The following is a 57,671-nucleotide window of genomic DNA, read 5'->3' on the forward strand; positions in this document are numbered from 1 at the left end:
CAGCGCTGATTCATTGTTAGTGAACTGCACCCTGTTGTGGGTAGCTTTCCGCAGTTCATTGTTGAATGATTCAATCGAATTCTTCGTGTAAATGACCTTGCTGGCTGCTGGTGGGAACTGCAGAAACGGGACAAACCGCTCCCAGGCATCCCGCCAGACCTTGACTGAGCGGGGATACTTTTCTGCCAATTCAGAGGCTTCAAATTCGTCTAAGGCAGCCTTAGCTGTGGACTCGTCCGTGGCGGTGTAAATCTTTTTCAACGCGGCCGATACGCCCCGGCGATCCCTGTAGGCTACCCATCGGTTAGCGGCACGAATCAGGTGCACGATACAGGTTTGCACCATAGAGTTCGGCCAGGTTGCCTTTACTTCTTCCGGCAAGCCTTTGAACCCGTTATAGCAAACGATAAAGACGTCTTTAACCCCACGGTTAGAAAGATTGGCGCATACTTGCGCCCAGGATGAAGCGTTTTCTTCTTTGGCAATCCACGATTCCAAAAAGTGCTTGATACCGTCGAGAGCCACGCCGATTGCCATGTACGCGGACTTATTGACCACTAGGCCGCCATCGCGGATTTTAATGCGCAGCGCGTCCAGGAAAATGACCGGGTAGAACTCATCTCACTGGCGGTTTTGCCAGACCATGGCCTCATCGAGGACGGCATCGGTGACTGCGGAAATCGTCTCATGGGAAATATCAACCCGCATCGCCGTTGCCATATGGTGCTGGATGTCCCTAATTGTCATCCCACCGGCGTACAAGCTAACGGTCATGTCATCGACATCGGTCAATCTCCTCGAGCCTTTAGGGACCATAGTCAGCAAGAATGTGCCAGCCCTATCCCTCGGCACATCAACGGTAACTGGCCCGTAGTTAGAATCCACGGTCTTTGGATACGTTCCGTTGCGGTGATTGTCTGTTCTAGCTGCAGCTTTAGCGCTCCTGTCGCCAGACTCGTAGCCCAGGTGGGCATCCATTTCAGCGTTGAGTCCCCTGGTAATCGAGGCTTGCAACATGCCGCGAACCAGGTCGTTGGCATCCGTTGTAGACGTGCCTAGGTCATCAATCAGCTTCGCGATTTCAGGGTTAGCAAGAAGCTTCTTTTCAATCGCATCAATCTTGGCCTTATCAGCCGGATCTCGTCTCGCCACAGTAGTCATTCTGGTCCATCTCCTCATGCAGGTTAGGTACCCACACACAAACCATCAGACACTCTCTATTCCGAAGCCACTCCGGCGGCGTGGGCCGCGCACAACAAGGACCGCGATAAGCTGCAGGACATTAGCCGTGAGATGCTCGGCAGCGCCCTCGACTTGGTCATGGCCGCTGGCCACCCGTTCTACGATAATGACCACCAGAAGGTCGATACTTCCGACTATAGCTTCATGTACGAGGACGACTACGCCAAGCTTTCCGGAGGCGAGACCGACTGGAATTACTTCGAGTCCAACGATGACTTCAAGAAGATGGCGCAAGGTGACGTCAAGCCGTAGCAGAAGTATTGGGGTATCGCGCAGGTAGGTTCCACGTTGCAGAACTCCCGCTCGAGCGAGGCAAAGGCTCCATACTCGGACGAGCTTAACGACGTCGTCGATCTCCCCACCATGACGACTGGCGCCCTCAATGCGCTGGGACAGGACGAGGATGGCTTTTCCATCATGATTGAGGGCGGTGCCATCGACTGGGCCGGCCACGGAAATAACCCAGTGCGCGATATCGAGGAGACTCAGGACTTTAATAAGTCGGTTGATGCTGCCATCAAGTAGGTAGAGGAGAACTCCTCGTGGGAGGACACTTTGCTCGTCGTGACCGCGGATCACGAAACCGGTTATCTATCCGGTGCGAATGAGGCAGCGACGGACGACAACCCTGATGCGGAAGACCGCTTTAACGCCATGGAAGGCGAAAAGGGCAAGGTCGCTCGGCACGGTTGGTACTCCGGGCAGCACACCAACCAATTGGTGCCATTCTTCTTCAAGGGTGCAGGCTCTGAGGACATCATGGCTAATACCTCCGGTACGGATTCGGTGCGCGGCGATTTCATCGATAACACCTTGGTGGCCAACTTGGTCTTTGATGAGTGGTGGAATGGTGACGCCGGCTCTGCCGACGAGCCAGAGCAGCCGGGAAGTACTACTAATCCGGCGGATGATGCAGGAAAGAAGGGCAGCAGCAAGGGCTTTGCCGCAGGTCTAGCTACAGGCCTAGGAATCTTGGGCGCTGTCGTTGGCGGACTCGGTTTCCTAGCCACGCAGATGGGTGTGCTCAATATTGACCTAAAGCCCATCTATGAGCAGCTAAAGCGCGTCGGCCTGCGCTAAACAAACGGAAGTAGGCCTAACGCCACGTTAAAGTCCTGCCCTCAGCTGCAGAAGCGGAGGGGCAGGACTTTTCTTAGCTCTGGGAAATCGGAGTTGGTTGGATCTTCCAGACCTCGTTGGCATAGTCCGCGATGGTCCGGTCGGAAGAAAAGCGGCCAGAGTAGCAAATATTGAGCCACGCCTTCTTGGCCCAGGCAAGTTGGTCTGCCTCGTATTCGGCAGCCATGCGGTCACGGGTTTCGCGGTAGTCGGCAAAGTCGCCTAAGACGTAGTACTGGTCTTGTGCGTGTTCGCCGTAGCCGTCGAGAAGCGAGGCACGCAGATCGCTGAAGAGCCCGGCATTTTCGGAGCCCAAGGTGCCGTCGACAAGCGCATCCAGTACGCGGGCCAATCCAGGAACGTTCTGGTAAAGCTCGCCCGGGTTGTACTCGGCCTGCAGCTGCGGCAACTCCTCATTGCGGGCACCAAAGATATAGGCATTGTCTTCACCAACCGCCTCGACGATTTCCACGTTCGCGCCATCCATGGTGCCTAAGGTCAGTGCGCCATTCATCATGAACTTCATATTGGACGTGCCGGAGGCTTCCTTGCCAGCCACAGAAATCTGCTCGGAGATATCAGCGGCCGGGATGATGTGCTCGGCGGGGGAGACGTTGTAATTCTCTACAAAGACAACGCGGATAATGTCCTTGGTGGCCGGGTCGTTATTTACCAAGTCCGCGATGGTGTTGATGAGCTTAATAATCGCCTTGGCGCGGTCGTAGCCCGGCGCGGCCTTGGCACCAAAGATGAAAGTACGCTTCGGCACGGTTTCGCCCTCGTCCTTGATGCGGAAGTAGAGGTCAAGGACGTAGAGGGCGTTCATCAGCTGGCGCTTGTACTCGTGCAGGCGCTTAATCTGCACGTCAAAGATGGAATCAGGGTCGATTTCAGCGCCTTGGTGGTCGTTTACCCACTGCGCAAAGTCGCGTTTATTGGCCTGCTTGATGGCGATCAGTTCTCGTAGTAGGTCAGCATCGTCGGCCTTATCGGCGAGTCTGGCCAGCTGGGTGAGGTCAGTAACCCACGCATCGGAACCAGCCTGCTGGGTGAGCAGTTCTGCCAGGCGGGGGTTGCACATCTTCAGCCAGCGGCGCGGGGTGACGCCATTGGTCTTATTGTTGAATTTTTCTGGCCAGAGCTCATACCATTCGGACAGCGTATCGGCCTTGATGATTTCGGTATGCAGGGCGGCGACACCGTTAATGGAGTAAGCGGCGTAGCAGGCGATCCAGGCCATGTGAACCTGTCCGTTGGACACCGGTGCCATGTAGTCAATGCGACCCTGATCCAAGCCGCGATGGGCCATATCTTCGCGGAAGCGGCGATCGATTTCTTCCACCAACTGCCAGATGCGCCAGAACAGCTTTTGGAAGATGGACACTTCCCAGCTCTCCAGTGCCTCCGCGAGCACGGTGTGGTTGGTGTAGGCGAAGGTCTCGGTGACGATCTTCCACGCCGCATCCCAGCTCAGACCATGGTTATCGAGCAATATGCGCAAGAGCTCTGGGATGGCGAGCACTGGGTGAGTGTCATTGAGCTGGATGGAGTTGTACTGCGCAAAACCGGTGAGGTCCTCGCCGTGCTGGGCAATGTAGTTATCCACCATGGTTTGCAGGGAGGCGGAGACAAAGAAGTATTGTTGGCGAACGCGCAGTACCTTGCCCTCGTAGGTGGTGTCGTTGGGGTAGAGCACGCGGCAGATATCCATGACACGCTCGCGCTCGACGATGGCCTCGGTAAAGCGCTGGGAGTTGAAGGCATCGTAATCGAAGTCGTCGATGGGCTCGGACTTCCACAGGCGCAGCGTGCCTACGTTATCGGTCCCGTAGCCGGTGATAGGCATGTCATAGGGAATGGCGCGCACCTCCATGTCATCGAAATGGACGTGGCGTTGTTCGGAGGCACGGCGGATGACGAAGTCATAGCCGTTTTCCATCCACGCATCCGGCTGTTCCTTCTGGAAGCCGTTCTCAAAGGATTGGCGGAATAGGCCGTAGCGATAGAGCAGGCCGTAGCCGGTGACGGGATAGTCTTGGGTGACAGCGGAATCGAGGAAGCAGGCGGCAAGGCGTCCGAGGCCACCATTGCCCAGTGCTGCATCGTGCTCAGCTTCGAGGACATCGCTCAAATCGTGGTCGGCAGCTTTGGCTGCAGCCTTGGCATCGTCAACGAGCCCCAAGTTGGTGAGGTTATTGAGCAGCGCGCGGCCCTGCAGGAACTCTGCGGAGAAATAGTGTTGCTGGCGGGTTGCAGCGTAGGCGGTACGGGTGCGCTCCCAATTATCGGCAATCTGTTCCATCACGGCGCCGGAGAGGCCCGACCAGAACTTGCGGTAGGAAGCACTGTGTGGGCTCACACCGGAGGCTGCGCGGACGTGGGAGGGAACGGTGGATTCGAAAACAGAATGCCGTGGCTGGCTCATTTGTACCCTTAAGCTAGTAGGTAGTCACGAAACGCTTGCCAGCTTAATAGCTTTGGCGCTGCCCTGCAGGACGGAACAGGGGGCTACGCGCAGGGTCTCAGCATGCTGCCAAGTAGGTCAATGCCGCAGCATATGCCGCCCGGGTAGAGGCGTAGACGGTTGGGGCATAGTCCGGCAGGAAGGTCGCCTGGTGGTTAACCGGAGGGTCTTGGAGATCTTCTTCTGGGGTGCAGCCGATGTGCCAAAACACATAAGGCACTCCCCATGCCTGCGGCAAATAGCAAAAATCCTCGGAGGCAGTAGACGGAGCGGCGAGGACGGAATCGGGGCCAAAGGCGGCGTCGAAAACCTCGCCCACTGGGGCGTGGGCGGCGGCATCGTTATCTGTGACCTCGCCGTGGGCATAGTACGCGAAGGTAGGGGCCTGCTCGCTTCCGGAGGCTATACATTCGGCTTTAACCATGCGCTCGAGGGAGCTATAGACTTTTTCTGCGAGTGCGGGGTCATAGTAGCGGGTATTGAGCACTAGCTCGGCGGACTCGGGGATGATGTTGTTTTTATCGCCGGAGTGTAGCTCGCCTACGGAGATGACAAAGAACTCGTGTGGGGCGACTTCGCGGCCCACGATGGCCTGGAGGCGAGTGACGATCATGGCTGCGATGTAGGTGGGATCGATGGAGTTATGGGGCATGGAGGCGTGGGCTGATTTGCCAAAGACGCGTATGCGGAGGGAATCGCAGCCTGCCATGATAGGGCCTGCGGTATGGCGCACGGTGCCGGCGCGGCCGGGCATGATGTGTTGACCCAAGCAGATATCGGGGCGTGGGACGCGTTCGATGAGGTTATCGTTCAGCATGAATTTAGCCCCCATGGAGGACTCTTCGGCCGGTTGGAAAAGGGCGAGGAAGGTGCCGGACCAGGAGCTACGGGAGGCGTCGAGAAGCGCACAGGCACCCAGTAATGCCGTGGTGTGCATGTCGTGACCGCAGGCGTGCATCTTTCCATTGGTAGCGGAATAGGACACGCCGGTGGCCTCCTCTACAGGCAGGCCGTCGAAATCCGCGCGCATTAAGGCGGTGGGGCCGTCACCGTTGCGGAAGATGGCAACCATTCCATGACCACCGATGTTTTCTACTACTTCGCAGTCAAAATCGGCGAGTTTGGCTCGGATACGGCCGGCAGTGCGCTCTTCTTCGTGAGAAAGCTCGGGGTGGCGGTGCAGGTCCTCGTAAAAGTCCTGCTGCCATTCCAGATCAGTTTCTTGGGAAGTGGCGAGCTGGGCGATGTGGGCAGAATCAGACATGGTTTCACACCTTAGGAATTGGGTAGGGTTAGCGCTATGCCGGTTATTCAATTCGATGTTTTAGTTCCCAACGCACAAGCAGAGCGCGTCGCGGACATCTTTACCACTGCCACCGACAAGCTGGTGGAGGGCGGTTCATTATCCTCCGCTGAGGTTACTCGCCCTGATTCGCCGCAGTTTCCAGAGGGGTTGGAAGAACAGCTGCGGCAAAATTATCGCGATGAGCATGAGGATCGCGACCTCGAGGACGCGAGCGTGTACCGCTACGACATTGCGGTTACGGGAGTTAGCGGATCGGTAAATCAGCTGGGTATGGTGCTCTCGCGTCTTCTTACCCCGCACGCAGTGCTGCCGAAGGACCACGTATTGTTGGAAGATGAGTTAGCGCACGAGCAGCCAGCCATCTTCCCGTGGTCTTTGTCTATCCGGCCTTAGAGCTGCTTGACGATGTCCCTGGCGGCCGCCGCCAGCTGCTGCGACATCGATCCTTCTTGGCTGAGCTGAGCGCAGTAGGCATCCGTGTCCTGCTCGAAGGAACCGGCGATAATGCCCATGGGCATGCCTGCGTCTTGGGCGAGAGCCGCAATGGTTCCGACGGCCTTTCCAGTCAAAGATTGCTCGTCAAACCGGCCCTCGCCGGTGATGACGAGATCGGCGGAGGATATTTTTTCTGGAAGTCCGAGTGCAGTGGCCACATGCGCGCTGCCAGATAAGACGCGAATATGCTCATCTGAGCCCCAGAGCGTGCGAGAAAGCCAGTGCAGGCCAATGGGAAGGCCGCCCGCGGCACCGAAATATTCGGAGTCTGCATCGGCGCCGGTAACTTTGCATGCTTGCAACATGGCACCGGCCAGCAGTGCTACCTGCTCGCCTTGGGCTCCCTTTTGGGGGCCGTACATGGTTGCTGCCTGCACTGGGGTGGCGCGGGTATCGGCCAGCAAAGTGAAGTCAAGCATGCCCGCCTTGATATTAAGCTGCGCGGTGTCGATGTGATCGAGCTGAACTAGGGGAGCGCCGCCCTTAGGCAAGGCGTAGCCGCGGGCGTCATGCGCGGCGGCGCCGAGCGCGGTAAGGATGCCCATGCCGGCATCGATGCTGGCGGTGCCTCCCAGTCCGAGCACAATCGAGGTGGCACCGCGCGTTTCCGCATCCGCGATCAGCACGCCGGTGCCATAGGAATCGGCGTGCAGCGGGTCAAGGTTGTCTTGTACTGCGGGCAGGCCGGTGGCAGAGGCGACGTCGATAAACGCAGTAGTCCCAGCGAGGAAGTAGCTTGCCTGGGTTAAACGGCCTATGGCGTCGGTGGTAGGCAGGGTGATGGTCTCTACGGATTGTCCGCCGGCCACGGATGCCTGCGCGAGGACGGAGGCGGTTCCCTCGCCGCCATCGGCCATGGGCAGGGTGGTAACCGTGGCGTCGGGGAGAGCCTGGCGCACTCCCATAGCAATGCTGGCTGCGGCCTCGGGCGCGGAAGCGGTGCCTTTGAACGAGTCTGGCGCGACGACAATATGCATGACCGTGATTATAAAGCCCACCTGCGATGGGAGTCTGCGCGGCTTAAGATCCGAACGTTCTACAGAAAATATTTTACTTTATTGTCGCTGGTAAAGACGGTGCGGATCTATGCAAGGTCTAGAAACTGCTTGCTTTATCGGTAGTTTGATAGGAAACTGGTATCTGTTCTTATACGTCCACAGAATGGAATGCACGCCATGTCAGTAGATAGCCAAATTTCTGAGTACTACGACAAATTGCTCAAGCGTAATGCGGGAGAACCAGAATTCCACCAAGCGGTTTCTGAGGTTCTAGATTCGCTGAAAATTGTCCTAGAAAAAGACCCGCAGTACGCGGACTATGGCTTGGTGGAACGTCTCTGTGAACCTGAGCGCCAGCTCATCTTCCGCGTGCCGTGGATCGATGATAATGGTGATATCCAGGTCAATCGCGGCTTTCGCGTCCAATTCAATTCTGCGCTCGGCCCCTACAAGGGCGGACTGCGTTTCCACCCTTCGGTCAATCTGGGCATCATTAAATTCCTCGGTTTTGAGCAGATCTTCAAAAACTCCCTGACCGGCTTGCCTATTGGCGGCGGTAAAGGCGGTTCCGACTTTGACCCCAAGGGAAAGTCCGAGGTCGAGATCATGCGCTTTTGTCAATCTTTTATGACAGAGCTGCACCGACACATTGGCGAATACCGCGATGTGCCGGCAGGTGACATTGGAGTAGGCGGTCGCGAAATCGGATTCCTCTTCGGCCAATATCGTCGCCTGACCACCCAACACGAGTCCGGCGTCCTTACCGGCAAAGGGTTGTCCTGGGGTGGTTCGCTAGTCCGTACTGAGGCGACGGGCTACGGCACGGTCTACCTCACCAATGAAATGATGAAGGCTCACGGTGAGTCCTTTGACGGTTCCAAAGTCATTGTCTCCGGTTCTGGAAACGTCGCTATCTACGCTGCAGCAAAAGCCCAAGAACTAGGTGCCACCGTGGTGGCCATGTCCGATTCCTCCGGTTATATCACCACCCCAGATGGCGTGGACATCGAGCTTCTCAAGGACGTTAAAGAATCCCGTCGCGAGCGCATCTCCACTTATGCTGAAGAGGCTGGAAGCGGCGTGGAATTCCATAAGGGCGGAAATATCTGGGAAGTACGAGCGGACGTGGCATTGCCGTGTGCGACCCAGAACGAGCTGGACGGCGATTCCGCTAAGGAGCTCGTGGAAGGCGGCGTGCGCTACGTGGCAGAAGGCGCCAATATGCCGTCGACCCCGGAGGCCGTCCACATTTTCCAAGAATCCAAGATCAACTTCGCGCCGGGCAAGGCCGCTAACGCCGGTGGTGTTGCTACCTCCGCGCTGGAGATGCAGCAAAACGCTTCCCGTGATTCCTGGTCCTTTGACTATACCGATGATCGCCTCCACGCGATCATGTCCAATATCTTTAAAAATATCGACAGCACGGCCAAGGAATACGGACGTGAGGGCGATTATGTAGCTGGTGCAAATATCGCTGGCTTCAAGAAAGTAGCAGACGCCATGTTGGCACAGGGCGTCATCTAGAAACAGACCTATTTTTAACCGGCTCCCCTTCTTCGCCGCATTATGTGGTGGAGGAGGGGAGCTGGTGTTTTAAGTACGTGTCATAGATTCCCTACGCGTGGAGGTAGACCAGCAAGACCGACTATAGAAGTTAAATCTGCAGTACACACTCGGTGCGTGGCCTCCACGCCTGGCAGGTGAGGCCATGTAAAATTCGCAGCATGTACCGTGTCTTTGAGTCCCTAGATGAATTAGTCCAGCACTTGGAAGAGGCCCATAGCCTCCCTATGACCTCTAATTGCATGGTTCCGCGCCATGAAATGCTCGCGCTTCTCGATGACCTGCGGAATGCACTGCCCGTTGAGATTGATGACGCGCAGGACGTTTTGGATAAGCAGGATGAAATCTTGCATGGCGCCGAAGAACGCGCGGACCAGACCATCAATGACGCTAATGCGCAGGCAGATGACATCGTGGGTCACGCCCGCGAGGAGGCAGATGCCACGGTGTCCCACGCAGAACAGCATGCTGCCAAGCTGGTAGCTGATGCTGAAGCTCATGCACAGTCCATGGTGGAGCAAGCCCGTGCGGAAGCAGACCGCACCATCGCCCAGGCTAATGACGAATATGAGCGTTCCGTTGCAGAAGGCCGCGCGGAACAAGAGCGTCTGGTTTCGGAATCAGAAGTTGTTCGCCGCGCCGATGAAGAAGCACACCGCATCGTGGAGTCTGCCCACACCGAATCTAACCGTTTGCGCAGCGAATGCGATGAGTTTGTGGATGGCAAACTTAGCGAATTCGAAACCACGCTCAACGGCCTGCTGCGCACCGTAAGTTCCGACCGCTCTGCACTGCGCGGCGGTGCCGGGGTACGCTCCCGCGGCGGCGATTATTCGGCGCTGGGCCGCGCCGGTGGCGCAGCGGGTGGCACACGCTACTCGGAAGGTGAGGCCTATGAGCGTCGCTATAACGAGCGCTAAAGCACTACCTTTACTCTCATTCAGCCCCTAAGCTCTATGGCCCGTTCATAACGGGGCCATGGACTAGGGAGGGGCGAGGGGGAATCTAAAGCGCCAGGCACGGCCAAAGGTCCTGTTTGGTGGGCAGGCGGTTTGTCGTACACCGTCTACCCACCCAACAGGGCCTTTTGTTTTATTGGTTACTCCCAGCTGGCTCAAGCAGTAGCGCGGGAGCAAGGCTGTCTTGCTGGAATCGCTTTTCCTGATTCTGCGGCAGCAGGCGAGTCTTGTGCACGCTGGGCAGTGGGCTGTTCTTCCTCTTGTGGAGTGAGATGCTCATCTGCGGCGGATTGGACAGCCATACATGCTGCGATAGTCGTGGTAACCAAGCCGGGGAAAAGGAATGCTACGAGTGCGGTAAAGAAATAGGAAGATAGTGACGTTAATGCGCTATCACTGAAATTCTGGGGGAAGCACACGGCACACGCGCTAAGGAGCGCACCGGTAGTCAGCAACATTGTGCCTACAGAAATGAGCGCGGTAGGAATGGTCGCGCGGGAGAACCAAGTGATAGTACCGCCGCTTAGGGAAAAGATGAGTGCGCCGGTAAGAACCGAAAGGTCCATGCCGGTGGGCAAGACCAAAATGGCACCGGCTACCACACCGGCAACGACGCTACAGATGAGTGCGGTACATAAGCGAATTCCACTTACGCCGTACATTCCTGAACGGTCCGGCCGTGGAGTGGCGTGAACGAGCACACCGGCAGTAGCTAACACCGCAGCGGGAAGGCAACTAAACACGGCGAAACTAAGTGCTATGCTGCGTAGATCGGTGGAGGTTAGCGCCAAGTGGTAGGTCATGCTTCCACACTAAGGGCGGTTTTCACCTGCGAAAAGACTAATCCGGAAAGGCATAGGCCCTTTTACTTTAAACGCCAGACTCTTGACAGAAACTCGGCTTGCGCGGTCCGCTAGGCGGAGCTTGCGGGGCAAGGTAGACTACCCAGTGTTATGACATCACCATTGAAGTTCGATGTGGGCGAATTGTTGAACGCCCAAGGCGCTGACGCACTGCCGGAACAACGCACCCAGACCGGCCCCGCACCCGAGAGGATTGGCGTAGAGATGATCGCCATTCCACAGGGCGAAGAGCTCACCGTAGACGTTACCTTGACCCCACTTGGTGCCGGTGTCTTGGTGGATGCCAACATTTCCGGGCGGCTGACCGGGGAATGCTCCCGTTGTTTGAAGGAGCTGCACCCACAGCTGGATTTGCACGTCACGCAAGTCTTCGCCGCCGATGAGTCCTTCGTCTCTGGAGACGAGACTACAGACGATGATGAAGGCTCGGGAGATGAGATTCCAGAGATTGAGGATGATGAGCTGGACCTTCTGCAGGCCGTTATCGATGAGGCGGGGCTAGAACTTCCCTTTGCGCCGGTGTGCGAGGATGGCTGCGAAATTGCTACGCCAGAGGGCGTGACCACCGGTATCTCTGGCGAAAAGGACGAAGATAAGGTCGATCCCCGCTGGGCCGGTTTGGAGAAGTTTCTATGAGCCGCAAAAAGAAGCTAACTGGGGAAGAGGCGCTGGCAGCCGAGTTTGCTGCAGTAGACCACACCCCGTTGTTGGAATCACTCGGTGTGGAATTGCAGCCTGAGCACCTGTGCTTGGCGTTGACCCACCGTTCATTTGCTAATGAGAATGGGCACTTGCCAAACAACGAGCGCTTGGAGTTTTTGGGCGATGCGGTGCTGGGCCTTTCGGTGGCCTCCCAGCTCTACATCACCTATCCTTCCCGCCCGGAATCGGATATTTCCAAGATGCGCGCTTCCATCGTCTCGCGCTATGGCCTTTCGGACATCGCCCGGGAGATAAACCTGGGCCCGCATATTCTGCTGGGCAAGGGCGAGCAATCCACCGGCGGCCGCGATAAAGATTCCATTCTTGCCGATACCACCGAGGCGATCTTCGGTGCCATCTACCGCGAGCACGGTTTTGAAACGGCGCGTGACGTCATCTTGCGTTTATTTGCGGAGAAGATCGAAAATGCGACTGTGAGCGGGCGCCACTTGGATTGGAAAACCACTTTGCAGGAGCTGTGCGCGGAGCTAAAGGCGCCGATGCCGGTCTATTCGGCCACCTCCACCGGTCCCGAGCATGACCAGACATTTACCGCAGTCGCTACTGTTGCTGGTCTGACCGTGGGCAATGGTGTGGGGCATAATAAGAAGTTAGCCGAACAACAGGCGGCTCAGGAGGCCTGCCAGACCTTGCGCGAAACCCCGCTTTTGGTGCAAGGTACTGCACATAAAGAAAGCTAAGCATGCCGGAATTGCCGGAAGTCGAGTCCGTTCGCCGGGGCCTTGCACCCCACGTGGTGGGACGGACTTTTGAGTCTGTAGAGGTGTTACACCCGCGCGCTAATCGTGGCCAAGATGAGCCACTCTCCGGTCTTCTCGTAGGCAAAGAAATTGCTGCAGTGGCCAGGCGCGGGAAATTCATGTGGCTAGAATTTGTGGGCGAAGATTCTATGGACCCTCACCGCGACGTCCTCTTTATCCACTTAGGTATGTCGGGCCAGGTCCGTATCGGCGCCACCGATTCATCGCATCTGCGCATTAGCGCCCAGTTGAGCGGCGGGGCAGAGCTTAGCTTTGTTGACCAGCGCACCTTTGGATATTGGCTCTATGCCCCGTGGTCAAAGATTTCACACATTGGCATTGATCCGTTGGAACCAGATTTCGACATCGTGGCTACCGGACGGCGCCTGCGGGCAAAGAAGACCGCTGTGAAAACCGCGCTTTTGGATCAGACCTTGGCTTCTGGAATCGGAAATATTTACGCCGATGAATCCTTATGGGCGGCACAAATTTCGCCCCGCAAGAAAGCCTCGACCTTGCGGCAAAAAGATGCCATCGCCCTGCTCGAAGCAGCCCAGGAGGTTATGACTGCCGCCCTAAAAGTGGGTGGCACGAGCTTTGATTCCTTGTACGTTAACGTGAATGGCGAATCGGGGTATTTTTCGCGTTCATTGGCAGCATATGGGCGTGCTGGCCAGCCCTGTCGGCGGTGCGCAACGCCCTTGGAGCGCTGCGTAATTTCAGGGCGTTCCGCCCATTTCTGCCCCCATTGTCAATAAGTTATGGCGGATTGGGTTCACGTTGTGAACCCTAAGGCAGTAAATTATTCTGCATGGATTTTCTTGAAAATGTCGTTACGACATTTAATGACGGCGTCTGGTCGTGGATTCTGCCCTGGCTGCTGATTGCTGCGGGCCTATTCTTCGGCATCCGTACCGCATTGGTGCAGGTGCGCATGGTGCCGGATATGTTCCGCGCCGTCGTCGAGCGGCCCAAGGGGGAGGGCCGCGACGAGGACGAGGACTATGGTGGCCTTTCCGCCTTTAAGGCCTTTACCATTTCGGCCGCCTCCCGCGTTGGCACCGGCAACGTGGCTGGTGTAGCGGTGGCCATTTCCGTGGGCGGCCCAGGTGCCGTCTTCTGGATGTGGCTGATTGCCATCCTGGGTGGCGCTACCGCCTTTATAGAGTCGACCCTGGCGCAGCTTTGGAAAGTCCGCGATGGCAATGGCTACCGCGGTGGCCCAGCGTATTATATGAAGCGCGGTTTGGGGTGGGGCCCGCTCGGCGTGCTTTTCTCCATCGCCATCGCCTTTACCTTTGGCTTGGTATACAACGCCTTCCAGACCAACGCCATTGCGGATGCAGTGTCCTTCTCCTTTGACCGCGATGACACTACGTTCCGCTCCATTATCGGCGTTGTTATCGCCGTAGTTGCGGGGCTTATCATCTTTGGTGGTGTGAACCGCATTGCCAATATCACCCAGATCGTCGTGCCATTTATGGCGGTGGCTTACCTGCTCGTCGGCGGTTTTGTAGTCATCACCAATTTTGACAAGGTGCCGGGAATGATTGGCGATATCGTTGGTCACGCCCTAGGAATCAAGGAAATCGCGGGTGCCGGTCTTGGCTTCGCCATGATGAAGGGTATTCAGCGCGGTCTGTTTTCTAATGAGGCCGGCGAAGGCTCTGCCCCTAACGCTGCGGCTACTGCGGCCGTCTCTCACCCCGTCAAGCAGGGTTTGGTCCAGACCCTCGGCGTGTACTTCGACACCTTGGTGGTATGTACCATTACCGCTTTCATCATCCTGTTGGGACCTGAGATTGCCTATGGCGCAGAGGCAGAAGGCGTCTCTTTGACCCAGGCCGCCTTGTCTTCTGAGGTAGGCGAGTGGGGAATTCACTTCGTCAGCTTTATCCTCTTCTTCCTGGCTTTCTCTTCCATCCTGGGCAACTATTACTTGGCGGAGTCCAACCTGGAGTACCTCACCCAGAGCAAGCCTGCTCTGGTGATTTTCCGCCTCGTCGTGCTTTTCTTTGTCTGGTTCGGTGCGGTGGGCTCCCTGCCGCTGGTCTTTGCCTTGGCCGATACCGGCGCGGCAACCATGGTGATCCTCAATATCCTCGCCATCGTGCCGCTATCCGGGGTGGCCATTAAATTGCTCAAGAACTACAACGTGCAGCGCAGCCAAGGCATTGACCCGGTATTCCACCGCGATATGCTGCCGGAGCTTAAAGGCGTTGAATGCTGGGACGGCTCCGACCCCGTCACTCGTCGCAGTGAAGAAGACCGCCGCGTCCTGCGCGATAAGGGGCAACATGATCACTACTAGGAACTAGGGAGGCTGCATGACCAAGGAAAGAATGACCGCTTTTGTCCACGGGCGCGTCCAAGGCGTGGGCTTTCGATGGTGGACGCGCTCCCGTGCCCTCGAGCTCGGCTTGCATGGGCATGCTACTAATTTGGCTGATGGTCGGGTTCAGGTTGTAGCCGAAGGACCGCGGGAGAAATGTGAGGAGTTGCTAGGACTCCTCAAAGAACAGCCCAGTATGACTCGCCGACCAGGAACGGTCGATCTAGTAGTCGAGCAATGGGCTGCCTCTAAGGGAGAATCCGGCTTTATTGAACGCTAACGCACAGCACATGCCCGCAGTTTCGATCCTTGAGGCTCGGCTGGGCAGGCGTACTCTAAGCTTGCTAAACTAACCCGAATGCACCTGAAATCGCTGACGCTCAAAGGCTTTAAATCATTTGCGTCGGCGACGTCTCTAAAATTTGAACCCGGCATTTGCGCTGTTGTCGGACCGAATGGCTCCGGCAAGTCCAATGTGGTGGACGCGCTAGCTTGGGTTATGGGCGAGGGAAGCGCCAAGACGCTGCGTGGCGGAAAGATGCAAGACGTCATTTTCGCCGGCGCCGGCGACCGCAAAGCCTTAGGCCGCGCCGAGGTAACCCTCACCATTGATAATGCGGACGGCGCGCTACCGATTGAATATTCGGAAGTCTCGGTCACCCGCCGCATGTTCCGCGACGGGGCCAGCGAATACGAAATCAATGGCGCCAAGGCGCGTCTGATGGATATTCAGGAGCTGCTCTCTGATTCGGGTATTGGCCGCGAGATGCACATTATTGTCGGCCAAGGCAAACTTTCTGAGATCCTTGAATCTAGGCCCGAGGATCGGCGCTCCTATATCGAAGAGGCAGCGGGCGTGCTCAAGCACCGCCGTCGCAAGGAAAAGGCGCAGCGAAAGCTCACTGGCATGCAGGCCAATTTGGATCGCCTGCAGGACCTTACTGATGAGTTAGGCAAGCAACTTAAGCCTTTGGCGCGCCAAGCCGAGGCTGCGCAGCGTGCTGCCACGGTGCAAGCTGATCTGCGCGATGCCCGCCTGCGCCTAGCCGGCGATAGGGTAGTGCGCCTGCGCAGCAAGTTTCACGACGCCGAGCGCGCGGCCGAAGTTCTCGCCGAACAGGTTGAGGAAGTTACGGCGCAGCTGGAAGAAACAACGGGCTCTCAGCTAGAGGTTGAAGCCCAGCTTGAGGAAGTAAGCCCCAAGGCAGATTCCGCCCAAAAGCTGTGGTTTGATCTGTCTACGCTTTCTGAGCGCATTTCTGCTACGCAGCGCATTGGCGAAGAGCGGGCGGCCAATGCTGGCGCGCAGGTGGCTTATTCTGGCCAAGACCCGGATGATTTGGAAGCACGGGCCGCTCGCGCGGACGAAGAACATGCGGAGCTCCTCGCTGCGGCGGAGGAGGCGGCGGAACGCCTGGAATCGATCCGCGAAGAGGTAGCAGAGCGCCGCGAGGCTTTCGAGGCCGCCGAGCGCGAGCACATGGCCCAGCTGCGTGCCATTGCAGATAGGCGCGAGGGCGTCGTCCGCCTTATTGCCGCGGAAGAAAAGGCGGCAGGCCAGGTTACCTCGGCAGAAGAGGAGCTGGCGCGGCAAGAAGAAACCCTTGCTTCTACCAGCCAGCGCACCCAGTCTGCCCAGGCAGAGGCCGATGAAGTGGCGGATAAATTGCAGTCCTTGGCCGGCGAGCGCGAGCCGCTCGAGGAGGCACATGTGCGCGCGGCCAGTGAATCGGGTGCGGCCGATAAGCGCTTGGAACAGTTGCGCGACGAGCAGCGCGAACGTGAGCGTGCCGTGTACACGTTGCGCTCACGCATCGATACCTTAGCCCAGACCGTGCCGGAGAAGGTCGATGTAGGTGAGCAGTTCCAGCCGCTGGCCAAATTCATCAGCACTAAATATGAGACTGCGGTAGCTGCCGCATTGGGCGTCTTCGCTGAGGCCCAGGCCGGCGAGATTTCCGGTCAGCTCATTGCGGCCTTGGAAAAGGGTACCCGCTCCGCGCTTGTCGATGTTTCCGTTGCCGCCCCCGCCACATCCTGGCGCGTGGATGCGACTTTGCCCACCGGCACCTCGTGGCTGCTCGACCATATTGCTGTGGTTCCGGAGGTATCCGCCGCGCTGCACCGCCTCCTTGCGGATGTCGTGCTCGTTCCCGATTTCGCGGCGGCGAAAAAATTGGTGGCAGAGGATCCTCGCCTGCGTGCCGTTACCGAATCCGGCGTGGTGTTGGGCGAAGGTTGGGTAGAAGTAGGCACCGGTGCCTCATCTACCGTAGAAGTCACCGCCCGCATTGCAGAGGCGGAGGAACAGCTGGAAACTGCCGCGCAGGAGCTGGAAGAGCTTTCCGGCACTCTCGAGGGCGCGAAGATCGCGGCGGAGGATGCCCGCGTGACGGCAGCCTCAGCGAAGGCCGCCTTACGCGAACACGATACCGAGGTGGAGGCGTGGAAACGCGATCATCAGCGCCTGCTGAAGCAGTACGAGGCCAATAAAACTGAGCACGAGAAGGCCGCGGCGCGGGCGACCGAGATCGAGGTTAAGCTCGCCGGAGCTCGCACGCAGCTTGCCGACGCCCGCGATAGGCTTGCCCGCGTTGATGCGGACGAGCAGCCCGACGAGCCCTCGTCGGTGGAGCGTGACGAGGCCTCGGCTGCATTAGAGCAGGTTAAGTCGATGGAGATGGAGGCGCAGGTTGCTGCCCGCTCCGCTCAGGATCACGTGGGCCAGGTAGCGGGGAAGAGCGAGGCGTTGCGTCGCCAAGCGCTGCATGAGCGCCAAGCCAAGGCTCGCCATGAACAGGCTATGGCGCGGCGCAAGGCCCAAGGAGAATTAGCCGGTGCGGTGGTAAGGCATTCGCGTGATTTGGCCGCGCGCGCCACCCAATTGCTAGAGCGCGCTACCTCTGAGCGCGATGACTACTTTGCGCAGCGCACCTCCTTGAACGCACAGCTGCAACAGGTAAAGCAACAGGTCTCGGCCGCGCGGCAACAGCTGGACCGGTTGACTAACCGTGCTCATGACTCGGAAATTGCCCGCTCTCAGGCGCAGGTTCGCGTCGATGAAGCTGAAACCAAGATAGTAGAACAGCTCGGCATTGCGATTTCGGACCTTTTGCAGGACTACACCCCCGGTGAGGATTTCGATCGCGGGGCGGAAAATGCACGCTTGAAGCAAGCAGAGAAGGACTTGAATTCTTTGGGCAAGGTCAATCCGCTTGCGTTGGAAGAATACAAGGCTTTGGAAGAGCGTTATTCTTTCCTCTCCACCCAGCTTGAGGATGTCATCCAAGCCCGCAAGGATCTGGCCGGGGTTATCGAGGACGTGGACGCGCAGATTCTGCAGTTGTTCACCGATGCATGGCATGACGTTGAAGCAGAATTCCCCAAGGTTTTCCAGACCCTTTTCCCGGGCGGTGAGGGCCGCCTCATTCTCACGGAGCCGGAGGACATGCTCACCACCGGCATCGAGGTGGAAGCGCGTCCACCGGGCAAGAAGGTCAAGCGCCTGTCCTTGCTTTCAGGTGGTGAGAAGTCGCTTACCGCGCTGGCCATGCTGGTAGCAATCTTCCGCGCTCGCCCTAGCCCGTTTTATGTCATGGATGAGGTCGAAGCAGCGCTTGATGATGTTAACCTGCGTCGCCTCATCGCCCTTTTTGAAGAGTTGCGCAAGGACTCGCAGCTTATCGTCATTACGCACCAAAAGCCGACGATGGATGTAGCTAACGTGCTTTATGGCGTGACCATGCGCGGCGATGGTGTAACCCGCGTGATTTCGCAGCGCATGAATCCCGCAGGTTGGGCGCCGGGCACGGAGCAAGCTAGCGAGGATGCTACTCGCCTGGGCGTCGACGCGCCGCGGGGCGATGAGCTAGAGAAGTAGCCAGGATCGCTGCCTGCCGGCGCCACCCCTTCCGAGCTAGGCCGGGGGTTTGGGGTGCCGCGAGCCAACAAGACTGGCACTATAGAGGCATGAATTCTTTATGGTTATGGATCGGCATTGCGATCGCCGTTATTGTGCTGATTATTCTTCTCGTAGTAATCGGCAAAAAGCGCGGCGACGCCAAGAAGGTGTCCTTTGATAAGCCCGCTGAGGAAGAACCGAAGCAGCTTACCCAGGAGCAAAAGTCCGGCAACTATCAAGCTAAGTCTGGCTTTAACTTCGCTCCTGCTGGTGGTGCCAAAGAAGCGCAGAAAAGCCCGGTTCAGGCGGAAAAGCCCGTGGCGAATAAGCCAACTGCGGATAAGCCAGCTCAGGCATACCAGCAACCAAAGGAAGAGCCTAGTGCTACCGACATCGCCAACGAGCAGCTCAGTGGCAAGGCTCCACAACCAAAGGCGAAGCCGCAAGCACACGAGGACGAGCCACAGTCTGTAAAGCCGAAGACCGATGCTGCGGCCGACAAGCCCGCAGTGGGGCAACCAGAGGTAAATAAGCAGGAACCACAGCAGGCGAAGCAGGCAGAAACCAATAAAGTTACTGAGACCAATAAGTCGGCTAATGCGAAAGAACAGCGGTCCGACTCTATCCCAGATAAATCCGAACAGACCCCTTCTACGGGCGATGGAGCTGCGGAGGCAACGGCTGCCGGTACGGCAGGGGTAGCAGGTACGGCAGCTGCGGCTGCAGAGAGTGAAGACACGCCTGCGGATAATGTCCCAGAATCGGTCGAGCAGCCAGAAACCGCATCCGAGCCGGAGGAGCCAGCGACGCCGCAGGCCGATGAACCAGCGGAGAAGTCCTCGCCAGCTGCTGAAAAGTCAGAGGCTCCAGAAGATGCCGCCGCTGTGGAAGATGCTGCAGTAGAAGAGGAATCCCCAGTCTTTGACGAGGTCGTTGAAGATAAGAACGCGGAGGACATTGAAGAGCGCGTCGATGACCGCGAGGAGGCTGAAGAAGCTGCGGCTGCAGCCGAGGCACAGACCGGTGCGGCCGAAGCTGCCAAGGAACAGACAGAGGTTCCCGATGCAGAGCCAGCCCCAGCGCCAGCGCCACAGGAAGATATTGCTCCCGCCGGCGGACGCCTAGGCCGTTTGCGTGGACGCCTTTCGCGCTCGCAAAATGCCATCGGACAGGGGCTTATGGGAATTCTTTCCGCCGGCGACTTGGATGAAGAAGCCTGGGAGGAAATAGAAGATACGCTCATCATGGCGGACTTGGGCACCAAGTCCACCATGAAAGTGACTGATTCCCTGCGCGAGAAGATTGCTGAGCGCGGTGTGTCCAGTGAGGATGAGGCGCGTGCCATGCTGCGTGAATGCCTTATCGAGGCAGGACACCCAGAGATGGACCGTTCCATTAAGGCCATGCCGAATGAGGGTAAGCCGGCCATCGTTATGGTTGTCGGCGTAAACGGCACCGGCAAAACCACAACTACGGGCAAGCTTGCTCGCGTGCTTGTAGCCATGGGGCACAAGGTACTTTTGGGCGCAGCGGATACTTTCCGTGCTGCGGCCGCTGACCAGCTCGAGACTTGGGGCCGCCGCGTTGGCGCCGATACTGTGCGTGGCAAGGAGGGCGCTGACCCAGCATCGGTGGCCTTCGATGCAGTAGCTCGCGGTGTAGAACAGCAAGTAGATGTAGTCTTGGTTGATACCGCAGGCCGCCTTCATACCTCCACTGACTTGATGGACCAGTTGGGCAAGGTCAAGCGCGTAGTGGAAAAGAAGACCGATGTGGACGAGGTTCTGCTGGTATTGGACGCCACCGTGGGTCAAAATGGCTTGACCCAGGCCCGGATCTTCCGCGAGGTAGTAGATATCACCGGCGTCGTCCTGACCAAGCTGGATGGTACTGCCAAGGGCGGAATCGTCTTCCAGGTGCAAGAGGAATTGGGCGTTCCGGTCAAGCTCGTGGGCTTGGGCGAAGGTGCCGATGATCTCGCACCATTTGAGGTCGAAGGCTTCGTCGACGCACTCTTGGGCGAGAAGTAACGGCCAACTTTAAAACTCTCCCCCTGCACATCGGGTAGCACGAGCGTGCGCCTTGGTGTGCTGGGGGAGTTCTTAGTTTTCATGGCTGAGCTCGAGCGTGTAGCAGTCTCGCGAATTCTTTTCGCACATAAGGGACCACCATGTCGCAAACTATGCGGTATAGGCAATTCAATTGCTACGACAAAAAGTACTGCTAAGCGCCTGTGGTTTTTCTGGCTGTGAGCGTAATTGTGACGGTTGTGCTCGCCTTTTATGCGCCAAAAGGGAACGCTGCAATGTGGTTTGACCTTGGTGGGAATGGTAGCCTGAAAGGGCTGTATTTAATGCGAAATTCGCATTAAACCTAGACCAAGGTTCGTGAGGCAAGTATTTCGTGACGCTACTTTATGCAGTCCTCCTCGCGGCGCTGGCAGTGATCTTGGCACCGGTAACCGTAAAGGTTATTGACCGAAAGGCAGGCTATCCACTAGCTGGCCTTTTTGTTATTGCAGCGGTCCTTATTGCCAAGGAATTCCCTGCCATTGCAGCCGGGGAGGAATTGAGTTTCCACGCCACTTGGGTGCGCGATTTCATCGCACCGGGCGTCGACGTAAGTTTTGCTCTCCGCGGGGACGCGTTGAGTATTTTCTTCGCCATGTTGGCGCTGGTCATTGGTGCCGTCGTTTTTACATATTCGGCGGCCTATCTGCCTAAGAATGAGGGTAACACCAGCTTTTATACCTTGATGACAGCGTTTACGCTGTCCATTTTGTTGCTGGTTTTGGCCAATGACGTTGTGGTTTTGTTCCTTGCTTGGGAGCTAGTCTCCTTGGCTTCCTTTATGTTGATTGCGCGCTCTGGTTCGAGCGGTGAAGCTGGTTCGCAGCGCACATTGATCCTGACCTTCATTGGCGGATTGACCCTGCTGACAGGTTTGGGTATTGCTGCGACAGTGACCGGCTCGACTGCGGTATCTGACATTCTGGCTTCGCCGGTATGGACGCAGCGCCCAGGTGTAACGGCGGCCGTAGCCGTGTTGATCGCGGCATCTGCATTTACAAAATCGGCGCAATTCCCATTCCACTTCTGGCTGCCTGAAGCTATGGCCGCCGCCACTCCGGTTTCGGCCTTCCTACACGCAGCCGCCGTGGTAAAGGCCGGTGTCTACCTGCTGATTCGCTTCTCCACGATCTTCCACGATGTGGCGGTTTGGAATTGGTTGCTCATCGTGGTCGGAATGGGTACCGCGGTGATGTCCGCGGTCTTTGCGGTGCAAAAGACGGATTTGAAGAAGCTCACGGCATATTCCACCGTCTCCCATTTGGGCTGGATTGTCGCCACTATCGGTGTGGGAACCCCGTTCGCAATCGCCGCTGCGTTGGTACACACTCTGGCGCACGCATTGTTCAAGTCTTCGCTGTTCATGCTTATTGGCGTCATCGACCACGAGGCTGGTTCGCGCGATATTCGTCGCCTCGGCCCGCTGTGGAATAAGATGCCGTGGACATTTGGCTCGGTAGTTATCGGTGCGGCATCGATGGCCGCGGTACCACCGCTTTTGGGCTTTGTATCCAAGGAGGGAATGCTCACCGCGTTTGAAGACGCCCCGATTGGCAGCACCGGCCAGGTCATTTTGCTCATCGTTGCCGGTATCGGTGCCTTCTTTACCTTTACCTACTCCGCAAAGATTGTTTTTGGCGCCTTCTTCGATGGGCCTCGTGATATGGAGCATGTCCATGAGGCACCGGTGTCCCTGTGGCTGCCCGCTGCATTGCCGGGCTTTATGTCCCTGCCATTGGTATTCGTACTCGGCATCTTTAATACCCCGATCGACCATGCAGTGGCTGCTGTTGGTTTGGAACATCATTCGCACCTAGCCCTCTGGCACGGTCTCAATGTTCCGTTCCTTATCTCGCTCTTGGTCCTCATCGCTGGTATTGCCGGTGTCTTTGCCCGTAAGAAGATGTGGCCAAGCTTTGAAGACAACGAGTTCATGCCGCGCAGCGGCAATGAGTTGCTCCACTCACTGCAGCTAGGCTGCACCCGATTGGGACGAGTCCTAGGCAAGATGTCCGATTCGCATAATCCCTCTCGCCACATGTTGCCGATTGTCATTTTGATCATCGTATTGGCTGCTACCACCCTCATCCGCGATGGTGTTGACGGGGTAGCGCTGCAGCCGCGGGTGGATGGTTTGGACAATCCTTGGGACTTGCTGCCACTGGGCATCATCGCGCTGGCTATGTTTGGGTTGGTGCGCACTCAGAACCGCTTGACCGGTGCCATCATGATCGGGATTGCCGGTTCCGGTGTAACCCTGCAGATGTTCCTGCTCGGCGCGCCCGACGTAGCTTTGACCCAGTTTATGGTGGAAGCCCTATCCGTCATCGTCATGATGATGGTGCTGCGCTACCTGCCGGAAACCTTCCAACCGGTGAAGGATAAGTCCCGCAAGACCGGCTCTATTGTCATCGCAGTATTGGCCGGTGTCGCTGCATTCTTGGGTGTGTGGGGCCTAATGGGCCGACACGAGCGTTCGGATCTGGCCATGTGGTATCTCGATAATGCTCCGGATATCACTGGTGGTGACAACGTTGTGGCTACCATCATCGTGGAATTCCGTGCACTCGATACCTTGGGCGAGCTTTCCGTTCTGGGCATGGCTGCGGTAGTTATCGCAGCTATCACGACGACGCTGCCGCGATTCCCATTCAAGTCGGGCACACGCCCGGCGCCATTCGGGCAGTCGCAGTTGAACTCCGTGCCGTTGCGCAAGGGCGTTCACGTGGTGATTCCGCTGCTGGTCGTCATGTCTATCATCGTTTTCTTCCGTGGACATAATGCCTCTGGCGGTGGCTTCCCGGCGGCATTGATCATGGGTGCGGCGATCGGACTTATTTATCTGTCTCGTGGCTCCGACGAAATCGTCTTTGGCCGCATGACCCCGATTCACCTGACTGGCATTGGAATCATTACTGCCTTGATCGCAGGCTTCGTGGGCTACTTGCACCACGGCCTTGGAAATGGTGGCTTCCTCGCGGCCATTCACGCCGAGGCCTTTGGTCAGCACTGGACTACCTCGCTCATCTTCGATCTGGGCATCTACCTAGCGGTATTGGGCATGTTGACCATGGCGATTAATGCCCTGGGCGGTTACCTGCGCCCTGGCACGGAGCGTGACTTCCTGCCGTGGATTCATGATGATAATTCCGCGCTGCCAACCACGCCGCGCATTTCGCTTGAGGATGTCGACGATCCATATCCGGACCCGATTAACCCCTCGACCGATCCTTGGGCTTTGCTGACGCCATCGGAAGCAAGGACGAAGAGGAAAAATAAACGGTCTATGCCTAAGCGGGGAGGAGAGAAGTAATGATCCTTGCATTGACTATTGCTTTGCTCATAGGCAGTGCCGTCTACCTCATCCAACAGCGCGGTTTGGTGCGCATCGTGTTGGGCATGATGGCCTTCGGACACGGAGCCAACTTAATGCTGCTGGCTACAGGCGTGTACTCCTACCGCGGTGAGTCTTTCCCGTCCCAGGTTCCACACGACCAGATGGCAGATCCGCTGCCGCAGGCCTTCGTGTTGACCGCGGTGGTTATTTCCATGGCCACCTCGACCATTCTGTTGACGATGGCGGCAATGGGTAAGAATGACGACACCGATGTGGTGGAGCCGGTAGATGACAACACCATCGATCATGCCTTTTCAACCTTGGGCCGCGACGCCCAAAATCGCCAGATTCTGGAAGATTCCACCAACCATCTTGACCGTATCGGTCAGGTGGACCACGACACTCCCGTAGCAGAGCGTGGGGCAGCTGAACAGAAGGAGGATGATAAATAATGACTGATGCTGTAGCTCAACTCCTTCCGCTATTCCCAGCGGTCCCGCTGATTGCAGCAGCCTTTGCACTGCTGGCACCGTGGCGTGCGGTGCGCGATTCCATCATGTTGATCATCCCGGGCATGGGAATCTTCGCTGGCCTGGGTCTGCTGATGTACACCATGAACAACGGGGTAGTTGCCCACACAGTGGGCCTATACCAAGGCAATGTGGGTATCCCGTTTGCTGCGGATGCTTTCTCCGCGTTGATGATCATCACCACGATGATTGTCGCTTTTGGCGCCAACTGGTTTGCCATTGCGGGCGGGGAGACCAAATCTCGCTTTTATCCATCGCTCACCTTGATTTTGATCACCGGTGTCTGCGGTGCGCTGCTTACCGCTGACCTCTTTAACTTCTTCGTCTTTATTGAGGTCATGCTCCTGCCGTCCTACGGCCTGATTACCATGTCGGGTACTTGGTCGCGTTTGGCAGCCGGCCGTGCCTTTGTCTTGGTGAACCTATTCGCCTCCACGTTGCTGGTGGTTGGCGTCGGATATATGTACTCGGTTACTGGTGCTGTTAACTTGGGCGCGCTGAAGGGCGCAGCAGCAGGCAACGGACCGGTAACCGTCGCCGCGGGCTTAATCCTCATCGCGATCACCGCCAAGGCCGGCGTGTTCCCGGTGCAGTCGTGGTTGCCGCGCACCTACCCGGGAACCTCGGCTGCGGTGATGGGCCTCTTTTCCGGCCTGCACACCAAGGTAGCCGTGTACATTCTCTACCGCCTCTACGTGCAGCTATTCGACCTGGATCAGCGTTGGAATGTGTTGATCATCGTCATCATGATCATTTCCATGATGATCGGTGCCTTCGGTGGCTTAGCGGAGAACTCTATTCGCCGCGTGCTCGGCTACCAGATGCTCAACGGCATGCCGTTCATTCTGGTCATGCTTGCGTTTACCTCTGATGACCCACGTCGCGCATTGGCAGCCGGCATCATGTACACGATCCACCACATGTTGACCGTCGGTTCGCTGATCCTGGCTTCGGGCGCTATTGAGGAAACCTACGGCACGGGCCTGCTAACCAAGCTTTCCGGTCTCGCTCGCCGGGACCCCATTATCGCGTGGATTTTCGCCGCCGGTGCGTTCTCCGTCGTCGGTTTCCCGCCGTTCTCTGGCATGTGGGGCAAGCTCATGATCGTCTTCGAGATCGCCCGCGTTGGTGGTGCCTGGGCGTGGATTGCCATCGCGGCCATCATTATAGCCTCCTTTGCCGCCTTCTTGGCCATGCTGCGCGTATGGCGCAAGACCTTCTGGGGCAAGGGCTTGCCGGAAGACAAGGTCCCGGATGAATTGATCATCCGCAAAAAGCTCATGGCCCCCTCTGCGGCACTTATCCTTGGTTCGCTGTGCATGTTCATCTTCTCTGGCATTGTCCTAGATGTTGTGGATAGCGCATCGGAACAGCTGCTTGATACCACCGCTTATACTGAAGCCGTCTTGGGAGACGAGCCGATTGCAGTTCCCAATATCGATGAAATTCAGGAGGGCCGTTAAATGAACGCAGTGGTGTATGCATTGTGGCTCATCAAGGAAATCTTCGTTGCCGGCATTAGCCTGGCGGTAGCGGCTTTCAAGCCAGATAATGAATACCACCCGGTTATTATTCGTTATCCACTGCGGGTGACCGGCGCCTGGGAGATCTTTTGGTTTACGTCTTCCATCACCGCAACGCCAGGAACGCTTTCGTTGGGGTTGCGTGAGCCACCCCGCAAGGGGCTGCCGCGCATCGTGCTGGTGCAGGCCGTGCAAGGATCTGACCCGGCGGCAATCGTGGCTGACTTGGCTGATATGGAGCAGCGCCTTGCCCCACGGGTGAAAGACATCGACTATGGTGTCCCAGGCCAAGGGGAGACTACAGAATTGGATGAGGCTTTTTACGAGTATCCCCTCGAATCTGTCGGCCGCTTTATGCGCTCGCCTGACTTGGCTCAGGCGGAGGACACTCCGCTTTCAGAAAGCGAAGCGGACGTCGAAAAGCCAAAGCGTCATGCCCGTAATGTAAAACGCAGAAAGGAGACCGAGCGATGATTGATTTTGCCACATTGTCCCCGTTCGGCTGGGTCGTATTGGTATGCGTATTCATCATTGGCATCGCCACATGGTGCGGCGTGCTGCTCGCGCTGCGCACGCGCGATGAGCTCACTCGCGCAATTACGTCTGACATCGTTTTCTACGGCATGATCTGCATGTACCTGGCATGGTCGATGACCAATAACGCCCCGATGGCGTACTACATTGCACTCCTCGGCGCCATTGCCGCGGGCGTGCTGCCTACGCTATCTATGGCCCGCATTATTTCGAAGGGTAGGAGATAAGCAATGGCTATTTCTGAGATTATCGCCTCGGTGCTACTTATTATCGCCACCATTTTGGTGGTCGCGACGGTGATATCCCTGTGGCGCGCGCCAGACGCATTGACTCGCGCTAACCTGCTGGGCCCTACTGTGGGCCTTGCGGTACCACTGATTATTTTGGCCAAACTAGTCGTGGATTTCGGCCGCGATGGTTTTTCCCTGTGGCTGCTCATTCAAGGACTGATCGCCTGTTTTGGTGTATGGATTATTGGCTCGGTAGGTTCCTTCTACCTTGGACGTTCCATCTACGGCGTGACAGTTACTGACGTCAAGCACGCCAAGCATAACCACAAGAAAGTCCAAACCGTGCAAGCCAAGGAAGACGATATCTAGTCTCCTCAATTGGCTTATGGCGGCGAGCTCTATCTGCGGTCGCGCTTAATAGCGGGAGGGCAGAGGGGGCTCGCTGCTTTTTGGGTTCAACGCATTTTTGGATTCACCGGGCGCTGGATTCATGATGCGAATATAGTGCACAGCAACTGCCGTGCTCGGGCTAGAATGGGTGCACACTATTCGGTGCTTCAAGCCCCGCCCCGAAGAAAGCAAGGAGTAACAATGAAACTCATCACGGCCATCGTCAAGCCCTTCACCCTGCCGGAAATCCGCCAGGCGCTAGAGCAGCAGGAAGTACGCGGTCTCACTGTTACTGAAAGCCAGGGCTTTGGGCAGCAGCGTGGGCATAGCGAGGTATATCGCGGAGCAGAATACGCCACCGATTTTGTACCTAAGGTGAAGTTAGAGGTTGTCGCAGCGGATGACCACGCCGAAGACATCATCAATGCCATCGTGGATGCTGCCTATACCGGCAAGATCGGCGATGGCAAGCTGTGGGTAACCCCAGTAGAAGACGCCATACGTGTGCGCACCGGGGAGCGCGGGGAGTCGGCACTGTAAAACCAGAATGCGTACCGCCGCACAGATTCGCGCCGAGGCCCATGCCTCGGCGCTTCGTGTATTGCGTAGCCTCGAGCTACCACCGGGGACTGCGCTCGCTGCCACCGGGTCCTTTGCGCGCAATGAGATGACCCCGCAGTCAGATATTGATGTCATCCTTATCTATACGGAAGGCTACGATCCAGACCCAGCGCTGGTGGAGAAGCTGTGGTTGCCCGTATGGGATGCCAAGTACCGCCTAGATTATGCCCTGCGCACCCCGCGGGAGTGTGCGGCAATTGCTGCAGAGGATGCTTCTGCTGGCTTTGCACAGTTGGACTTGGCCTTCGTAGCTGGGCGCAAGATTCTAGTTGATGAGGCGCGGGCGCAGCTGCTCGCGGCATGGCGGCGCCAGCTGCAGCGGGGTTTTGATGATTTTGTGGATACCGCGATTATTCGCTGGAAGCGCTCGGGCGCGGTAGCGGCAATGACGAATCCGGACTTGAAAAATGGTCGTGGGGGACTGCGCGATATTCAGCTTCTGCGCGCGATGGCCCTGGGTAACCTGTGCGATTCTCCTGATTTGGACGTCGAAAAGCAGCTGCTTCTCGACGTCCGCACACTCCTGCATGTCAAAGCCCGACGCCACCGCGATATCTTGGATCCTGAGTTTGCCGCTGACGTGGCAGCGGATCTGGGCTTTGAAAATCGCTATGCCTTGACCGCAGCGTTGGTAAGCGCCGCAGCCACTGTTAATAAGGCCGTAGAGCGCGGCCTGGCTACTGCCCGAGGTGTGCTGGGGCGAAAAGCATTGGCGGCGGGCCACGGACAGCGCCGTCCGCTCGATGTGGACGTGGTGGCAGAAGGCGGTGTTATCTATCTCTCACGCAAACCGAATGTAGAGGATCCGTGGTTGCTTACACGCGTGGCAGCTGCCGCGGCGCGCACGGGATATGCCGTTGCCGAGGCTACCTGGCACCAGCTCCAAGGATTGCCGAACTTACCGCCATACTGGCCGCGGGCGGCGGTGGATGATTTCTTCGCTATTTTGTCATCCCCGCAATGCACACCGCGGGTCATTCAGGATTTGGATCGCTATGGCCTGTGGGAGCGCTTAGTGCCGGAATGGGGGCATGTGCGCGGTTTATTGCCGCGCGAGCGTAGCCATGTCAGTGCGGTGGACCATCATCTCATCGCAACGGTTACTCGGTGCGCGCAGGTGCGTACCTCGGTGGCTCGCCCTGATTTATTACTGCTGGCCGCCCTTTACCATGACATCGGTAAGGGCTACGAGCGCCCCCACGCCCAAGTAGGCGCGGAAATGATAGCTCGCCAGGCAGCCCGCATGCGGTTGAGCGTGGCCGATAGGTCGCGCGCCCAAATTCTGGTGGCAGAACATGCCACCTTGGCGCGGCTAGCTGCGACGATGGATCCGCTTTCCGATGCCACTCGCGACGCATTGCTGGCCGCTGCGCATTACGATCCGCTGATTATTTCCCTGTTGGCGGTATTGGCTAAGGCTGATGCGCAATCGACAGGGCCTGGTGTGTGGACACCGCGGGTGGAGCAAGCACAAAAACTTATTGTCTCGCGCGCGCTGGAGGCCCTCAAACCGCGCGTTCTTCACCGCCCCGCGGTGCATGTGCCGCTATCGACTGAGGGCGTTGCACTTACGGTGGATTGGGAAGACCAAGAAGTCACCGTGTCCTGGTGTGGTTCCTCTAAAGGGGAGCTCAAGCGCGTCTTTGCCTTGCTATCTGCTTTGGGGTGGACCATCGTGCGGGCCAATATCGTCAGAGAGGATGACGGTACTTATAAGGCGGAGTTCTTCATCCGCACCGTACAACAGACCCTAAAGGAGGCGGCCCAGGAGATAAGGTTCATCCAGTCTTATAATTCCCGTACCTATACGGAGCTGCCAGATATCGAGGGAGAGGTAACCACCGCGGCTTTTGATGTGGGCGGCATTTTGGTTATCCGTACCGTCGAACGAATTGGCGCTCTGGGGCATTTGATAGAGGCATTGCCAGACTTTGTGTGGCTGCGCCATGAAATTATGGGCGCGACGATGATCGTCAATGCCTTCCTCTCCGGAAACGTTTCCCGCGCTACGGTGGTGGGGAATGTGACCAGGGCCCTGGCAAGGGACTAGGATTAAATAGTTGAACTTTAGATCGATCTAAATTAAGGGAGCGCATCCGTAGTGTTTGACTCACTATCAGACCGCCTACAGTCAGCCCTGGCGGGCCTGCGCGGTAAGGGCAAACTGACCGAGGCTGACATTAATGCCACTGCCCGCGAGATCCGCCTCGCGCTGCTGGAAGCAGACGTGTCTTTGACCGTCGTCCGTGGCTTTATCAAGCGCATCAAAGAACGCGCCCGCGGCGCGGAAGTTTCTGAGGCGCTCAACCCAGCCCAGCAGGTAGTCAAGATCGTCAATGAAGAGCTCATTGAGATCCTCGGCGGCGAAACCCGCCGCTTGAACCTAGCGAAGAACCCACCGACGGTAATTATGCTCGCTGGTTTGCAGGGTGCCGGTAAGACCACGTTGGCCGGCAAGCTGGCCAAGCATCTGGCCAAGCAAGGGCATACCCCGATGCTGGTGGCTTGTGACTTGCAGCGTCCAGGTGCGGTCCAGCAGCTGCAAATCGTCGGCGAGCGCGCCGAGGTGCCGACCTTCGCACCGGATCCGGGAACCTCCCTGGACTCCAATGAGCATGAAATGGGTACCTCCCACGGTGATCCGGTGGACGTCGCCAAGCGCGGCATTGCTGAGGCCAAACAGAAGCAGCACGATGTGGTCATCATCGATACCGCCGGCCGCTTGGGCATTGATGAGACACTCATGACGCAGGCGCGCAATATTCGCGACGCCGTCGATCCGGATGAAGTCCTTTTCGTTATTGATTCCATGATCGGCCAGGATGCTGTGCAGACTGCCGAGGCTTTCCGCGATGGCGTGGACTTTACCGGTGTGGTTCTCACCAAGTTAGACGGTGACGCCCGCGGTGGTGCGGCCCTGTCTATTCGTGAGGTCACCGGCAAGCCCATTATGTATGCCTCTACTGGTGAGAAGCTTGATGATTTCGATGTCTTCCACCCCGAGCGCATGTCCAGCCGTATTTTGGGCATGGGTGACCTGCTTTCCCTTATCGAGCAGGCCGAGGCCACACTTGACCACCAAAAGGCAGAGGAGGCTGCCTCCAAGCTCGGTTCTGGTGAGCTGACGCTGAATGACTTCCTTGAGCAGATGCTGATGATCCGCAAGATGGGACCCATCGGCAACCTGCTGAAGATGATGCCCGGCGGCAAGCAGATGAATGAGATGGCCGCCATGGTGGATGAGAAACAGCTGGACCGCATCCAGGCCATCATCCGTGGTATGACTCCGCAGGAGCGTGAAGATCCGAAGATCCTCAATGCCTCGCGCCGCAAGCGTATTGCTAATGGTTCCGGTGTGAGCGTTTCCGAGGTCAACCAGCTCATCGAGCGCTTCAATCAAGCTAAGAAAATGATGTCCAAGATGGCCGGACAATTCGGCATGGGTGGTATGGGTGGTCGCTCTGCTACCAAGAAGAAGCCGAAGGGCCGCAAGGGCAAAAACGGCAAGCGCAAGAAGGGTAAGGGCGGCGGTGGCAACCGCGGCCCGAAGATGCCAGGCGGAATGCCGGGCATGGGTGGAATGCCAGGTATGCCCGGTGGTGGCGGCATGCCGTCCATGGAAGAGCTGCAAAAGCTCCAGCAGCAAATGGGCGGCGGAGGTGGCATGCCGGGTATGCCAGGCATGCCAAAGATGCCGAAGGGAATGGAAAATATTGACCTCAACAACTTGGATTTTGGCAAGGGCAAAAAGTAGTCTTCCTCAGTCTTAAGACATAGCAAACGAGGCTCCCGCGTTATTGCGGGAGCCTCCTTTTATTGTATGCAGGCTGCTGGAGTCGCCCTATCCCCAGCGCCCTTGGACGCAAACATCTGCGTGCATTCGTGCGAGGTCTTAGACGGCTTCGTCGTACACGGCGTTGGGATAGGGGACTGGATTAGCCTGCGGCTTGCCGGCATCGGTAGGTGCGGCGGGTGCCTTCTCCACAGCTGCTGCGGCCTGCTCCGGTGGGATATCAGGGGCCTCCTGCTGAACCTTTTCCCCGTTGAGGAATGGCTGCAGGGCCTCGCGAATCATTGGCATAGCCGAATCCGCGAAGGCATTGGTGATGTGGTGCATGTCGCGGTAGACCATCGTATTGCCGATGATGACTGGGCAGTCACCATTAGCATCGCAGAACCACGGGGCGGTATCTACCGAGAGCATATTCTGGTACTTCGATAGCACTACTGCACCGGGGTCATAGGGCTGGTAGACCTGCTCAAAGCGCATGCCGCAACCATAGGCATCTTCGGTGGCTACGTAGCACTCATCAAACTCGCGCGGACGGCCCTCCTCATCGAAGCCCCATGGGTTATCACGGAAGCCCAAGAAGGGGATATCGCGCTCGGCTAGCTCCTCCCAAAATGCCTGGTAGCCTGCGGGGACAGCATCAGGGCCGGTGCCTTCCTCATTTTGCGGGCGCGTGGTATTTGAGATCACCAAGGCTGGGTCTGCTTCTTCGATGCGGTCCATGACCAATTTTCCCCATTCGGCGCACTCTGGGGTCACAGTGACATCGTCGCCCAGCTCGATCGGGCAACCTTGACGTAGTAACGGAACCAATTTAAAGCCCATTTCCTTGCCCAGGCGGTCAAGCGCGGAAGAATACTGTTCCGCGTGGGAACCGCCGACCAAAAAGACTTCTTTCTCCGCGTTTACGTCACCGAATGTGCACGGAGTTTTCCTGTCTTTGCGGGTTTCGAAGAAAAAATCAGCAGGCATGCTATCCGGTACGAAGCACCAGTTTGCGGCCACCGGTGGTTGGATGCCGCGGGCCAGAATTGGGTCTGGCTTAATCTCTACGTTATCCGGTGGGGTGAGGTTATTGATGAACGTCGTTGCACCCGGGTAGACGGAAGGATCCAAAAGCTCTGTATCGGCATCATCAAGCGTGCGCATCCACAGCGGTTGGATGGCCAAGAGGCCGATAACGGACGCAGCAACCACGACACCACCGACGCCGCGAGCAGCGCCTGCCGGTTTACGCAACGTCGATAGGCCCTTGCGCACCGGCAAATCCTCGGCCGTGGGGCGCTTGCGATGCTGTCGTAGTGGACGCTCCAAAAATCGGTGCGTGAGGTCCGCCAGCACCAGAGAAATAATGATAATGACAACGCCCAGCCACCACGATGGGGTTTCTTGACCCAAATAAGAGGTGGACAGGATAAGCAGAGGCCAGTGCCACAGGTAGAGCGGATATGCAACATCGCCCAACCAACGGGCCTGTTTGGACGCCATGGCCTTGGAAATCTTGCCACCGCCACCCAAGATGATGAGCACGGCGCCACCCAGTGGCAAAAGCGAAAGCGGGCCAGGATAAGCGGTGGTATCCGCGATGAGTGCACCGGTAAAGACGAGCATCAAAAGGCCCAAACCCGTAAAGAGGTCATAAAGGCGGGGCGGAATCTTCCATGTGGAACCGTAGATGGCTAGGACAGCACCCAAGGTCAACTCCCAAGCGCGTGACCACGTGGAGTAGTAGTTCTCCGGGGTGCCATAGAGACCGTGGCGCGAAGCGTAGGCGAAGGAGACAAGGGTGACCACAATGAGGATCGGGCCCGCAATCTGGTTGACCGTGGGGAAGCTGCGCTTGCCCAGCGGTTGGTGCTTCGGCCGGAACTTCATGATGGCCGCCAAGATGATCGCAAAGGCAATGCCCATAATGTAGAACTGACCCTGCACGGCCATGGACCACATGTGCTGCAGCGGGGAGGTCTCGGCTGCGGCTGCGGCGTAGTCGGCGTTTTGTTCCGCCAACTCCCAGTTCTGGTAGTACAGCATGGTGGCAGTGATCTGCTGGGTGAGCTCGGTGCGCATTAGCTGCGGGGTGAAAATTCGCACTAGGATGTAGGTTACGCCGATGACCAAAACCAAGCTGGGCACCAAACGCCGCAAGGTGCGCCAGATGGGCCACCAAGGGTTCAAAGAAGCATTGGGCTTGCTGGCGTAGCGCAACTGGGAACCCAAGAAGAAGTAGCCGGAAAGCAGCAAGAATACGTCCACGCCGCCGGAGACGCGTCCAACGAATACGTGGTAGATAACTACTAGGCCGATGGCAATACCGCGAAGACCATCAAGGTCATAGCGGTACCGGAAATTTCGGGGTGATTCTTTAGTCATAAACTGTCTTTTCGTGCGTTAACGCCTTGATAGTGAGGCAGAAAGCGCGCCATTCATATGAAACGAAATGTCTATATTCGGCCCTTAAGGCTACTCTGCTTTAGTATCGATGGCATAATGAACCTGCGTGTGTGGCGTCGCGATTTTTAAAATTGCAGATATTCGCGCTAACCTATTTTAAGTTGTCTACTCGGATATTCTGAGCTAGGTAATCAATAGAACGTAATATTCTGCGTAGCACCGTTCCCGTCTACGGTCGGCCGGTATGTCACGCGCAGATTAAATCCAAGGGTTGAACCGGCGCACTATCTGGTGCGCGTCTGTACTGCCCAGTGACTAGAAAAGGAGCCGTCATGGCTGTCAAGATCAAGCTGCAGCGTTTGGGCAAGGTCCGCGCTGCTGAGTACCGCGTTGTTATTGCTGATGCGCGCACCCGTCGTAACGGTAAGGTTATCGAGAACATCGGTATCTACCACCCGAAGGAAGAGCCTTCCCTCATCCAGATCGATTCTGAGCGTGCACAGCACTGGCTGTCCGTTGGTGCTCAGCCAACCGAGCCGGTTCTTGCTCTGCTGAAGGTCACCGGTGACTGGCAGAAGCACAAGGGTCTGCCAGGTGCAGAAGGCACCCTGAAGGTTGCTGAGGAGAAGAAGTCCAAGCTGGATATCTTTAACGAGGCACTGGCTGAGGCTAACAACGGCCCAACCATCGAGGCCATCACCGAAAAGAAGAAGAAGGCTAAGGAAGAGGCTGAGAAGAAGGCCGCTGAGGAAGCTGCTGCAGCAGAAGCTGCCGCTGCTGCCGCCGGCGAAGCTGACGCCGAGGCCGAAGAGAAGGCTGAGGAAGCTTCCGAGGAGTCTGCAGAGTAATCTGCCTTTCTTTGCTTAGCGCACAGAGCTTCTAGCTTTGGGCCCTGTCTACGCCACTGTGAAAGTGGAGTAGACAGGGCCTTTGTGTTGTGTGGGTGAAAACCCACCGGCACAAAAAGATGACCGTGCACGCATGTCCTTGGTGGTACTGCATGCACGGTCATTTCTTAGAAGGACATGGCGAAAACCCGGAGGCTACCTCGGCTGGGGAGAGTGGGCTTTTCCTTTAGTTTTGTGGCTTATAGTTGGCGTAGCGAGTGTAGACATTAGACGGATCTTTAAAGTCCATGCCGCGTAGGCCGCCGGCAACAACCGGACCAAAAAGTTCTAGGATCTGCTCCCGCGGTAGCTGTGACAGGGGGCCGTCAATGGCCAGAACGGTAAAGCCATGGATGGTAGACCACGCCAAAAGTGCGTTCTGCATGAAATAAGTGGAGTCAGTAGTGTTGTCCAAAGCTTGCGCGTGGCGTGTTAAAAGGGCGAAAAAGTCGCGAATCTGCTGAAGGTGATCCATCTTCGGGTCATCTTCGGTGTGGGGATCTACACCGAGCATAAAGCGCAGTGCCTTCCATTCCAGCATGCAGCGGAAGTAATTGGTTTCATCCAAGGCAAACTCAAGGTATGCGTAACCGATTTGCATTAGGTGCTCTGGAAAGTCCAGGTGCTCGGCCGCCTCAGTGGTCTCGTGCAGGCGCCGGACCAATTCATCGGTGGCGAGCTCGGCTACCTTATCGTGCAGCTCGTTTTGGTCCTTGAAGTGGCGGTAGGCGGAGGTAGGGGATACTCCGGCTTCGCGGGTAACAGCGCGGACGGTGATGGCGCTAGGACCGCTTCTCTTGCCTAGTTGGACTGCGATGCGGAGCAGCTCATCGTGGAGGTTTCCATGATGGTAGGGCTTATTATGCGATTCCATGAGACTCATTTTATCACCAAAACTTATGTTCGTATAAACTACTTTGTCAGCATGGTGAGCAGCAAAATTGCGGGGATGGAGCTACCGGAATCCGCTGCGGCAGCCTCAACTTTATGCACCTCATATGCAGGAAGATGTACGATTGTGCCGGGAGTAAGGGCGACGGTTTCTTCACCATAAGTGAAGTTGAGCTGCCCGCGGAGCGTCTGCACGGTAATGGGATGAGCTGCTTTGTGGTCAGGCAGGGATTGTCCTGGTGCAAAGCTAAAGAGGATGAGATTAGCGCCATCGGCGCTCAAGACGCGCTGTACGCCTGGTCGAGGGCGCTGTGGATCCGTATCCGGTGCGCTATCGAGCAAGTTAATTGTGGTCATAGCGGACGCGGGGCCCAGCTGGGAAGCCGTGCCGAAGGTTTCCGGGGAGTTGGTAGGTACATCGCTCATGTGCCTACTTTAACGGCAATCAATCCCAGCGGCCGGAGCTTTTAACAAGTGGTTGAAAACCCATCACTGACAAGGGTAAAAGGCCAGTGCTGTAGACTTTCCGCTATGGAATTGATGATTGGTCGCGTGATTAAATCGCACGGCGTAAAAGGTGAAGTCGTAGTTGAGACCACTACTGACGAACCGGAAGTGCGCTTTGCGGTGGGGGAAGTGCTCCATGGTACGCAGGGCAAAAAAGAGCACACGCTAACTATCAAGGCAGTCCGCACTCACAAGGGAAGGCTGCTCATTACTTTCGAAGAAATTAAAGACCGCAATGTGGCAGATAGCCTGCGAGGTACGAAGTTTTTCGCCGCGCCGCTCGATAGTGATGATGATGGGTTTTATGACCACGAGCTAGAAGGACTCCACGTACTTCTAGAGGGCAAGGCAGTTGGTGAGGTTACGTCGGTCGTTCACGGAGGAAGCCAAGATTTGCTGGAGGTAAATCTCGACAGCGGCAAGGAAGTGCTCATTCCTTTCGTGCATGCCATTGTTCCTGAGGTGGACCTTGCAGCCGGGACGTGCACCATCGACCCGCCGGAAGGGTTACTGGACCTATGAGGCTAGATGTTGTCACCATCTTTCCGGAGTACTTGGAGCCGTTGCGACATGCACTTTTAGGAAAGGCCATTGAACAAGGTCGCCTTGAAGTAGGCGTACATGATCTGCGGCAGTGGGCGACGGATGCTCATAAATCCGTTGATGATTCGCCAGTCGGTGGCGGCCCCGGCATGGTTATGAAGCCGGAAGTATGGGGGCCGGCACTTGATAGCGTCGCTATGCAAGAAAGCGCACCGAACCTAGAATCGGCCCTTCCTCACCTGAACCGTCCCCGCCACGATGAGCTTGAAGGAGTAGAGGCGCACGCCTACGCGGTTGATGCCCAACCCGAAGAGGATAGTGACCTCCCGCTACTCATTGTGCCGACGCCAACGGGAAAACCGTTTACTCAAGCGGATGCGCGTGCGTGGTCGAATGAGGAGCACATCGTCTTTGCCTGTGGGCGTTATGAGGGCATCGACCAGCGAGTGGTAGATGATGCGGCTCGTCGCTACCGCGTGCGTGAGGTATCCATCGGTGATTATGTGCTGATCGGTGGGGAAGTAGCGACGTTGGTTATTGCAGAGGCCGTGGTGCGGCTTATTCCAGGCGTGCTGGGAAATAAGCGCTCCCATGAAGAGGATTCCTTTTCTGATGGTCTCCTGGAGGGCCCGAGCTATACCAAGCCGCGAGAGTGGCGGGGTCTGGCCGTACCGGACGTTTTGACCTCGGGAAACCACGCCTTGGTGGATAAGTGGCGGCGCGAACAAGCATTATTGCGCACTTGGCAGCGCCGTCCCGAGCTGCTGGAAGTAGCCGAGCTCGACAAAGGCGATAGAGCCTTTATTGCGCAGTTGGAGCAGGACGCTAATGCTAAGGGTAAAGGCTAATGGAGGTTAGTGCTGATCTGTCTGTCCTTCTAGGAACCCGGGAGTGTGAGGATTGCCTCGCAGGACTGCCTGAGAGGCTACGCACTCAGGACTTTCACCCGGCAAGCATTTTCGTCATTCAGGTAGCGGAGTCATGCCCGGATAACAGCCCGTTGGCACAGGAATACCGTTTTAGGTTTGGCCAGCGGCCGCAAGGAATTCCGGTGTGGCGGCTCATAGTTAACGGTGAGACCGCACAACCCCTAGCCGCGGTGACCCCCATTGTGGCGGAATGTTTGCCCCCGGAAGCGATTTGGTTGGGGAGTGCGGAAATCGGTTTTACAGAGATGGGGCTTGGTACCCCGGCGGTATGGCGGGCGGAAGCTGCGCAATAGGCGGCGGTTAGATGATTATTTGCCGCTTTTTCACGTTAAATCTGCAGCGTTTAAGGCGTCTGGGGCTATAGTAAAGGGGACATTCCCTCTAAGTTTCTATTCCCAAGGTGGTCCCTTAACCATGACGACTCCCAATGGCAATAATAACGGTGGATATAACCAGCAGCCGCCCCAGTACAACCAACAGTATTATCCCCAGCCACAGCAAAGCGGCGGCGTCAGCGGTGCCACGATCGCCGCGATTATCGCGGCAATTGTAGCGGTAATCGCGGTGGCCGCCATGGTCATTATGTTCGTGACCAATGACAAGAGCGATTCTACGGATAGCGTTGCCGCCGATAGTCAATTCCAGCAGGCGGATGCGAATACCGGATCCGGATCTGGGGCAGGGGCCGGCAAGAAATCCGGTTCCGCCGAGGATGCTGCAGAGGATGAAGACTCCGTCCCTGTCACGGTGACCGAGACCAAGGATGCTCCGGCGCCAGCGCCGGCACAGGCTGGTTCCGCTGGCAGCAGCAATGGACATTCGTGGAATGATTACACCAGCTATTACGCGGCTACCAGCAAGACCTCCAGTGGTTTTGCCAGCAACGTCTACACCGCTTTTATGAATAACTGGGTTGCGGGCGGCGGCACCAACGTTACCTTGAGCGTCTATTCGCCGGCCACCGGTGGAACCTACACCATGTACTGCTCCGGTAGCTCCGCCCGAGTTTCCTGCTCCGGCGGCGATAACGCCCGCGTGGTTATCCACTAGCACGCGCCACATAAAACCTCCTTTCCTTGCTGGGAAAGGAGGTTTTATGCGTTAAGGGGGCGTCGGCAAGCGAAGGCGGTGTAAGAGCCGTGCGGTAAATTGGGTGGGTCTAATCCCAAACCTCGAGAAAGAGTGAGGAGACCACGTGAATATTGCGGCAACCATCGCTGCCGAGCTCAATGTGAAGGAAACGCAAATTTCTACCGCGTTGCAGCTGCTTGCGGAGGGCAATACCGTGCCTTTTATTGCCCGCTACCGCAAGGAGGCTACCGGCGGGCTGGATGACTCCCAGCTGCGCACTATTGAAGAGCGCGCGAACTACCTAAAAGAATTGCAGGAGCGTAAGGAGACCATCCTTGCGGCGATTGAGGAGCAAGGCAAGCTTAGCGACGCCCTCAAGGAACAAATCCTTGCCTGCGATACCAAGGCGCGCCTGGAGGACCTGTACCTGCCGTATAAAAAGCGCCGCAAAACCAAGGCAGATATTGCCCGCGAGGCAGGCCTAGAAGAGCTGACCGATAAGCTCATCGCGGATCCTCACGCCACCCCAGAAGACTTGGCGCAGGCCTTCCTTTGCGAGGGTTTTGAAGATACCAAGAAGGCCCTCGACGGTGCCCGCGCCATCTTGGTGGATCGCTTCGCACTCGATGCTGACCTGGTAGGTGAGGTGCGAGAGCGCATGTTTAATGAAGGCGCGATGGGCGCGCACGTTGTTGAAGGCAAGGAAGCAGAAGGGGCGAAGTTTAAGGATTACTTCTCCTTCAATGAGCCTTTCCATACGTTGCCGTCGCACCGCATTTTGGCGCTCCTGCGGGGCGAGAATGAGGGCGTATTGCAGCTGCAGCTAGATCCTGGCGATGATGCTGACTATGAAGATCTTATTGCTTCCCGATTCGAACTGGATCGATCGTCCAAGTGGCTTGCTGACGCCGTCCATTGGGGCTGGCGCACCAAGCTTTATATTTCCTCCAGCCTGGATATACGCATGCGCCTGAAAGGGGTGGCAGAGGAAGGTGCCCTTAAAATCTTTGCCACTAATTTACGAGACGTCCTGCTCGCGGCGCCGGCGGGCCAGCGAGCCACCATCGGCTTGGATCCTGGATACCGCAATGGCGTCAAATGCGCGATTGTGGACAAAACCGGCAAAGTGCTCGATACCGCGATTGTCTACCCGCATCAGCCGCAGAATCAGTGGAGCCAGGCACTACAGACCTTGTCTACCTTGTGTGCCAAGCATTCTGTGGACCTTATGGCCATCGGAAACGGTACTGCCTCCCGTGAGACCGAGAAGCTCGCCCAGGATACTGCGGACCTCATCAAGCAGGCCGGGGGTAAGCGGCCCACGCCCGTCGTAGTGTCGGAATCCGGCGCCTCAGTGTATTCTGCCTCGCAGCTAGCAGCGGAGGAATTCCCCGATATGGATGTCTCGCTGCGTGGTGCAGTTTCCATCGCCCGTCGTCTGCAGGATCCTCTGGCGGAGCTGGTAAAGATCGATCCGAAGGCTATTGGGGTGGGGCAGTATCAGCACGACGTTAACCAGACCGCGCTAGCCCGCACCCTCGATGGTGTGGTGGAAAGTGCCGTGAACGGCGTGGGCGTGGATCTCAACACTGCCTCCGTCCCGCTGCTCGAGCGGGTGGCTGGAGTCAATTCCACCATTGCTGCCAATATCGTGGCCTACCGCAACGAAAACGGCACCTTTGCTTCCCGCAAGGAATTGAAGAAGGTGCCGCGACTCGGACCTAAGGCTTTTGAGCAGTCCGCCGGCTTCCTTCGCATCAATGGCGGCACCGATCCGCTGGATGCCTCCGCCGTGCACCCTGAGGCTTATCCGGTTGTCTCCCGCATTGCGGAAAAGACCGGTCTGGGAATTTCTGAGCTTATTGGCAATACCCGCGTACTTTCCAAGCTTGCGCCAGCAGATTTTGCCGATGATACTTTTGGTATCCCTACGGTGAGCGATATCATCGCTGAGCTGGATAAACCCGGCCGTGACCCGCGTCCGGAGTTTAAGACCGCTACCTTCAAGGAGGGGGTGCATAAGGTCTCCGATCTCACCCCGGGAATGATCCTTGAGGGCGCAGTTACCAACGTGGCGGCCTTTGGCGCTTTTGTAGATGTTGGAGTGCATCAGGACGGTCTCGTCCACGTTTCTGCTATGAGCCACAAGTTCGTCTCTGATCCGCACGAGGTCGTGCGCTCCGGCCAAGTGGTCAAGGTAAAAGTCATGGAAGTCGACGTCGAACGTCAGCGCATCGGTTTGTCTTTGCGTCTAGATGATGAACCGGGGCTGCAGGCTCCCAAGCGCCGCGGCGATGCGCAGTGCTCCGCCAAGTCCGGGGACAGGGGAGAAGGTAAGCGCTCCGGTCACAAGTCTGGGCGCGGTTCCCGGGGTGGCTCGCACGGCCGCACCGGCGGTCAAGGCGGCTCCGGTGGTGGTGGAGCCATGGCCGATGCCTTGAAGAAGGCAGGCTTCTAGCCGTCGTGGGCTAGCCTTTCTACCTGCTGCTTTTGCTCCCATCGTTGCGTACGGTGGGAGTTTTTGCATTCTGGAGGGAAGAATTCCTCCACGACGTGGAGTCCAATGTACGCCCAGATTGTTTCAAAGTGGTAAGTTTGTCAAAACTAAATAAAAAACGCTTGGTGCCATATCAATTGCAAGGAGAAGAAAATGAGCAAAGCCGCCAAAGCCGGCCATGGCAGGGGAGTGTTGGGTTGGCACCGCGTATTGGATTGGCGTCCGCGCAGTGCATTGTCACGAGTGTTTATCGTGTTCTTCCTGGTTGCGCCTATTATCGTTGCCGGAACCATGATGTGGGCGATGTGGGACCCATCCAAATACATGCGCAAAATTGACCTAGCGGTGGTGAATGAAGACGCGGGCGTCAACAAGCAAGGCGTTGATACCAACTACGGTGATCAGGTGGTAGAAGGCCTGCTGGATACCGATTACCTGAATTTCGCAGAGGTGAATAAGGATGAGGGGGACCAGGGGCTGATCAAAGGCAAATATCTCCTGGTGGTGACCATCCCTGAGGATTTTTCCAAAAAAGCGGTGTCCATCATCAGCGATAAGCCTGTCAAACCTGAAATTCACTTCGCTAGCAATGATTATTACGGAACTAACGGCTCCGTTATTTCTTCGAGCTTAATCCCGCAGGTGCAAACCAGTGTGGAAAATGCAATCTCGAAAAAATATGCTGACCAGGTAGTCGAGGGGCTCAATAAGCTCAGCGATGGAATAGGCACTGCCGCCGATGGTGCTGGACGTCTTGATGAAGGTGCTGGGAAGCTACAAGAAGGCGGTGGTCGTGCGGTCGCCGGCATAGGTGAGCTGGGTGCCGGCGCAGGAAAGCTGCATGATGGAACTGGTGCGCTGCTTGACGGCACCACCCGCCTCAATGAGGGAGTCGGGCGACTCGATGAAGGTGCCTCTCGCCTGGATGATGGTGCAACGCAACTTGCCGAAGGCTCCGATAAGCTGCTCGCTGGCACTGGCCGTCTCGCCGACGGAGCCGGCCAGATCGATGACGGGGTCAATCAGCTCACGGGAATGCTCATCCCAGTACTCAAACAGGCCCAGGTCGTGGTTCCTGCTCTTTCGCAACTGGTAGAGGTACTGCGAAACTTGGGTATGGGGCAACAGGCTGAACAGCTCCACTCGCTCGTATCCAAACTTGATCCGGCGGCGAGTGGAAACATGGTGGATAAACTGGAACAACTTTCTAGTGGTACCGGTCAGCTGTACTACAACCTTTCAGATCCCAACTCGGAGTATCTAGGCGGCATGAACAAGCTCAATGGCGGGGCGCACCGTCTAGCTGACGGCACGAAGCAGCTGCACAGTGGCATTGGAGAACTCAGCAACGGCGCCGCTCAGCTGCACGATGGCACGAGCCGCCTCCATGACGGAACTGGCACCCTGAAGACAGGAACAGACCGCTTGGCGGCAGGCGGTGCCGAGCTCAAGGGTGGTATGGATAAGCTAAAGGCTGGCTCTGGCGAACTCTCGCAGAAGCTGGCGGATGGTGCAGACAAAGCACCATCCATCTCCAAACCGGAAGACTCAGCCCAAAACATGGCCGTACCCATTAACTTCACCGCGTCCAATGTGCACCCAGTCCAAACTGTAATAAGCTCCACGGACCCTACCCGCAAGGACGTGACTGGCGGTGCCTCTTTGCTCTTAGTGCTTGTCTTTGGCTTCCTTGTCATGCTGCTGGTGGCTATGGTGTTTCCCTATTACCTCTGCCGTAAAGGAACTCCAGTTGCGCATCCTGCGCGCGGAATATTTTCCGCGTTTGTCACGCTGACTGTGCTCAACTTCTGTGTCCTTGCGTTTATGGCGCTGATGTCAGCAACTTTGGGGTGGTCACCGGCTAGCTGGTCGATGATTCTCGGGGTAATAGCGGCTATCGCGGCGGTGGGTGCGGCCACTTACCAGTTTTTCCATGTGACTTTTGGGCGAAAGATTGGAGGCATCTTTGCCGCGGGACTTTTTGCGCTCGGTGTGATGGTCTTTGGCGGTGTGTGGCCGGTGGCTGCGATTCCCCGCCCGTTGAGCATTGTGCATCCTTTCCACCCGATGACCTACGCCAAAGGCGCGTTCACGCGTGCCACTGATGGGATTCATGATGCGACCTTCTGGAATGGAATGACAGCGCTGCTCGGATTCACCCTGATCGCACTTTTCGCCTCCTATTTGGTCTTCCGCGCGCGTCACTTGGGTACGGCGAAAATCCTAGATGAGCACCTTTTTCGCTCCCAGGCTGTTGCGGCGGCGTAGCTTGGGTAGGGGAGAAAAGCAGTGCCGGGAAGCTAATTTGGTTCCTTCCGGTGCGTGTGGAAAAATAGTTCACCGTTCTATGTAACGGGCACGAACCGGTTAGGCATTATGCCGCTAGGGTCCTCTGTCCCAAACTGAAAAGGAATATTGGCATGTCCAACATTATTGACAAGGTCGATGCAGCACAGCTGCGCGACGATATCCCGTCCTTCCGCCCAGGCGATACCCTCGACGTTAACGTAAAGGTTATCGAGGGCAACAACGAGCGTGCACAGCTGTTCAAGGGCATCTGCATCCGTCGTCAGGGCTCCGGTATCCGTGAGACCTTCACCGTCCGTAAGGTCTCCTTCGGTATCGGCGTTGAGCGTACCTTCCCGGTTCACTCCCCGAACCTGGAGTCCATCAAGGTCGCCCGCCGCGGCCGCGTTCGCCGTGCGAAGCTGTACTACCTGCGCGACCTGCGCGGTAAGAAGGCTCGCATCAAGGAGCGCCGCTAGTATTAGTGCGCCGCGCGCCAACATCCCCCCTTGCGCCCTTGTGGGTGCAAGGGGGTTTCTGTGCTTTATTCAAGATGTTCCCTCGTGACTGCCGGCAGGCTTTAACCGGATAGTTGCCTGTGAATTCTCCAGCCGCGAGGGGGATAAAGTCAGAACCGAGACGTGGGGTTGCTAGGATCTAGCGCGTGAATAAAGACAGCATCTCGCAGGAACAGTCGCCTGAAGGTGAGGGGGCCAACCCCGCACAGGGGCTCGCTGCCCCGCAAGGCGATGGGGAAACCAAGAAGAAAGACATGCCGTGGCTGCTGGAAACCCTTCTAGTCGTGGCAACGGTCCTTGTTATCGTGGGCCTTTTCCAGAACTTTATCGGACGGCAGTATGTGATCCCTTCTGGTTCGATGGAACCTACCCTACATGGCTGCGAGGGCTGCACCAATGACCGTATCTTTACGGAAAAGATCTCGTATTATGGCGATGGCGAGCCAGAACCAGGCGATGTGGTCGTATTCAAAGGCACCGAGGACTGGAATTCCAACTATGTCTCGCCGCGCTCGTCCAACCCGCTAATCCACGGTGTGCAGGACGCGTTGAGCTTTGTATCTTTGGCACCGCCCGATGAAAATACCCTAGTCAAGCGTGTGGTTGCTACCGGTGGGCAGACAGTGTCTTGCCAAGAGGGCGATCCTGCAGTCATGGTTGATGGCAAGCCGATCGAGCAAGACTACGTGCAAGACCCACCCACGTACCCGGTAGATAAGTCGACAGGCTCGGAAGCCTGTGGAGGCCCGTACTTTGGTCCCGTGGAAGTACCGGAGGGAAATATCTGGGTCATGGGTGATAATCGCACGGCCTCGGCTGACTCTCGCTATCACATGAGCGATAAATTCCACGGCACAGTTCCGGTTGAAAATGTCCGCGGCAAGGTGAAGTTCGTCTTCTGGCCGTTTACCCGCATCGGTGGCATCGATGACCCGGACATCCAGGAATAAACCTTCTTCCCAACGCCTGCGCACCCGGGATTTTTTCTTCCCCGTGGTGGCAGGTTTTGTCCTGCTGGTGCTCTTACAAGCATTGGTGGGACGGATGTATGTCATTCCTTCTGCGTCCATGGAACCTACCCTGCATGGTTGTGCCGGCTGCGAAAATGATCGCATTGCAGTGCAGAAGGTCAGCTATTACTTCACAGATCCAAAACCCGGAGATGTCGTCGTCTTTGAAGGCCCGGAGTCATGGAATAACGAGTTTCAGGTCAAACGCTCGCGCAACATTATCGTGCGTGGTGCGCAGAATGCCTTGGCGACAGTAGGGCTTTTGCCCAACGGGGAAAATATCCTCGTCAAGCGGGTAATTGCAACCGGCGGGCAAACGGTGAGCTGTGAGGCTGGGGATACCTCGGTAATGGTGGACGGTCAGCCGATTGACCAATCCTTCGTGCTTGATCCACCGGAGATACCCGTAGACCTCGGCGTTGGCTCGCAGGAGTGTGGCGGTGAGTACTTCGGTCCCGTCACCATCCCGGAAGGGCATCTGTGGGTAATGGGGGATAATCGCACTAACTCCCTCGATTCGCGTGCACACTTGGGCGATAACCTACAAGGCACCGTGCCAGTAGACAATATTCGCGGCCGCGTTGAGGCTGTCATCTTGCCTCTATCGCGGTGGGGTGGGGTGGAACACCCAGAGATTTCGCATGCGGCGGCTTAAGCAACGACGCACCTATGAGCTGGCCTTGAGCAAGGCCGGGCTCGGGCCGGTGGCTGGAGTGGATGAGGCCGGGCGTGGCGCGTGTTGCGGGCCGATCACCATCGCGGCCTGTATTATGCCTGATCGCCCGATCAAGGAGCTGGCGGAGCTTAGCGATTCCAAAAAGCTGACTCCCCGGCAGCGCGAGCGGCTCTTTCCACTCATTAAAGACAAGGCTGTGGACTGGTCTGTGGTGCACATTAGCGCGGGGGACATCGATAAGCGCGGCATCCAGCACGCTAATATTTCCGGTATGCGCAGGGCGGTAGCACGTTTGGATGTCCGCCCGGGCTATGTGCTTAGCGACGCCCTCTTTATCCCCGGCCTAACCCAACCTCAGCTGCCGATTATCGGTGGCGATGCCGCCGCGCGGTGTATCGCCGCGGCGAGTGTATTGGCAAAAGTTAGTCGCGACCACATAATGCGCGACCTTGATACGCGCTACCCAGGCTATGAATTAGCCAAGCACAAGGGCTATGGCACTAAGGCGCACGAGGCCGCGATTTCGACGCTTGGAGCGTGCCCGGAACACCGGATGAGCTATGACAATGTCCGTCGCGCTCATGCGGAGTTCGCCGCGCGTGCCTAGCTAAAATTTAGGCTCCTGCGCGCTAAGCTTAGGCGAGCTAACCCACAACCTGGAGGTCCACCGTGAGTGCAGAGGAACTCGATAACTACGAGGCTGAGGTAGAGCTGTCCCTCTACCGCGAGTACCGTGACGTTGTCAGTCAGTTTTCCTATGTCGTTGAAACTGAAAGGCGCTTTTATCTGGCTAATGCGGTAGAGCTAATTCCACATACCTCTGGGCCTGATGTCTACTACGAAGTGCGCATGTCCGATGCGTGGGTATGGGATATGTACCGCTCCGCCCGCTTTGTGCGCTATGTCCGCGTCATTACCTACAAGGATGTCAATATCGAAGAGCTGGATAAGCCGGAATTCATGGTGCCGGAATAATTTTGTCAACTCGGCGCTACAAGCGTTGTGCCCTGGCTGTGGATAACAGTGCCTCGAAGCCTAGTTATTCACAACCAGGGCACTTTCCGTTTTGTATACCTTGTGTAAGCCATGCTAGCTGCGGTGTTCTGGGCAGGCCGATAAATTTCACAACGCACAAGGATAAACTGCTATGCAATTTAGCTCAGAACACCACCTAGCCACGAAGAAGCCTCGCCATAAGCAAGTCTTAGGAAAAAGGGGAGAGGCCTTTGCTGCGCGCTACCTTCGCGAACGCGGGACCGAAATCATTGCCGCCAATGTCTCTTATAAGGTGGGAGAAATTGACCTCATCGCGCGCGAGACGGACGGAACCATCGTCTTTGTTGAGGTTAAGACGCGTGCTACTTCCAGCTTCGGGGTAGCAGAGGCTGTAACCCCGCAAAAGCTAGCGCGCCTTCGCAAAGCTGCAGCGCAGTGGCTCGATGGAAAGCCGCTGTCTTCGGTGCGATTCGATGTAATAGCGTTGCTGGAGCGCGGGCAGGGGTTTGCATTAGAACACTTCAAGGGGGTCGAAGATGGCTCTAGGTAATTGCTTGACGATGTCCCTTAATGGAGTCCTAGCCCAGTTGGTCGAGGTGGAAGCGAACGTTGGCCACGGCCTGCCAGGGATACATGTAGTGGGTCAGACGGATACCGCGATCTCTGAATCGCGGGATAGGATCAAGACTGCAGCCTTTAACTCCCATCTGCCGTGGCCCAAGACCAAAGTGGTTGTCTCGATGTCTCCAGCGTCGCTTCCCAAATCCGGTTCCCACTTTGACTTACCCATAGCGCTCGCGATCCTGGCGGCGCAGGCAGAAGGTGACTTTCCGCGCTTTGGCAACTCGCCTTCGCCCGCGAGGCGGCTGCAGAGCACCCTGGTTTTAGGAGAGCTTGGTCTCGATGGTTCAGTTCGGCCTGTAGCAGGCATCATTCCCGCCCTTCTAGCTGCAAGGGAGGAGGGAATATCAACTCTTATCGTGCCGCCAGGCAACGCAGCCGAGGCTACCTTGGTGCCGGATTTGGAGGTGCTTGTCGCAACTTCTTTGAAAGAGGCTTATAGCTGGGCGTGCGGAAACCGTGAGCTACCGCAGGCGGCGAGCTTTTCCGGCTCGTTTGAAGATGTGCCTGCAGCTCCAATGGGCTTGGACTTTTGCGATATCGCGGGTCAAGCTAATGCAAAATGGGCTGCCGAGGTCGCCGCAGCCGGCGGTCACCACCTTATGATGATCGGGCCTCCTGGGGCAGGTAAATCCATGATCGCATCCCGCCTGCCTACCATCCTGCCCACACTTACTCCCGATCAGCAGGTTGAAACCACCGCGATTCATTCGCTTACCGGAACCCCAGGTGAGGTCATTGAGAGGGCTCCTTTTATCGCCCCGCATGCTTCGGTTACTCGGGCTGCGTTACTGGGTGGCGGCTCTGGGCATCCGCGACCAGGAGCGGTAAGCCTGGCCCACAATGGTGTGCTTTTCCTCGACGAGGTTAGTGAGGTTGCTGCACCTGTAATCGATGGTCTGCGTGCCCCGTTGGAAGAAGGGCAAGTTCGGCTAGCGCGCTCGCGCCAGGAGGTGACCTACCCTGCTCGTTTTCAACTGGTTATGGCTGCAAACCCGTGTAGGTGTGCTGCAGAAGACCCGACAAAGTGCCGGTGCAACCCGCATGAGCGCATGAACTATCTATCCAACCTCTCCGGTCCGCTACGGGATCGTCTAGATATGGTAGTCACCTTAAGCGGACAGGCGGCAACGATTAATGCGGAGGGCGAAGAAGACTCCGCAGCTATTGCGGAGCGAGTTGCCGCTGCCCGCGAGCGCGCCGCCGCGCGGTGGTGGGCAGATGGCATTTCCGCCCGGACCAATGGCGAGGTCCCCTCGTCCTACTTGCGCCGAAAGAGACCAGCTGCAGATGCTGCGATGGTTATGTTGTCCGCCTACCTGGCAGAAGGTGAAATCTCCCAGCGTGGGGTAGACCGTGTACTAAAGCTTTCGTGGACCCTAGCTGATATAGCAGGAAAAACGCAGCCGGACCTCGACGAGGTGGGGCGTGCGCTCGATCTGCGTGGTTCCATTAACGTGGGAAGGCTTGCGGCATGAGCGAACTAGATCTCTCCACTCCTTATGCCACCTGGGTATACCTCAACCGTGTGGTGGAAGGCCCTTCTGCTGCTTTGCAGGCCTTGCTCACGCAGTATCCGGCCGAGGAAATCGCCCATGGAATCTACCATCGTGCTGAATGGATAGGCCCGCTGCTAGCGCGCACGGCCTCCCGTTATGACTGGTTGCGTCAAGGGGAGGATATGGCAGCAGCCGAACGCGTTGGGGCTCGGCTTATCACGGCAGAAAGCCCAGAGTGGCCCACGCAGGAGTTTGATTCTGCATTCGGCTTCTATCAAAACAGCGGGCAAGCCCCAGCCACTTTTGATGAACAGGCCTTGCCACCGCATAGTCTTTGGGTGCGTGGCGCCCCTTTGAAGCAGGAGGTTGCTCAGACCATAGCGATTGTTGGCACTCGCGCCATTTCTCGCTATGGCTGGCAGGCAACCCAAAACGTAGTGTCCGGATTGATCCAACACGAATGGACTCCTATATCGGGCGGCGCCTTAGGTGTAGATACCGTTGCGCATGAAACTGCTTTGCACAACAACGGGCACACAGTAGCTATAGTGGCGTGCGGCATCGATAGGGACTATCCGGCTCGCAATGCCAACTTATTTGCCAAGATCGCGGATAACGGGTGCATTATTTCCGAATTTGCACCGGAGACCGCACCGAAGCGACACCGGTTCTTGACGCGCAATCGCTTAGTGGCAGCACTTAGTCACGGCACCGTAGTTATGGAAGCGGCTTTTCGTTCTGGCGCACTAAATACTCTCAACTGGGCAGAAGCGCTAGGACGTGTGGCCATGGCTGTTCCGGGGCCGATAACCACCAGCGGCTCGCTGGGCTGCCATCAGCGCATTCAGGAAGGCCGTGCACAGTTGGTCACCAGCGCCGATGAAATTCGCGCTTTAGTTAGCCGCGCCGGGGAAGTAGATCCAGGTGCACAATACGAAATCAATTTTGCGGCAACGATGACACAACGCCTCTCCCGCAATGAGTTGCGGGTCTTTGATGCAACACCGCCGCCAGGACAAGAGAAAGCTACGGCAGAAGACATTGCCCGCGAAGCGGGATTTCGTCTGCCGCTGACAGTCCACCTCCTGCTGGCGTTAGAGAAAATGTGTGTGGTTGTCCGCCATGGCAATACCTGGTCGCGCCGGGAAACCGAATAAAAGGCCCCGGCGAAAGGAGAGTACACTGCTGTGGCATGAGTGAAGATGGAGTTTCCGCTAAGGCGCCAGATGTGCAGGGGCAGATGGCTGAGGCTATCGAGGACTTCGCGGACTTCCAACTGCATGTGAAAGGCCGTGCGGAGGCTACGGTACGCGGGTATCGCTCAGATCTGCGTGACCTTGCTCGCAGCGTGCCCACCTTTGCGGAATTTAACCTCAATAACCTGCGCCAATGGCTGGCAGAGGCTGTGGCGGAAGGAAAGTCGCGCTCCACCTTGGCGCGGCGCACAGCGGCGGCAAAAGGTTTTTCCACGTGGGCAGTGCGCGTGGGGCACCTGGAGCGAGATGTAGCCGCACGGCTAGTCACGCCCAAGGTAGGCCGTCATCTACCGACGGTTCTATCTCCCGGGCAGGCCGGTGAGCTAATGGGCAATGCGGTCTCTGCCGACGAAGCTCACTTCCTCCGCGATAGCGCCATTTTAGAATTGCTGTACGCCTCCGGGATGCGCGTGGCGGAGCTGGTGCGGCTAGACCTGAGCGATATTGATTTTCACCGCGGTACCCTGCACGTAACAGGTAAGGGAAATAAGCAGCGCGTGGTGCCTTTTGGCCATGCGGCCCACGATGCTCTACAGCAGTGGATGGAAAAGGGCCGTGGACAGCTCGCCGCGGCAGAAACTAAAGCCGTATTCGTAGGCAGCAGGGGAGGGCGCATCGATCAGCGCCAGGTGCGGCGCATTGTAGATAGGGCCGCCAAAGTTACTGGTACACAGGGGCTTACCCCGCACGGAGTGCGGCACTCTGCTGCCACCCACCTCCTAGAAGGCGGGGCAGATTTACGCGTAGTGCAAGAACTATTGGGACACTCCTCTCTTAACACCACGCAGATCTATACCCACGTATCTGCGCAACGATTGCAGCGCGTATACAACCAGGCCCACCCCCGAGCTTAAAGCGGCTTGAGGCGTATTACCGGCATATCCAGCAGGGTTAAGGGATCAATATAGGTATCCTTTGCGATGAGAGCACCCCAGTGCAGGCCGGGATAGCCATCGACGGGGTTGCCCAAGCGGCCAATGACTTGTCCTTCGCGTACTTCTTGACCTTGTTTAACGGTGCCGTGGACGGGCTGATAGGTCGTCCTGACTCCGTCCGCATGGGAGATGGAAACGACCGGTTTTCCTGCCACCGTGCCTACAAACGCGATAACGCCATCTTCAGCAGCTACGACTGGAGAGCCCACGGCGAGGGCCATGTCTACGCCACGGTGGCCGGGGCTCCACTTTTGCTCTGGTGCTTCGAATCCGCGCAAAACCCGCGCCGGGCTCGGCTTGCCCGAAGCGGGATCAACGTAGGCTGTTGCTGGTGGACAGCACAGTAAAAGGAATGAGACAACGGCGAGCGAACCGAAGTAGCGGCTGGAGGGGCGTCGGCAAGCGGGCTTGAAAATAGGTGTGAGAATTGAAGTCATGAGCATAGTCTCTGCGGGATTCGCGCTGCGCGGGAAGGCCAATTTCTTTACCTGTGGATAAAGCCCAGCACATGGTGTACATGGGGCGAGTGTGGCGTGTGGTGCAGGCTAGTTTTGGCAAAGATGTGGAAAAGTCGCGTTCGGTTTGGAAAACCAGCTAAGGGGGATTAATCTTTGGGCAGCAGTGTGTCCACCACGTGGAGGCATTGACTACGCGCGGCGAAGTTGTCGCTTTCTGCTGGAAGGAAGAGACAGCCTGGCGGCTGACGTGGTCCTTGGAAACAAGGTGTCAGCGGGGCCTTCGTTGCTAGGGTGCGGAATAAAACACCGCACAATTGAAAAACCGAAAGACAAGATAAAAGAAAGCGAGCGAATCATGGCAGTTGTAACCATGCGCGAGCTCCTCGACGCTGGTGTGCACTTTGGCCACCAGACCCGTCGCTGGAATCCGAAGATGCGTCGTTTCATCTTCACTGACCGTAACGGCATCTACATCATCGACCTGCAGCAGACGCTGACCTACATTGACGAGGCTTATGAGTTCGTCAAGGAAACCGTTGCACACGGCGGCACCATCCTGTTCGTTGGCACCAAGAAGCAGGCTCAGGAAGCAGTTGCTGAGGAAGCAACCCGCGTCGGTATGCCTTACGTAAACCACCGCTGGTTGGGCGGCATGCTCACCAACTTCCAGACCGTATCCAAGCGTCTGAAGCGCATGAAGGAGCTTCAGGCAATGGACGAGCGTGAGGACGGCTACAAGGGCCGCACCAAGAAGGAAGTTCTCATGCTCAACCGTGAGCGTGCCAAGCTCGAGCGCGTTCTGGGCGGCATCTCCGATATGGCGAAGACCCCGTCCGCTCTGTGGATTGTTGATACCAACAAGGAGCACATCGCGGTCAAGGAAGCTCACAAGCTGAACATCCCAGTTGTTGCCATCCTGGATACCAACTGCGACCCGGACGACGTCGACTTCCCGATCCCGGGCAACGACGACGCCATCCGTTCCACCAAGCTGCTCTCCGGCATCGTTGCCACCGCTGTAGAGGAAGGCAAGAAGGCTCGTGAGGAGCGTCAGCTGGCTGCAGCCAAGGAAGCTGCCGGCGACTCTGCTGAAAAGGAAAAGCGTGACGCTGAGGCGGCTGCCGCAGCTTCCGATCCGGCTTCCGCAGAAAAGTCTGAGGAAGCATCCGCAGACAAGGCCGAGAAGTAATCGTACTTTCTTGGTAGGAACCTTCCTTACCTGCGCTTAACTGAATACCCCACGCACTTTTGGTGTGGGGCAGCAAGGGAGCAATACCTGCCCAAGGCTGTTTACCAACCCCCGCCACCGTGCTCAAACGGCGGCGGGGGTTGGTTTTATCTATGCTGGGTGCTGCTGAAGCCAGCTCCACCTTCATGCATAGGTGAGAAAAAGGGTGGTTTCTGCCACCCTAAAGCGGCGCGATTTCACCGCGTCGACTACGCTGTTTGAACGAATACTGTTTGATTTTCAAGGAGGATCGCCCCAACTATGGCGAACTACACTGCTGCAGACGTCAAGGCACTGCGCGAAGCTACCGGCTCCGGCATGCTCGATTGCAAGAAGGCTCTGGAAGAGTCCAACGGCGACTACGATAAGGCCGTTGAGTACCTGCGCATCAAGGGCGCTAAGAACGTCTCCAAGCGCGCTGACCGCGAGGCAACCGAAGGCCTGATTGCTGTTTCTGGCAACACCATGGTCGAGATCAACTGTGAAACCGACTTCGTTGCTAAGAACGAGGCTTTCAAGAACTTCGCAGCCAAGATTGCTGACGCTGCCGCTGAGGCCAAGGCAAACTCCGCAGATGAGCTCAACAACATTGAGATCGACGGCAAGAAGGTTTCCGAGGTAGTGGATGAGGAGTCCGCTAAGACCGGTGAGAAGCTGCAGGCACGCCGTGCAGTTACGGTAGAGGGCGACAACGTTGCCGTTTACCTGCACCAGCGTTCCGCTGACCTGCCGCCGGCAGTGGGCGTTCTGGTTTCCTACGAGGGCAGCGAGGAAGGCGCTCACGCTGCAGCCCTGCAGATTGCTGCAATGAACGCTGAGTACCTCACCCGCGAGGACGTTCCTGCAGAGATCGTCGAAAAGGAGCGCGAGATCGCTGAGGCCACCACCCGTGAGGAGGGCAAGCCAGAGGCAGCCCTGCCGAAGATCGTGGAAGGCCGCCTGAACGGCTTCTTCAAGTCCATCGTTCTGCTGGAGCAGGCTTCCTTGTCTGATAACAAGAAGACCGTAAAGCAGGTTGCGGAAGAGGCTGGCACCACCATCACCGGCTTCGTTCGCTACGAGGTTGGCGCTTAAGCACGCTCTCGCTTTTAAAACCTAGCCCACAAAGGATCGTCCTTTGTGGGCTTTGTTGTGCCTAAACGGGGCTGATAAACGCTGCTTGTTCGGGCTGTGTGGTTTTCTAGCGCGTAGCGATAACGTACTGGTCTGCATCGGCAGGCGGTGTGAGGATGCGAAAGTAATATGGGTAAGATGGGGCGGAGATTGAAACTGCCCCGTGTTAAGGAGACGAAGTAGGCGTGACTGCTGCAGATATTAAGCGAACCCGATACAAGCGAGTAATGCTAAAGCTGGGCGGTGAGATGTTCGGTGGTGGCAAGGTCGGTATCGACCCAGATGTGGTTGAAAACGTCGCCCGCCAAATCGCTGAAGTCTCCCGCCAGGGAATTGAGATTGCAGTGGTCATCGGCGGCGGAAACTTCTTCCGTGGCGCAGAGCTATCTCAGCGCGGTATGGACCGCGCTCGCTCGGACTACATGGGCATGCTGGGCACGGTCATGAATTCCCTCGCATTGCAGGACTTCCTCAAACAGCAAGGCGTTGACTGCCGCGTGCAGACCTCCATCAACATGGCGCAAATCGCTGAGCCGTACCTGCCGCTGCGTGCTGACCGCCACTTGGAAAAGGGCCGCGTGGTTATCTTTGGCGCTGGCATGGGTATGCCGTACTTCTCTACCGATACAACCGCTGCCCAGCGCGCCTTGGAAATCGGCGCCGAGGTCCTTTTCTTGGCCAAGGCTGTCGACGGTGTCTACTCGGATGACCCGCGTACTAACTCAGATGCAGAACTCTACTCCGAGATTACCCCGCGTGAAGTCATTGAAAAGGGCCTCAAGGTGGCAGATGCCACGGCCTTTAGCCTGTGCATGGACAATGATATGCCGATTTTGGTCTTTAATCTGCTGGAGGAGGGCAATATCGCCCGCGCTGCCGGCGGTGAAGTTATCGGCACGCTGGTGCAGTCCTAATACTGCAACTGCTGCGAACCTGCTACCTTTTATACAGCCACCCCTATTCGTTTAAGGATGATTTAGCCTCATGATCGATGAGATTCAGCTCGAAGCAGAAGAGCACATGACCGCTTCCGTCGAGCACACCCGCGAGCAGCTGGTGACCATTCGTACCGGCCGCGCGAACCCCACCATGTTCAACGGCCTGGTAGCTGAGTACTACGGTGTTCCTACCCCGATTACTCAGATGGCCACCATTTCCGTGCCGGAGCCGCGCATGCTGCTCATCAAGCCTTATGAGCAGTCCATGATTCATGAGATTGAAAACTCCATCCGCAACTCGGACCTAGGCGTGAACCCGACCAATGATGGACAGGTTCTGCGCGTAACCGTCCCGCAGCTGACGGAGGAACGCCGTAAGGAAATGGTGAAGCTGGCCAAGAGCAAGGGTGAGGACGGCAAGATTGCTATCCGTAATATCCGCCGCAAGGCCATGGAGCAGTTGAAGAAGCTGCAAAAGGACGGCGACGCTGGCGAGGACGAAGTTGTCGCAGCAGAAAAGGAAATGGAAAAGATTACTTCCGGCTACATCGATCAGGTGGACAAGCTGGTAGCGAATAAGGAAAACGAATTGATGGAGGTCTAAGACCTCCCATCGTTGCCGCCGCGCCCATCCCCGGCCGGCGGCGCTTTTTCTGTTCCACGGCCTACGGCCCCTGATACTCGGGGTGCGAGGGCGGAGAATCTGAAGAAGCCAGCGGGGTATCCGAGAGAGACACCGAAAGGAGCCGGTCACGGTGAGTGATGCCATAAATCGCCGATTGCCACAGCCCAAGAATGGTGCAGGACGTGATTTGCCGGCCGCTATCGGGGTTGGCGTAGGCCTAGGCGCACTTGTCGTGCTCGCTGTATGGGCCGGTCCGCTCGCATGGTACGCCGTCGTGGCCCTTGCAGTAGGCGTAGCCATGTGGGAGGTGCTCAGCCGCCTGCGGGAGCATTCTTACTATATTCCGCGCACGCTGCTCATTATTCTTGGCCAAGCGATGGTGTGGGTTTCTTGGCCACTGGGTGCTCCCGGTCTTGTGGCGGTTTACGTCACCTCGGTGCTAGCGCTTATGTTTGGCCGTCTGTTCCACAACGGGCGGCATCGCCCCCCAATTAATTACTTGCGAGATATGTCCGTCGGCATTTTTGTCCTGACGTGGATTCCGCTTTTTGCCACCTTCGCAGCCATGCTGTCGCTGGTATCGACCCCGTTTGCCAGTGGTGCTGCGTCCATTGTTGTTTTCATGCTGTGCGTGGTGGCTTCCGATACCGGCGGTTATGTCGCCGGCGTGATGTTTGGTTCGCACCCTATGGCACCTGCGGTGAGCCCCAAAAAATCGTGGGAAGGCTTTTGTGGGTCCATCGTCTTTGGCGTGGTGACCGGTGCGCTTACGGTAAAAATCCTGCTCCATCATGATGCCTGGGTGGGCGGCCTGATGGGACTTGGGCTGGTCATTTGTGCCACGTTGGGTGACTTGGTGGAATCCCAATTTAAGCGCGAGTTGGGTATTAAGGATATGTCGGCCTTGCTGCCTGGCCACGGCGGATTGATGGACCGCCTAGATGGCATGCTGCCATCCGCTATGGTTACCTGGGTAGCCATTAGCTTCCTGGCAACGTTTACTCCGTAGAACCGGAGGATATGCGAAAGCCGCCTTTCCTACAATCACCGCCTGGAACGAGGTGGGAAAGCAGGGGAGAGGCGGCTTTTGAAGATCTATACCTGCTGCGCTTGCTTGCGCAGCTGGCGGCGCAGTTCAAACATACGCCAACCACCGACCAGCGCCATGATGAGCGCACCGCCGATGGCAAAAATGAGGAAAGCAATTCCGGCGGGGAACTCGCCGGACCAGCCCAGGAAGTTCATGGGAACCTCGTGTTGGTTTTGCATCATGAACACAATGAGAACGATGAGCAGCAGGAAACCTACGATGAGCGCGATCCACGTGCTAGCCGCGAAAGAACCCTTCGCCTTACCGGAGGGCTGGGTGGAATAAGAGGTGGAGTCAGAGGCCGTTGGCTCTAGGTCAGAACTGGTCTCCGCAGCAGAAGAGCGCATCTCCGTTGAGGAGATGTCCGCGTCGGAAGAAGAAAAGTCATCTGCAGAATAATTCGGATTTGTCATGGAACCATTATTTCTTTAAACCTGTCGATTATGCCACTTGGCACGGCTTTCAATTGGAAAAACCCACGCAGACCGTGGAAAGATGGGCAATATTATGGCTCAACCAGTGAAACTTAACTTCTCCGCCCCGCGCCGCGGACTTCCTCCGAAGCACTTCGCGGACCTGACCGAAAGCGAGCGAATTGACAAGCTCGCAGAAATTGGCCTACCCAAATTCCGTGCGAAGCAGTTGGCTAAGCACTATTACGAGCACTATACCGACAACGTGGAGGATATGACTGATATCCCTGCCGGCAAGCGGGAGGCAGTCAAGGAAGCTTTCTTTCCTGAGCTGATGAAGCCCATCCGGACCACCTCCACGGATGACGGCGAGACTACGAAGTCCCTGTGGCGTTTGCACGATGGCACGTTGCTGGAGTCGGTTCTGATGCGCTACCCAGGACGCGCCACTTTGTGTATTTCTTCCCAGGCAGGTTGCGGTATGGCCTGCCCGTTCTGCGCTACCGGCCAGGGTGGTTTGGACCGTAACCTTTCCACGGGTGAGATTGTCGAGCAATTCCGCCA

At 57.0% G+C, this 57,671-nt stretch carries 52 protein-coding genes and 1 pseudogene (1 of these 53 running past the window's edge); 43 read left to right on the forward strand and 10 right to left on the reverse strand.

Annotated elements, in window-relative coordinates; translation table 11 throughout:
• Window positions 1–1,161: pseudogene (locus L8V22_RS00975) on the reverse strand (IS256 family transposase); the annotation flags it as partial.
• Window positions 1,162–1,293: 132 nt separating this feature from the next.
• On the opposite strand from L8V22_RS00975, the gene L8V22_RS00980 reads away from it, so the two are divergent.
• Genes L8V22_RS00980 through L8V22_RS00990 form a run of 3 tightly spaced genes read left to right on the forward strand, consistent with a single transcriptional unit; the run spans window position 1,294 to window position 2,322 of the window.
• A complete protein-coding gene (locus L8V22_RS00980) occupies window positions 1,294–1,494 on the forward strand; it encodes a hypothetical protein (RefSeq protein ID WP_238799521.1) in 201 nt (66 codons plus the stop codon).
• Window positions 1,495–1,530: 36 nt separating this feature from the next.
• The gene (locus tag L8V22_RS00985) at window positions 1,531–1,767 is read left to right on the forward strand and encodes an alkaline phosphatase (protein WP_238799523.1); all 237 of its coding nucleotides are present in this window, start codon (window positions 1,531–1,533) and stop codon (window positions 1,765–1,767) included.
• Window positions 1,768–1,797: 30 nt separating this feature from the next.
• On the forward strand, window positions 1,798–2,322 hold the full coding sequence (locus L8V22_RS00990; protein ID WP_238799525.1) for a hypothetical protein: 525 nt from the start codon (window positions 1,798–1,800) through the stop codon (window positions 2,320–2,322).
• 73 nt (window positions 2,323–2,395) lie between these two features.
• On the opposite strand, the gene L8V22_RS00995 is transcribed toward L8V22_RS00990, so the two are convergent.
• Both L8V22_RS00995 and L8V22_RS01000 read right to left on the reverse strand, forming a co-directional pair.
• Entirely contained in the window at window positions 2,396–4,786 is a 2,391-nt protein-coding gene (locus L8V22_RS00995; RefSeq protein ID WP_238799528.1) for a glycogen/starch/alpha-glucan phosphorylase, read from the reverse strand.
• A gap of 97 nt (window positions 4,787–4,883) precedes the next feature.
• The gene (locus tag L8V22_RS01000) at window positions 4,884–6,089 is read right to left on the reverse strand and encodes an amidohydrolase (RefSeq protein ID WP_238799530.1); all 1,206 of its coding nucleotides are present in this window, start codon (window positions 6,087–6,089) and stop codon (window positions 4,884–4,886) included.
• 36 nt (window positions 6,090–6,125) lie between these two features.
• Between L8V22_RS01000 and L8V22_RS01005 the strand changes: the two genes are divergently transcribed.
• Complete coding sequence (locus L8V22_RS01005; RefSeq protein WP_238799533.1) at window positions 6,126–6,524, forward strand: hypothetical protein; 399 nt, start codon at window positions 6,126–6,128, stop codon at window positions 6,522–6,524.
• Here L8V22_RS01005 and L8V22_RS01010 read toward each other — a convergent pair.
• Complete coding sequence (locus L8V22_RS01010; RefSeq protein WP_238799539.1) at window positions 6,521–7,603, reverse strand: glycerate kinase; 1,083 nt, start codon at window positions 7,601–7,603, stop codon at window positions 6,521–6,523. The two genes, L8V22_RS01005 and L8V22_RS01010, sit on opposite strands and share 4 nt — an antisense overlap.
• A gap of 198 nt (window positions 7,604–7,801) precedes the next feature.
• On the opposite strand from L8V22_RS01010, the gene gdhA reads away from it, so the two are divergent.
• Window positions 7,802–9,148 carry an NADP-specific glutamate dehydrogenase gene (gene gdhA / locus L8V22_RS01015; RefSeq protein WP_238799542.1) on the forward strand — a complete coding sequence of 449 codons (1,347 nt, stop codon included), beginning with the start codon at window positions 7,802–7,804 and terminating at the stop codon, window positions 9,146–9,148.
• A 200-nt stretch (window positions 9,149–9,348) separates the two neighbouring features.
• Complete coding sequence (locus L8V22_RS01020; RefSeq protein ID WP_238799547.1) at window positions 9,349–10,107, forward strand: DivIVA domain-containing protein; 759 nt, start codon at window positions 9,349–9,351, stop codon at window positions 10,105–10,107.
• A 194-nt stretch (window positions 10,108–10,301) separates the two neighbouring features.
• Here the strand turns inward: L8V22_RS01020 and L8V22_RS01025 are convergent, their stop codons facing one another.
• Window positions 10,302–10,949, reverse strand: coding sequence for a hypothetical protein (locus L8V22_RS01025; protein ID WP_238799550.1), 648 nt, complete (start codon window positions 10,947–10,949; stop codon window positions 10,302–10,304).
• A gap of 150 nt (window positions 10,950–11,099) precedes the next feature.
• Between L8V22_RS01025 and L8V22_RS01030 the strand changes: the two genes are divergently transcribed.
• The 16 genes from L8V22_RS01030 (at window position 11,100) to ffh (ending at window position 31,693) form a co-directional block, all read left to right on the forward strand.
• Window positions 11,100–11,645: a YceD family protein gene (locus L8V22_RS01030; protein ID WP_238799553.1), complete on the forward strand. Its 546-nt coding sequence runs from the start codon at window positions 11,100–11,102 to the stop codon at window positions 11,643–11,645.
• The gene (gene rnc / locus L8V22_RS01035) at window positions 11,642–12,412 is read left to right on the forward strand and encodes a ribonuclease III (RefSeq protein ID WP_238799558.1); all 771 of its coding nucleotides are present in this window, start codon (window positions 11,642–11,644) and stop codon (window positions 12,410–12,412) included. The genes L8V22_RS01030 and rnc overlap by 4 nt, the downstream gene beginning before the upstream one ends.
• A gap of 2 nt (window positions 12,413–12,414) precedes the next feature.
• A complete protein-coding gene (gene mutM / locus L8V22_RS01040; protein WP_238799562.1) occupies window positions 12,415–13,230 on the forward strand; it encodes a bifunctional DNA-formamidopyrimidine glycosylase/DNA-(apurinic or apyrimidinic site) lyase in 816 nt (271 codons plus the stop codon).
• A gap of 53 nt (window positions 13,231–13,283) precedes the next feature.
• Complete coding sequence (locus L8V22_RS01045; protein ID WP_238799565.1) at window positions 13,284–14,783, forward strand: alanine/glycine:cation symporter family protein; 1,500 nt, start codon at window positions 13,284–13,286, stop codon at window positions 14,781–14,783.
• A 16-nt stretch (window positions 14,784–14,799) separates the two neighbouring features.
• Window positions 14,800–15,084, forward strand: a complete 285-nt coding sequence (locus L8V22_RS01050) for an acylphosphatase (protein ID WP_238799566.1) — start codon at window positions 14,800–14,802, stop codon at window positions 15,082–15,084.
• Window positions 15,085–15,162: 78 nt separating this feature from the next.
• On the forward strand, window positions 15,163–18,684 hold the full coding sequence (smc, locus tag L8V22_RS01055; protein ID WP_238799569.1) for a chromosome segregation protein SMC: 3,522 nt from the start codon (window positions 15,163–15,165) through the stop codon (window positions 18,682–18,684).
• Between the two features lie 89 nt (window positions 18,685–18,773).
• Window positions 18,774–20,735, forward strand: a complete 1,962-nt coding sequence (gene ftsY / locus L8V22_RS01060) for a signal recognition particle-docking protein FtsY (protein WP_238799572.1) — start codon at window positions 18,774–18,776, stop codon at window positions 20,733–20,735.
• 373 nt (window positions 20,736–21,108) lie between these two features.
• Window positions 21,109–24,087, forward strand: coding sequence for a DUF4040 family protein (locus L8V22_RS01065; protein ID WP_238799575.1), 2,979 nt, complete (start codon window positions 21,109–21,111; stop codon window positions 24,085–24,087).
• A complete protein-coding gene (locus L8V22_RS01070) occupies window positions 24,087–24,563 on the forward strand; it encodes a sodium:proton antiporter (RefSeq protein WP_086587451.1) in 477 nt (158 codons plus the stop codon). Before L8V22_RS01065 ends, L8V22_RS01070 begins: the two co-directional genes overlap by 1 nt.
• A complete protein-coding gene (locus L8V22_RS01075; RefSeq protein ID WP_238799578.1) occupies window positions 24,563–26,104 on the forward strand; it encodes a monovalent cation/H+ antiporter subunit D family protein in 1,542 nt (513 codons plus the stop codon). Before L8V22_RS01070 ends, L8V22_RS01075 begins: the two co-directional genes overlap by 1 nt.
• Window positions 26,105–26,638 (forward strand): monovalent cation/H+ antiporter subunit E, encoded by a 534-nt coding sequence (locus tag L8V22_RS01080; protein WP_238799581.1) that lies wholly within the window; start codon window positions 26,105–26,107, stop codon window positions 26,636–26,638.
• Window positions 26,635–26,925 carry a cation:proton antiporter gene (locus L8V22_RS01085; RefSeq protein WP_238799583.1) on the forward strand — a complete coding sequence of 97 codons (291 nt, stop codon included), beginning with the start codon at window positions 26,635–26,637 and terminating at the stop codon, window positions 26,923–26,925. Before L8V22_RS01080 ends, L8V22_RS01085 begins: the two co-directional genes overlap by 4 nt.
• A gap of 3 nt (window positions 26,926–26,928) precedes the next feature.
• Window positions 26,929–27,297, forward strand: coding sequence for a Na+/H+ antiporter subunit G (locus L8V22_RS01090; RefSeq protein ID WP_238799587.1), 369 nt, complete (start codon window positions 26,929–26,931; stop codon window positions 27,295–27,297).
• A 222-nt stretch (window positions 27,298–27,519) separates the two neighbouring features.
• Complete coding sequence (locus L8V22_RS01095) at window positions 27,520–27,858, forward strand: P-II family nitrogen regulator (protein WP_238799591.1); 339 nt, start codon at window positions 27,520–27,522, stop codon at window positions 27,856–27,858.
• 7 nt (window positions 27,859–27,865) lie between these two features.
• Window positions 27,866–29,989, forward strand: a complete 2,124-nt coding sequence (locus tag L8V22_RS01100; RefSeq protein ID WP_238799594.1) for a [protein-PII] uridylyltransferase — start codon at window positions 27,866–27,868, stop codon at window positions 29,987–29,989.
• Window positions 29,990–30,040: 51 nt separating this feature from the next.
• Window positions 30,041–31,693, forward strand: a complete 1,653-nt coding sequence (gene ffh, locus L8V22_RS01105; RefSeq protein WP_238799601.1) for a signal recognition particle protein — start codon at window positions 30,041–30,043, stop codon at window positions 31,691–31,693.
• Window positions 31,694–31,831: 138 nt separating this feature from the next.
• Here ffh and L8V22_RS01110 read toward each other — a convergent pair whose 3' ends face one another.
• Entirely contained in the window at window positions 31,832–34,099 is a 2,268-nt protein-coding gene (locus tag L8V22_RS01110) for an acyltransferase family protein (protein WP_238799604.1), read from the reverse strand.
• 353 nt (window positions 34,100–34,452) lie between these two features.
• Between L8V22_RS01110 and rpsP the strand changes: the two genes are divergently transcribed.
• A complete protein-coding gene (gene rpsP, locus L8V22_RS01115; RefSeq protein ID WP_238799611.1) occupies window positions 34,453–34,968 on the forward strand; it encodes a 30S ribosomal protein S16 in 516 nt (171 codons plus the stop codon).
• 226 nt (window positions 34,969–35,194) lie between these two features.
• On the opposite strand, the gene L8V22_RS01120 is transcribed toward rpsP, so the two are convergent.
• Both L8V22_RS01120 and L8V22_RS01125 read right to left on the reverse strand, forming a co-directional pair.
• Entirely contained in the window at window positions 35,195–35,881 is a 687-nt protein-coding gene (locus L8V22_RS01120) for a TetR/AcrR family transcriptional regulator (protein ID WP_238799613.1), read from the reverse strand.
• Between the two features lie 38 nt (window positions 35,882–35,919).
• Entirely contained in the window at window positions 35,920–36,324 is a 405-nt protein-coding gene (locus L8V22_RS01125) for a cupin domain-containing protein (protein ID WP_238799616.1), read from the reverse strand.
• 105 nt (window positions 36,325–36,429) lie between these two features.
• On the opposite strand from L8V22_RS01125, the gene rimM reads away from it, so the two are divergent.
• The 14 genes from rimM (at window position 36,430) to L8V22_RS01195 (ending at window position 51,161) form a co-directional block, all read left to right on the forward strand.
• On the forward strand, window positions 36,430–36,927 hold the full coding sequence (rimM, locus tag L8V22_RS01130; protein WP_238799617.1) for a ribosome maturation factor RimM: 498 nt from the start codon (window positions 36,430–36,432) through the stop codon (window positions 36,925–36,927).
• The gene (gene trmD, locus L8V22_RS01135; RefSeq protein ID WP_238799618.1) at window positions 36,924–37,796 is read left to right on the forward strand and encodes a tRNA (guanosine(37)-N1)-methyltransferase TrmD; all 873 of its coding nucleotides are present in this window, start codon (window positions 36,924–36,926) and stop codon (window positions 37,794–37,796) included. The genes rimM and trmD overlap by 4 nt, the downstream gene beginning before the upstream one ends.
• Before the next feature lie 495 nt (window positions 37,797–38,291).
• Complete coding sequence (locus L8V22_RS01140) at window positions 38,292–38,927, forward strand: hypothetical protein (protein WP_238799619.1); 636 nt, start codon at window positions 38,292–38,294, stop codon at window positions 38,925–38,927.
• A gap of 145 nt (window positions 38,928–39,072) precedes the next feature.
• The gene (locus L8V22_RS01145; protein WP_238799620.1) at window positions 39,073–41,406 is read left to right on the forward strand and encodes a Tex family protein; all 2,334 of its coding nucleotides are present in this window, start codon (window positions 39,073–39,075) and stop codon (window positions 41,404–41,406) included.
• Between the two features lie 192 nt (window positions 41,407–41,598).
• Complete coding sequence (locus L8V22_RS01150; protein ID WP_238799621.1) at window positions 41,599–43,713, forward strand: YhgE/Pip domain-containing protein; 2,115 nt, start codon at window positions 41,599–41,601, stop codon at window positions 43,711–43,713.
• Window positions 43,714–43,865: 152 nt separating this feature from the next.
• Window positions 43,866–44,210: a 50S ribosomal protein L19 gene (gene rplS, locus L8V22_RS01155; RefSeq protein ID WP_238799623.1), complete on the forward strand. Its 345-nt coding sequence runs from the start codon at window positions 43,866–43,868 to the stop codon at window positions 44,208–44,210.
• Window positions 44,211–44,395: 185 nt separating this feature from the next.
• Window positions 44,396–45,199 carry a signal peptidase I gene (gene lepB / locus L8V22_RS01160; RefSeq protein ID WP_238799625.1) on the forward strand — a complete coding sequence of 268 codons (804 nt, stop codon included), beginning with the start codon at window positions 44,396–44,398 and terminating at the stop codon, window positions 45,197–45,199.
• Entirely contained in the window at window positions 45,177–45,914 is a 738-nt protein-coding gene (lepB, locus tag L8V22_RS01165; protein WP_238799627.1) for a signal peptidase I, read from the forward strand. The genes lepB (L8V22_RS01160) and lepB (L8V22_RS01165) overlap by 23 nt, the downstream gene beginning before the upstream one ends.
• Window positions 45,901–46,542 (forward strand): ribonuclease HII, encoded by a 642-nt coding sequence (locus L8V22_RS01170; RefSeq protein WP_238799629.1) that lies wholly within the window; start codon window positions 45,901–45,903, stop codon window positions 46,540–46,542. The genes lepB (L8V22_RS01165) and L8V22_RS01170 overlap by 14 nt, the downstream gene beginning before the upstream one ends.
• Window positions 46,543–46,604: 62 nt before the next feature.
• Window positions 46,605–46,910 carry a DUF2469 domain-containing protein gene (locus L8V22_RS01175; protein WP_238799635.1) on the forward strand — a complete coding sequence of 102 codons (306 nt, stop codon included), beginning with the start codon at window positions 46,605–46,607 and terminating at the stop codon, window positions 46,908–46,910.
• A 172-nt stretch (window positions 46,911–47,082) separates the two neighbouring features.
• A complete protein-coding gene (locus tag L8V22_RS01180) occupies window positions 47,083–47,481 on the forward strand; it encodes a YraN family protein (RefSeq protein WP_238799638.1) in 399 nt (132 codons plus the stop codon).
• Window positions 47,468–49,030 (forward strand): YifB family Mg chelatase-like AAA ATPase, encoded by a 1,563-nt coding sequence (locus tag L8V22_RS01185; protein WP_238799641.1) that lies wholly within the window; start codon window positions 47,468–47,470, stop codon window positions 49,028–49,030. Before L8V22_RS01180 ends, L8V22_RS01185 begins: the two co-directional genes overlap by 14 nt.
• A complete protein-coding gene (gene dprA, locus L8V22_RS01190; protein WP_238799643.1) occupies window positions 49,027–50,208 on the forward strand; it encodes a DNA-processing protein DprA in 1,182 nt (393 codons plus the stop codon). Before L8V22_RS01185 ends, dprA begins: the two co-directional genes overlap by 4 nt.
• Window positions 50,209–50,243: 35 nt before the next feature.
• Window positions 50,244–51,161: a tyrosine recombinase XerC gene (locus L8V22_RS01195; protein ID WP_238799644.1), complete on the forward strand. Its 918-nt coding sequence runs from the start codon at window positions 50,244–50,246 to the stop codon at window positions 51,159–51,161.
• Here L8V22_RS01195 and L8V22_RS01200 read toward each other — a convergent pair.
• Window positions 51,158–51,679 carry a M23 family metallopeptidase gene (locus L8V22_RS01200; RefSeq protein ID WP_238799646.1) on the reverse strand — a complete coding sequence of 174 codons (522 nt, stop codon included), beginning with the start codon at window positions 51,677–51,679 and terminating at the stop codon, window positions 51,158–51,160. The two genes, L8V22_RS01195 and L8V22_RS01200, sit on opposite strands and share 4 nt — an antisense overlap.
• A gap of 376 nt (window positions 51,680–52,055) precedes the next feature.
• Between L8V22_RS01200 and rpsB the strand changes: the two genes are divergently transcribed.
• The 5 genes from rpsB to L8V22_RS01225 all read left to right on the forward strand — a co-directional run bounded on the left by rpsB (window position 52,056) and on the right by L8V22_RS01225 (window position 56,613).
• Window positions 52,056–52,889, forward strand: coding sequence for a 30S ribosomal protein S2 (gene rpsB, locus L8V22_RS01205; protein ID WP_238799648.1), 834 nt, complete (start codon window positions 52,056–52,058; stop codon window positions 52,887–52,889).
• Between the two features lie 300 nt (window positions 52,890–53,189).
• On the forward strand, window positions 53,190–54,002 hold the full coding sequence (tsf, locus tag L8V22_RS01210) for a translation elongation factor Ts (RefSeq protein ID WP_238799650.1): 813 nt from the start codon (window positions 53,190–53,192) through the stop codon (window positions 54,000–54,002).
• Window positions 54,003–54,268: 266 nt separating this feature from the next.
• A complete protein-coding gene (gene pyrH / locus L8V22_RS01215; protein WP_238800059.1) occupies window positions 54,269–54,955 on the forward strand; it encodes a UMP kinase in 687 nt (228 codons plus the stop codon).
• A gap of 70 nt (window positions 54,956–55,025) precedes the next feature.
• Window positions 55,026–55,583, forward strand: coding sequence for a ribosome recycling factor (gene frr / locus L8V22_RS01220; RefSeq protein ID WP_269966376.1), 558 nt, complete (start codon window positions 55,026–55,028; stop codon window positions 55,581–55,583).
• Between the two features lie 151 nt (window positions 55,584–55,734).
• A complete protein-coding gene (locus L8V22_RS01225; RefSeq protein ID WP_238799653.1) occupies window positions 55,735–56,613 on the forward strand; it encodes a phosphatidate cytidylyltransferase in 879 nt (292 codons plus the stop codon).
• An 86-nt stretch (window positions 56,614–56,699) separates the two neighbouring features.
• On the opposite strand, the gene L8V22_RS01230 is transcribed toward L8V22_RS01225, so the two are convergent.
• Complete coding sequence (locus tag L8V22_RS01230; RefSeq protein ID WP_238799655.1) at window positions 56,700–57,107, reverse strand: LapA family protein; 408 nt, start codon at window positions 57,105–57,107, stop codon at window positions 56,700–56,702.
• Between the two features lie 94 nt (window positions 57,108–57,201).
• Here L8V22_RS01230 and rlmN point away from each other — a divergent pair, with 94 nt between their 5' ends.
• Window positions 57,202–57,671, forward strand: partial view of a dual-specificity RNA methyltransferase RlmN gene (gene rlmN, locus L8V22_RS01235; protein ID WP_420839923.1) — the start only. The gene runs 643 nt beyond the window's last position; only the first 470 of its 1,113 coding nucleotides appear in the window; its start codon is at window positions 57,202–57,204; its stop codon lies off the right edge, out of view.

It is taken from the genome of Corynebacterium yonathiae (assembly GCF_027570195.1).
Lineage (GTDB): Bacteria > Actinomycetota > Actinomycetes > Mycobacteriales > Mycobacteriaceae > Corynebacterium > Corynebacterium yonathiae.

Coding starts and splice junctions, on each gene's coding strand:
- L8V22_RS00980 (WP_238799521.1), top strand. CDS start 1,294: ATGCTCGGCAGCGCCCTCGACTTGGTCATGGCCGCTGGCCACCCGTTC.
- L8V22_RS00995 (WP_238799528.1), bottom strand. CDS start 4,786: ATGAGCCAGCCACGGCATTCTGTTTTCGAATCCACCGTTCCCTCCCAC.
- L8V22_RS01000 (WP_238799530.1), bottom strand. CDS start 6,089: ATGTCTGATTCTGCCCACATCGCCCAGCTCGCCACTTCCCAAGAAACT.
- L8V22_RS01005 (WP_238799533.1), top strand. CDS start 6,126: ATGCCGGTTATTCAATTCGATGTTTTAGTTCCCAACGCACAAGCAGAG.
- L8V22_RS01010 (WP_238799539.1), bottom strand. CDS start 7,603: ATGCATATTGTCGTCGCGCCAGACTCGTTCAAAGGCACCGCTTCCGCG.
- gdhA (WP_238799542.1), top strand. CDS start 7,802: ATGTCAGTAGATAGCCAAATTTCTGAGTACTACGACAAATTGCTCAAG.
- L8V22_RS01020 (WP_238799547.1), top strand. CDS start 9,349: ATGTACCGTGTCTTTGAGTCCCTAGATGAATTAGTCCAGCACTTGGAA.
- L8V22_RS01025 (WP_238799550.1), bottom strand. CDS start 10,949: ATGACCTACCACTTGGCGCTAACCTCCACCGATCTACGCAGCATAGCA.
- L8V22_RS01030 (WP_238799553.1), top strand. CDS start 11,100: ATGACATCACCATTGAAGTTCGATGTGGGCGAATTGTTGAACGCCCAA.
- rnc (WP_238799558.1), top strand. CDS start 11,642: ATGAGCCGCAAAAAGAAGCTAACTGGGGAAGAGGCGCTGGCAGCCGAG.
- mutM (WP_238799562.1), top strand. CDS start 12,415: ATGCCGGAATTGCCGGAAGTCGAGTCCGTTCGCCGGGGCCTTGCACCC.
- L8V22_RS01045 (WP_238799565.1), top strand. CDS start 13,284: ATGGATTTTCTTGAAAATGTCGTTACGACATTTAATGACGGCGTCTGG.
- L8V22_RS01050 (WP_238799566.1), top strand. CDS start 14,800: ATGACCAAGGAAAGAATGACCGCTTTTGTCCACGGGCGCGTCCAAGGC.
- smc (WP_238799569.1), top strand. CDS start 15,163: ATGCACCTGAAATCGCTGACGCTCAAAGGCTTTAAATCATTTGCGTCG.
- ftsY (WP_238799572.1), top strand. CDS start 18,774: ATGAATTCTTTATGGTTATGGATCGGCATTGCGATCGCCGTTATTGTG.
- L8V22_RS01070 (WP_086587451.1), top strand. CDS start 24,087: ATGATCCTTGCATTGACTATTGCTTTGCTCATAGGCAGTGCCGTCTAC.
- L8V22_RS01075 (WP_238799578.1), top strand. CDS start 24,563: ATGACTGATGCTGTAGCTCAACTCCTTCCGCTATTCCCAGCGGTCCCG.
- L8V22_RS01080 (WP_238799581.1), top strand. CDS start 26,105: ATGAACGCAGTGGTGTATGCATTGTGGCTCATCAAGGAAATCTTCGTT.
- L8V22_RS01085 (WP_238799583.1), top strand. CDS start 26,635: ATGATTGATTTTGCCACATTGTCCCCGTTCGGCTGGGTCGTATTGGTA.
- L8V22_RS01090 (WP_238799587.1), top strand. CDS start 26,929: ATGGCTATTTCTGAGATTATCGCCTCGGTGCTACTTATTATCGCCACC.
- L8V22_RS01095 (WP_238799591.1), top strand. CDS start 27,520: ATGAAACTCATCACGGCCATCGTCAAGCCCTTCACCCTGCCGGAAATC.
- L8V22_RS01100 (WP_238799594.1), top strand. CDS start 27,866: ATGCGTACCGCCGCACAGATTCGCGCCGAGGCCCATGCCTCGGCGCTT.
- L8V22_RS01110 (WP_238799604.1), bottom strand. CDS start 34,099: ATGACTAAAGAATCACCCCGAAATTTCCGGTACCGCTATGACCTTGAT.
- rpsP (WP_238799611.1), top strand. CDS start 34,453: ATGGCTGTCAAGATCAAGCTGCAGCGTTTGGGCAAGGTCCGCGCTGCT.
- L8V22_RS01120 (WP_238799613.1), bottom strand. CDS start 35,881: ATGGAATCGCATAATAAGCCCTACCATCATGGAAACCTCCACGATGAG.
- L8V22_RS01125 (WP_238799616.1), bottom strand. CDS start 36,324: ATGAGCGATGTACCTACCAACTCCCCGGAAACCTTCGGCACGGCTTCC.
- rimM (WP_238799617.1), top strand. CDS start 36,430: ATGGAATTGATGATTGGTCGCGTGATTAAATCGCACGGCGTAAAAGGT.
- trmD (WP_238799618.1), top strand. CDS start 36,924: ATGAGGCTAGATGTTGTCACCATCTTTCCGGAGTACTTGGAGCCGTTG.
- L8V22_RS01140 (WP_238799619.1), top strand. CDS start 38,292: ATGACGACTCCCAATGGCAATAATAACGGTGGATATAACCAGCAGCCG.
- L8V22_RS01150 (WP_238799621.1), top strand. CDS start 41,599: ATGAGCAAAGCCGCCAAAGCCGGCCATGGCAGGGGAGTGTTGGGTTGG.
- rplS (WP_238799623.1), top strand. CDS start 43,866: ATGTCCAACATTATTGACAAGGTCGATGCAGCACAGCTGCGCGACGAT.
- lepB (WP_238799627.1), top strand. CDS start 45,177: ATGACCCGGACATCCAGGAATAAACCTTCTTCCCAACGCCTGCGCACC.
- L8V22_RS01170 (WP_238799629.1), top strand. CDS start 45,901: ATGCGGCGGCTTAAGCAACGACGCACCTATGAGCTGGCCTTGAGCAAG.
- L8V22_RS01180 (WP_238799638.1), top strand. CDS start 47,083: ATGCAATTTAGCTCAGAACACCACCTAGCCACGAAGAAGCCTCGCCAT.
- L8V22_RS01185 (WP_238799641.1), top strand. CDS start 47,468: ATGGCTCTAGGTAATTGCTTGACGATGTCCCTTAATGGAGTCCTAGCC.
- dprA (WP_238799643.1), top strand. CDS start 49,027: ATGAGCGAACTAGATCTCTCCACTCCTTATGCCACCTGGGTATACCTC.
- L8V22_RS01195 (WP_238799644.1), top strand. CDS start 50,244: ATGAGTGAAGATGGAGTTTCCGCTAAGGCGCCAGATGTGCAGGGGCAG.
- L8V22_RS01200 (WP_238799646.1), bottom strand. CDS start 51,679: ATGACTTCAATTCTCACACCTATTTTCAAGCCCGCTTGCCGACGCCCC.
- rpsB (WP_238799648.1), top strand. CDS start 52,056: ATGGCAGTTGTAACCATGCGCGAGCTCCTCGACGCTGGTGTGCACTTT.
- tsf (WP_238799650.1), top strand. CDS start 53,190: ATGGCGAACTACACTGCTGCAGACGTCAAGGCACTGCGCGAAGCTACC.
- pyrH (WP_238800059.1), top strand. CDS start 54,269: ATGCTAAAGCTGGGCGGTGAGATGTTCGGTGGTGGCAAGGTCGGTATC.
- frr (WP_269966376.1), top strand. CDS start 55,026: ATGATCGATGAGATTCAGCTCGAAGCAGAAGAGCACATGACCGCTTCC.
- L8V22_RS01230 (WP_238799655.1), bottom strand. CDS start 57,107: ATGACAAATCCGAATTATTCTGCAGATGACTTTTCTTCTTCCGACGCG.